The following is a 55,228-nucleotide window of genomic DNA, read 5'->3' as shown; positions in this document are numbered from 1 at the left end:
GGTCGCTGCTGCTCGCGCTGCCCGAGGTGTTTCCGTGGGTGCGCCATCTGGGCGGTGAGGAAGTCCGGGAGTTCACCGTCGAGCTCCTGGACGCGCTGTCCGACGCCGCCGAGCCGGGTGCCAAGGAGGCTGTGCACCGGGCGGTCGTCTCGTGGCGGGCGACCGCCCGCATCAACGCCGACCCTGACCAGCTCAGGGAAGCACTCCGCCCGCTCGGCGATGTCGACCTCGGCCCCGTCGAGGTGTACGAGTGAGCCCGAAGGAAGGCGATTCCCTGGACAGCAGAGGCTCCCTTCTGCCTCCCGCCACGCTTGACACCACCAACAGCCCCTTGACTTCGTGGCATTGGATGTTCGACGCGATGCGCTCCCTCGTCGACAACGGCGTGACGTGGACGGCCATACCGGTCGACTTCCCGTAACACTGCCGACGGACCTACGACTACGTGCGTGAACTGCACGAACGCCCGGCCGCGCTCGCGGGAGCGGCATCAATGTCAGTGCCCCTCGCTACTGTCATGCCCTCTTGTTCGACGGCATCGAAGGGGTGCGTGGGGACGATGGTGGGGACTCGGCATGCTGCGGTTGGTTCGGAGCACGTCTTGGAGCTGCCCTCGCGGCTCGGCAAGTGGGTGGTTCCACGGCGTGGCGACGCGATCGACCCGCCTGTTCTCGGCGTCAGAGCAGTCGTCAAAGCACTGAAGACGTATCAGGGTATGGTCACGGCGGTCGGCAACGCGGTCGAGAACGCGTTGGCGCATCCGAAGAGCGACCCGGACCTTGTCGCGGCGGTGCGCGATGCGGACCTTGCCGACCTCGACAGGGTCACGCCGGCCGCTGCCGCGGTCACGCTGGCGTACTTCCTGGTCTCCCATCCGATGGAGAAGCGCGCGTACAGCACGGCGGTCATCGATGCCTGGGTCGGCGCGCGCGGGGTCGCGTTCGCGGCGGAGGCGCTGGTCACCTCCATGCACATCTCGCCCGGCGACGAGTCCGGCGATCCGTACCTGCACCGCGACCAGGACGACCGCTGCCGGCCGGAGGACTGTTTCGGGCTCGCCGCCCGCACGCGTGAACACCTGGCCGCGGCTTCCGACGCCGACCACGCCGCGGCGATGGCGGTGGTCGCCCCGTTGCGCGACGGCTTCTGGGCGCGCAGCATGCTGACGTCGTTCCTCTTCCCGGAGCGCCGTGACTGGGTCGACGAGGACATACAGACCTACAAGAGCCTCTCCCGCGAACGCAGCTGGCACCCCTGGCTCGCCGCGGAACTGCTGCTGGGCTGCGTGAACTCGGCGGAGCAGGTCGAGGTGATCACGTCACGCGCGTTGTGGAGCGGCATTTGCCGGGAGCCGCGGCGGCTGGCCAACCTCTGGGCGTCGCTGGGCCCGAACGCCCTCACCGTGTTCCATGACTGGATCCGGGGGCGCCACAACACCTCCGACGAACGGCGCAAGCTCTACGGGTACGTCGCGATGATCCCGACGGACGAGGCGTTTCTGGAGCTGCTCGCCCACATCGACGAACGTCATGTGCCGCAGGCGCTGGACGACGCCGCGCAGCGCTTCCCGCGTCGCGCGCTGCGTCTTCTGGCGGAGAGCTCCCCGGACGAGGATGCCAGGGGGCAGGCCGTCGCGCGCGTGCTGCGGCTTCTCACGCTGTCCAACCGAGAGATCGCCGAGGACCTCCTGCCGATTCTGAGCACACCCGCCCGCGCGCGCGTCGCGTCGCTGCTCACCGAAGCGAGTCCGGTCGCCGAGGCCGCGCCCCAGACGCTCCCCGCGCTGCTGGTGGCACCGCCGTGGACCACGGACCGGCAGGCCGCCGAGGAGGTCGTCATCGCTGACCTGACGGCGCCAGTGCAGAGCGAAGTCGAGTGGCTTCCCGGGGAGCGTGAGAGGTTCGCCGGCGCCACGAGATGGCCCTGGGGCGACCTCGACAAGAAGATGGAGTGGGAGACCGTCGCCCGGCAGATCGCCGACGGGACCGTCGAGGACTGGTGCGACCCCCTCCGCTTCCTGTTGAAGGGACCCGAGGAGCTCGTCCGCCCGATGCTGCCGAGCATCAAACCGTACGGTTTCGGGAGGTACGTGCTCCCCGGGACCGTGGCCCGCTTCGGCGCGGACGCGGCGCCGCCGGCGCTCCGGGCGGCCAACGAATCCCCTGTCGAGTACGGCAAGTACCTCATGCCGTTGGCGAGTTCCGAGGTCGCGACACTGATGTCCGACTGGTTCGTCCGACTGAGGAGCTGCCGCCGGATCGCCCGGGAATGGCTGCGACGGCACCCCGCTCTCGCCGCCCGGACCCTGATTCCGGTGGCGCTCGGGGAGCCCGGGGCCGCGCGCACCGGTGCGCGGTCCGTGCTGTGGATGCTCGTTCTCTCCGGATTCGCCGACGTCGTGGCCGAGGCCGCCGCCTCCTACGGCGAACCGGCCGCCAAGGCCGTCGCGGACCTGATCGCCGACGGCGTGCACGTACTGCCGAAGACGATGCCGGACCTGTCGGCGTGGGCCGAGCCGGACATGCTGCCGCGGCTTCTGCTCAAGGGGCGGCAGGCGGCGCTTCCGGCCGCGTCGGCGCGCTTCGTCGTCCAGATGCTCACGGTGTCCCTGCCGGACGCGCCGTACGCCGGCCTGGCCGTCGTCGAGGAACTCTGTGATGCCCGGTCGCTGGCGGAGTTCGGCTGGGCGCTGTTCGAGAACTGGCGGGCCTTCGACTGCCCGCCGAACGAGACCTACGCCCTCGATGCCCTGGGTTGGCTCGGTGACGACGAGACGGTGCGCAGGCTCGCCCCGGTCGTCCTCGGCTGGGTGAAGGAGAACGTGCACAAGCGCGCGGCCGCGGGCCTCGACGTGCTCGGCGCGTTCCGCGGCGACACGGCCCTGATCGAGCTGCACGGCATCGCGCAGCGGGTGCAGTCCCCGGACTTCAAGGAGAAGATGGCGATCCGGATCCAGGCGATCGCCGACGAGATGGGGCTGAGCGCCGAGCAGCTCGACGACCGGCTCGTGCTGGATCTGGGACTCGACGCCGACGGATCGCTGACCCTCGACTACGGCCCGCGGCGGTTCCGGGTGGGCTTCGACGAGCAGCTCAAGCCCTACGTCGCCGACGAGACCGGCAAGCGTCTCAGGTTTCTGCCGAAGCCGGGCGAGCAGGACGACAGGGGAGTGGCGGAGGCCGCCTACGAGCGCTTCTCCCGACTGAAGAAGGAGGCCAGGATTCTGGCCTCGGACCAGATCGCGCGGTTCGAGTCGGCGCTGTGCGTGCGCCGGACCTGGAACCCGCAGGACTTCCGTCAGTACCTCGTGGGGCATCCGCTGCTGCGTCACCTCGTGCGGCGGCTGGTGTGGACGACCTTCGACCCGGACGGCACGCCCGGCACGGCGTTCCGCGTCACCGAGGATCTGAGCTTCGCCGACGTCGCGGACGGTCCCTTCGCCCTGCCCGACGACACCTCGGTCGGCCTCGCGCACCCGCTCGACCTCGGCGGGGACCTGGCGGCCTGGTCGGAGGTGTTCGCCGACCACCGGATACTCCAGCCGTTCCCGCAGCTCGGGCGGCCGGTGTTCACCCTCACCGACGAGGAGCGCGACTCCGTCGTCCTGACCCGCTTCACCGGCATCACCGTGCCCCCGCTGAAACTGCTCGGCATGGAACGCCACGGCTGGTATCCCGGCTCCCGCGCCGACGCGGGCGGCCGGAACCACCTGCTGCGCGACCTGCCCGGCGGCCGGGTCCTGGTCGCCGGCCTGAACCCGGGGCTGTACGCCGGAAGCATCGCCGACTCCCCCGAGCAGACCTTCGACGCCGTGTACATCACTGAGCACGAGTACCGGACCGACCCGCATCAGAACGGGTTGACGTTCTCGGAACTCGACTGCGTGACCGCCTCGGAGCTCCTGCGGGATCTCACGGAGGTGACGTCTGTATGAGCACGATCCCGTTCGGGGCCGACGGAAAGGTGATCGTGACTCCGCAGAGCGAAGAGCACTCCAGCACCATCAGATCGATGCCGGCGTACTGGGGCGGCACCGTGACCGACGGCGAGCACAGGCTCGCCGACTTTCACGGTGCTCTCCGGACTGAGCCCGAGACCGCGGAGAACGCCGCCTGCGACCACGTGCTCGTCCAGGTCATGGAGTTCAGCCAGCTGGTGCGGACGTGGCGACAGGTGACGGAGCCGGCGCGCAACGCCGGGTGACCGGGAGCGCCGTCGCGGTGCTCCGCCTTCGCCCGCCCCTGCGAGCCGCCGGGGTGCGCCGCGCCGGCGGCAGGTGTGGAAGTTGTCGGAGCAGGCGCCCGGCAGGCGCAGCGCTTCGGCGATCGTGCACCGGAGGGGGCCGGGCCCCCGCTGACCGCGCGAGGGAAAAAGCCATCCATCCGGGATGTCGTAGAAGGCGAGGAATGGAAGGGCGACGCCGCCGCAGCGGTCAGTGCGCGAATGCCTTGCGGAGCCGTTGCGCGGCGTCGGTCAGTACCTCGGTGCGTTTGCAGAAGGCGAACCGGACGAAGGATGTGCCCTGTTCGCGGTGGTCGTAGAAGACCGCGTTGGGGATGGCGACGACACCTGCCCGTTCGGGTAGGGCGCGGCAGAAGGCGAAGCCGTCGGATTCGCCGAGGGGGCGGATGTCCGTGGTGATGAAGTAGGTGCCCGCCGGGCGGAAGACCGTGAAGCCCGCCTGTTCCAGGCCGTCCGCGAGCAGTTCCCTCTTGCTCCGCATGTCGGCGCGGAACTCATCGAAGTACGAGTCGGGCAGGCGCAGGGCCTCGGCGACCGCGTACTGGAAGGGCCCGGACGCAACGTACGTCAGGAACTGCTTCGTGGAGCGGACTGCGGTCACCAGTTCCGCGGTTCCGGTAACCCAGCCGACCTTCCAGCCGGTGAAGGAGAAGGTCTTGCCGGCCGAGCCGATGGTGACCGTGCGCCCGCGCATCCCGGGGAGGGTGGCCAGCGGGATGTGCTCGGCGGTGTCGTAGACCAGGTGCTCGTACACCTCGTCCGTCACCACCAGCAGGTCGCGCTCCACCGCCAGCTCGGCGATCGCGGTCAGCTCGGTGCGGGTGAGGACCGTGCCGGTCGGGTTGTGCGGGGTGTTGACCAGGAGGAGACGGGTGCGCGGGGTGACCGCCGCGCGCAGCTCGTCGAGGTCGAGGCGGAAGACGCCGGCCTCGGCGTCGGGACGGAGGGTGACCGGGACCCGGGTGCCGCCGGCCATCGCGATGCTGGCCGCGTACGAGTCGTAGTACGGCTCCAGGGCGACGACCTCGTCACCCGGCTCCAGGAGCGCCAGCAGGGTGGCGGCGATGGCCTCGGTGGCGCCGGCGGTGACCAGGACCTCGGTGTCCGGGTCGTAGGACAGGCCGTACCGGCGCTGCTGGTGTGCCGCGATCGCGGTGCGCAGCTCGGGGACGCCCGGACCCGGCGGGTACTGGTTGCCGCGGCCCTCACGGATCGCGCGTACGGCCGCCTCGCGAACTTCCTCCGGACCGTCGGTGTCCGGGAAGCCCTGCCCCAGGTTGATGGAGCCGGTGCGCAGGGCGAGGGCGGACATCTCGGCGAAGATCGTGGTGCCGAACTCGGCCAGCCGACGGTTCAGGAGCGGGCGTTCGCTGGAGGTCATGCCGGTCATCCTGCGCCCAAGCTCTGGAGTTCCTCAACTCCGCTTTGGCTGGTGAGACGGCCGGGCATTCCCAGTCCACGCCGCGTTCGCGCGGCGGCCGGGGCGCCCACGGGGGGTCGCCCGCGGGGGAACGGAAAGAAGGTGACGTGATGGGCACCGTCTTCATCGTGGTGGTGGCCGCGTTCATCTGCCTGGCGATCGTCGTGTCGGCGGTCCGCAGGGGCGGACGGGGCAAGGGGCGGAGCAGGGGGGCGTACCGCGGGGGCGGATCCTCGGCGGCGTCGTCCTCGTCCTACGACAGCTCCGGCAGCTGGTGGGCCGGGGACTCGGGGTCGTCGTCCTCGCACGGCGGTCATCACGGCGGCGGCCACTCCTGCGGCGGCGGCCACTCCTCCTCCTGCGGCGGCTCGTCCTGCGGCGGCGGGTCCTCCTGCGGCGGCGGGGGCGGCTGCGGCGGGGGCAACTGAGCGGCCCGGCGCGGGAGCGCGGGAAGCAGCCGCGCGGGCGGCGGTTGACCGGGGCGTTCGGCCGGAGAGCGGGGAGCTCTGGCCGGGCGCCCCGGCGTGCGCCGGACCCGGGGGAGCGCACCACATGGTTGAACAGTTGAGCTGTGGAGCCCTCTGAGGGATGGAAACCCCACGAAGTTGGGTAAAAACGCTGTGGCGGCACCACAGTTCATGATTCCCTCTAAATCACCAAAGCAGCACCTCGGACGTCCTGACGACACCCCTCCCCGGCTGGGCCGGCCGGGCCGATCTCCCGGTGTCGACCGAGGTGCGCCGGACCACACTCCCCGTCTTTTGCGTGTTAGCGGAGCCGATCCATGCTCACGACCCTTCACACCTCCTACACCGATACGCGCGCGGCCGACCTCGCCTGGGCCCTGGGACGCGAGCCGCTGCCCGCCCTGGCCACCCTCGACCTGGAGCTGTCCGGGGCGAAGCTGCAGTTGAGACTGCTCGGCGCGTCCCACCAGGTGCTCCTGGAGGAGGAGTGCGGCGGCTGTTCGGAGACGGTGGCGTGCATCCCGGGGTCCAGCACCCCCCTGCCGCTCGGGGTCGCCAAGCGCATCGGCGACTGGGAGTACGAGTTCGCGGCCCGCGTCGAGGTGCTGTCACCGGGCTCGTTCGCCGGCCGGGCCCAGGAACTGCTGGCCCTCGTCTCCGAGCACCCGTACGGCCTCGCCGGGGTCTTCCCGGGCAGTCCGCACGCGTTCACCGCGATGCTGGCCCAGCGCCACGAGGGCCAGGTGCACTGGCGCACCTGGCACGCGTACCCGCAGGACGGCCAGCTGGTGGCCACCCGGACGAGGGTCGGCGTACGGGTTCCGGTGCCCCAACCCGTGGGCGGATGACATAAACCAACGAGGCGTCAAAAGGCCCGGAGTTCCACACGTGTGGGTGACGAAGCGTACCGAGCGAGTGACGTAACGTCGCAGAGTGATCGATCCGCACGCACCCGCCCCGCCCGGCACACCGCCGCCCTGGGGCACCCCCGCGCCGCTGCCCGTGCGGCCGGGGACGGGCCGCTTCCTGGTCCTGGCGTGCGTGTTCGTCTGCGCGGCCTGCGGATTGGTGTACGAACTCGAACTGGTCGCCCTCGCCTCGTACCTGATCGGCGACTCGGTCACCCAGGCCTCCGTCGTGCTGTCCGTGATGGTCTTCGCGATGGGTGTCGGCTCCCTGGCCGCGAAGCGGCTGCGCTGGCACGCCGCGGCCGGGTTCGCCGCGGTGGAGGCCGCGCTGGCGCTGGTCGGCGGGTGCAGCGCGATGGCCCTGTACGCCGTCTTCGCCTGGACCGGCGACTGGGGCGGCCTGTGGGCCCTCGGCCCGCGCTGCCTCCTGGTCGGCTTCTCCCTCGCCATCGGCCTGCTCATCGGTGCCGAGGTGCCGCTGCTGATGGAGCTGATCCAGCGCATCCGCCGCCAGGACGCGGGCGGTGCGGTGGCCGACCTGTTCGCGGCGGACTACGTCGGCGCCCTCGTCGGAGGGCTGGCCTTCCCGTTCCTCCTGCTGCCCTTCCTCGGCCAGCTGACGGGGACCCTGCTCACCGGCACGGTCAACGTCGCCGCCGGGGGCGCCCTGGTCCTCGGCCTGTTCCGCCGCGACCTGTCCCGCCGGGCCCGCTGGACCCTCCTGGTCGCCAACCTCACCGTCCTCGGTGTCCTCGCCTCCGCCGCCGCCCTCGTCGGCGACTTCGAACGGGCCGCGCGGCACGCCGTCTACGGCGCCGACGTCCGGGTCGCCCTCCAGACGGATGTCCAGGAGATCGTCCTCACCGGCGGCACCCACGGCCGCCCCCTCGACCTCTTCCTGGACGGCCGGCTGCGGGTCGGCGGCCATGACGAACGCCGCTACCACGAGGCCCTCGTGCACCCCGCGATGAGCGGCCCGCACGCGCGCGTGCTGATCCTCGGCGGCGGTGACGGCATGGCCGCCCGCGAGGTGCTGCGGCACACCGGCGTCGACCGCGTCGACATCGTCGAACTCGACGCGGGCCTGGTCCGCCTCGCCCGCCACGACCCCGCCCTCGCCGCGCTCAACGGCCACGCGTACGACGACCCCCGCGTCCACGTGGCCACCGCCGACGCCTTCCAGTGGCTGCGCGAGGCACCCCGCTCCGGCTACGACGTCGTCATCGCCGACCTGCCCGACCCCGGCATCACCGCCAGCACCAAGCTGTACTCCCAGGAGTTCTACGGCCTGGCGCGCCGCGCCCTCGCACCGGGCGGCCGGCTGGTCGTGCACGCCGGGCCGGTCCAGGGCCGCCCCCGTGCCTTCTGGACGGTCGCCGCGACCGTACGGGCCGCCGGCCTGGCCACCACCCCCTACCGGGTCCTCGGCCACGACGCCGGCTTCACCCCCGGACCCGACCGTTCCGCGGGCGAGTCCAGGGCCCCGCACGACTGGGGCTTCGTGCTGGCGGCGGCGGGTTCGCGGGGTCCGCCGCTGCGGCTCCCGGCCGACGGTCCGCGGCTGCGGACGCTGACGCGGGGGGCGCTGGCGGCGGACGCGCTGGCGACTCCGGCGGCCGCGCTGCCGCCGTCGACGCTGGTGCATCCGCGGTACTGAACGGCGCCGCGACCGCGGCAGGGGGCGCGCAGCGTGCCGTGCGCCGGGGAAGGGTGTGCCGGACCGACTCGTGGGTAGGCTCAGTCGCCATGGAGCACCAGGTGTACGTCCCGGCCCCGGCCTCGCGGCTCAGGGAGGCGCTGGCCGACCCCGCGCGGGTCGTCCGGGCGGTCCCCGGCCTCCAGCAGGACGCGGGCGCCGATCCCGGCACCGGCAGGCTCAAGGTCCGGATCGGCAGCCACTCCATCACCTACCGGGGCTCCCTGCGCGTCGGTGTCCGCGGCGACGGCTCCTACGTGCTCGACGGCGACGCCACCGAGGCGCGCGGCGCCGGGACGGTGAAGCTGGCGCTCACGCTGCGCCTCACGGACGCCGACGGGGGCTGCACGGTCGCGGTGACCGGTACGGCCTCCGCCGACGGGCGGGTCGCGGAGCTGCCGGCGGAGGCGGTGGAGTCGGCGGCGAAGAGGCTGCTGAGCCGCTTCGCGGAGGGGCTGGCACAGGCTCCCGCCGACGAACCGGCCTCGGTCTTCGAGACGGAGGTCCCACCACCGTCCCTGGCACCGGAGCCGGAGCCGGAGCCGGAGCCGGAGCCGGAATCGGAATCGGAGCCGGAATCGGTGGAGGGGCAGTCGGTGGAGGAGCAGGTGGACGAGCCGGTGGTGGAGCCGCTCCCCGAGATCTTCGCGGAGGCCGCGCACGCCCGTCGGACGATGATCGGCCGCAGTGCGGAGGAGGTCGACCACGCGCCGCCGCGGGGCCGGTACGCACCGGTCCCGGCACCGCAGACGGTGGCGGGCGGCTCGGCCCTGCGATGGGCCGCCCCGGCGGCGGCGCTGGCCCTGGCCTCGGCGATCGTGGTGACGAGGGCGCTGCGGCGCCGCCGCTGACTGTCGCGGGGCGGGGGTTTCCCTCACCGGCGCTCGCCGGGTGCCGCCGCGCCCACCTGTGCCGCTCTGCGCCACGCCTGCCCGCAGCTGGGTCTGGGTCGACCGACAAGGTGCCCGCGCCTGAAGCGCCCCGTCAGGGGCGCGGGGAACTGCGCGAGCGACCCCCACCCACCCGCACCCGAAACCCGACCCCGCCCCCACTACTCTCGTCCCGTGAGTAACGAAGACATCACGCTGACCGCAGGCGACGTCACCCTCCATCTGCACCCCGGCAACGGCGGCCGGATCGCCGGGCTCGAAGTCGGCTCTCTGCAACTCCTCCGCCAGGGCGACCGCTTCGGCTGCTTCCCGATGGTGCCGTGGTGCGGCCGGATCCGGGACGGCCGTTTCCGCGACGGCGCGACCACCGTCCAGATGCCCCTCAACTCCCCGCCGCACGCCATCCACGGCACCGCCCGCGACGGCGCCTGGCGCACCGCGCGGGTCTCGGCGAGCGAGGCCGTGATCACGCGCGAACTCGGTGCCCCCTGGCCCCACCCCGCCCGCGTCACCCACGACGTACGGCTCACCGAGGACTCGTTGACGCTGACGATGGGCGTCGAGACGTACGACGACTCCTTCCCGGCGCAGATCGGCTGGCACCCCTGGTTCAACCGCAACCTCGGCGACCAGGACGTCCAGGTCGACTTCAGCCCCGCCTGGCAGGAGGAGCGCGGTGCCGACCACCTGCCGACCGGCAACCGGATCGACCCGAAGCCCGGCCCCTGGGACGACTGCTTCGGCATGCCCGACGGAGTCGACGTCACCCTCACCTGGCCCGGCCTGCTGGAGCTGAAGGTCGCCAGCCGCGAGCAGTGGGTCGTGGTCTACGACGAGCAGCGGGAAGCCGTGTGCGTGGAACCGCAGACCGGCCCGCCGAACGGGCTGAACACCCTGCCCCGCCTGGTCACCCCGCTGGAGCCGCTGGAAGCCGCCACCACCTGGACGTGGACGCGCCTCTAAGCTGGTCGGCATGACGGACGTACGCGCTGAGCTGCTGCAACAGATCAAGGACAAGGCCGTGGTGCACGGCAGGGTGACCCTGTCGTCGGGGCTGGAGGCCGACTACTACATCGACCTCCGCCGCGTCACCCTCGACGGCACGGCCGCCCCGCTGGTCGGGCAGGTGCTGCTGGACCTGACGGCGGACCTGGAGTTCGACGCCGTGGGCGGGCTGACGATGGGTGCCGACCCGGTCGCGGGCGCCATGCTGCACGCGGCGGCCGCGCGTGGCCGGCACCTCGACGCCTTCGTCGTCCGCAAGGCGGCCAAGGCGCACGGCATGCAGCGCCAGGTCGAGGGCCCGGAGATCAAGGGCCGCCGCGTCCTGGTCGTCGAGGACACCTCCACCACCGGAGGCTCCCCGCTCACCGCGGTGGAGGCGGTGCGCGCGGCCGGCGCCGAGGTCGTCGCCGTCGCCACCATCGTGGACCGGGCGACGGGTGCCGCCGAGAAGATCCAGGAGGGCGCCGGCGTGCCGTACCTGTTCGCCTTCTCGAAGGATGAACTGGGTCTGGACTGAAGCCCGGTTGACGGGTGGGATTGACCCGGATTTGACCGGTGCGTGGAGCATCGGTCGAGGTCTGGAAAGATGGGCACGACGATGACGTCGCCCCCATAGGTCTAGGTCAGGGCCGTAAGAAAACAGCAGTACGCCGACCCGCACACCCAAGGAGCGGACCCATGCCCATCGCAACTCCCGAGGTCTACAACGAGATGCTGGACCGGGCGAAGGCAGGCAAGTTCGCCTACCCGGCCATCAACGTGACCTCGACCCAGACCCTGCACGCGGCGCTGCGCGGCTTCGCGGAGGCGGAGAGCGACGGCATCGTCCAGATTTCCACCGGTGGTGCCGAGTTCCTCGGTGGCCAGTACAAGAAGGACATGGTCTCCGGCTCGGTGGCGCTCGCCGAGTTCGCGCACATCGTCGCCGAGAAGTACCCGGTGAACATCGCGCTGCACACGGACCACTGCCCGAAGGACAAGCTCGACGGGTACGTGCGTCCGCTGCTCGCGATCTCCGAGGAGCGGGTGAAGAACGGCCGCAACCCGCTCTTCCAGTCGCACATGTGGGACGGCTCCGCCGAGACCCTCGCCGACAACCTGGCCATCGCGCAGGAGCTCCTGGAGCAGGCCCGCCGCGCCAACATCATCCTCGAGGTCGAGATCACCCCGACCGGCGGCGAGGAGGACGGCGTGTCGCACGAGATCAACGACTCGCTGTACACGACGGTCGACGACGCCATCCGTACGGCCGAGGCGCTCGGGCTCGGCGAGAAGGGCCGCTACCTGCTGGCCGCCTCCTTCGGCAACGTGCACGGCGTGTACAAGCCGGGCAACGTCGTGCTCCGCCCCGACCTGCTCAAGGAGCTGAACGACGGCGTGGCCGCCAAGTTCGGCAAGCAGTCGCCGTTCGACTTCGTCTTCCACGGCGGCTCCGGCTCCACCGAGCAGGAGATCCGCACCGCGCTGGAGAACGGCGTCGTGAAGATGAACCTGGACACGGACACCCAGTACGCCTTCACCCGTCCGGTGGCCGACCACATGTTCAGGAACTACGACGGCGTCCTGAAGGTCGACGGCGAGGTCGGCTCCAAGAAGACCTACGACCCGCGCACCTGGGGCAAGCTGGCCGAGGCCGGCATGGCCGCGCGTGTCGTCGAGGCCACGCAGAACCTGCGCTCGGCGGGCAACAAGATCAAGTAAGCGGGCGCCCGCTCCCGTCGGACCCGGCGTCTGTTCTACGGCGCCGGGTCCGCTGTATACCTGGAACCATGCCCGACGTCCGGCTGGCCTCCTCCCAGGGCAAGTGGATTCTGCTCACCACCGTCCTCGGCTCCAGCATGGCGATGCTGGACTCGACGGTCGTCAACGTCGCCCTGCCCCGCATCGGGGAGGATCTGGACGCGAGCCTGTCCGCCCTCCAGTGGACGGTCAACGCGTACATGCTCACGCTGGCCGGCCTGATCCTGCTCGGCGGCTCGCTCGGCGACCGCTACGGCCGCCGGAAGGTCTTCGTGGTGGGCGTCGTCTGGTTCGCGGCCGCGTCCCTGATGTGCGGCCTCGCTCCGAACGACGCGATGCTGATCGCCGCCCGCGCTCTCCAGGGCATCGGCGGCGCCCTGCTCACCCCCGGCTCCCTGGCCCTCATCCAGGCCTCCTTCCACCCCGACGACCGGGCCCGCGCGGTCGGCCTGTGGTCCGGCTTCGGCGGCATCGGCGCGGCGGTGGGGCCCTTCCTCGGCGGCTGGCTGGTGGACGGTCCGGGCTGGCGCTGGGTGTTCCTCCTCAACGTCCCGCTGGCCCTGCTCTGCGTCCCCGTCGCCCTGCGCCACGTCCCCGAGTCGGCCGACGGACGCGCCCACGGCCGTTTCGACGTCCTCGGCGCGGTGCTGGGCGCCCTGGCCCTCGGCCTGGTCACCTTCGCGCTGATCGAGGCCGGTACCGCGTCCCTGCTCGCGGTGGCGGGCGTCGCGGCCGGGGTGGCCTTCGGGTACGTCGAGAAACGCCGCCAGGACCCGATGCTCCCGCTGGACATCTTCGGCTCCCGCCAGTTCACGGCACTCAACGTCGTCACCCTGTGCGTGTACGGCGCGTTCGGCGGCTACTTCTTCCTCACCGCGCTGCAACTCCAGGTGGTGGCGGGCTACTCGGCGCTGGCCGCCGGTACGGCACTGCTGCCGACGACGGCCCTGATGCTGCTGTTCTCCGCCCGCTCGGGTGCCCTGGCCGACCGCATCGGCCCCCGCATCCCCCTAACGGTGGGCCCGCTGCTCTGCGCCACCGCGATGCTCCTGATGCTGCGCGTCGGCGCACACGCGGACTATCTGACCGACGTGCTGCCGGCGGTCCTGGTCCAGGGCGTCGGCATGGTCGTCCTGGTGGCCCCGCTCACCGCCTCCGTCCTCGCCTCCGTGGACACCGCGCGGGCGGGCATCGCCAGCGGCATCAACAACGCGGCGGCCCGCGCCGCCGGCCTGCTCGCGGTGGCGGCGCTGCCGCTGCTGGCCGGGATGGGGCCGGAGGCCTACCGGTCGCCCACGGCGTTCGACAAGGCGTTCGACCGGGCCATGCCCATCTGCGCGGGCGTGCTGGTGGTCGGCGCGGTGCTGGCCTTCACGCTGGTACGGCGCCCGGCCCCGGGCTGCGTACGCCCGGAGTGCCGTCGGCACGGGAACGTCACGACGCCGCCGCTGGAGACGGACGGCCGCAGCTGACCGGCGGGAATCCCGAGCCGCCCCGCCCTGCAAGCTGATCGTGCACGCAATTCGGTGGTGCCCTCTTCCGGCGCGCGCGGCCTCCCGGAAGGTGGTCCTCGGCGTGAGCGTCGACGCGTCGGGGAACCTGACGGAGTCAGTCGACGGAGGGCCGTTCACGGACTCGCGCCTGACCCTGCAGTACGCGCAGCCCTGGAACAGGCCCACCCAGCCGTTCCGGGCCATGTACTGGATGGGCGAGAACGACGTGCGGGCCGTCCAGTGGTTCGCCACTCCCGGCGTCACTCCCGGCGTCACTCCCGGCGTCACGGTCGGCTTCTCGCGCGGAGCGACGGCGCGGCCCTCGCTCGCGGCGGCGGTCACGAAGGCGGCACACGCCCTCGACACCGTCGCGGTGTCCGGCGCCGGAGACGACTCCGACGTGGCCGCGGGCACCGGCGTGCCGTACGACACCGGATACGACGGGACGGGGTTCTGGACGTTCGCCCAGGCACACCTCGGAACCGGCACGGTGGCCTGGGCGGCGCGCCGATCCCTCAGACTGGCCACCATGAGCATCCACCAGAACCTCCTCGGCGGGCCGCCCCCCACCCACCTCCCCGACGAGCCCGCCCCCCGCGAGCTCCTCGAACAGGGCACCGCCCCCGCGGACGTCGCCGCCAAGTACCCCACCTCCTCGCTCGCCTGGGCCCAGCTCGCCGACGACGCGTTCGAGCGCGGCTCGGTCGTCGAGTCGTACGCCTACGCCCGTACGGGCTACCACCGCGGCCTGGACGCGCTGCGCCGCAACGGCTGGAAGGGGCATGGGCCGGTCCCCTGGGAGCACGCGCCCAACCGTGGCTTCCTGCGCGCCCTGCACGCCCTGGCCCGGGCCGCCGGAGCCATCGGCGAGAAGGAGGAGTACGAGCGCTGCACGCAGTTCCTGAAGGACTCCTCGCCGACCGCGGCCGAGGCCCTCGGCTAGCCGCTCGTTCGGCCGTCTGGCCCGTCTGGCGACAGGCGGGCCTTGCCGGATGCGGGTTATGTTGCGGAAGATGCCGGTGGGGACCGGGGCCCCCGTGTCGGCATCGGCAGGGGCGGACCGCTACCCGGAGTACAACAGGAGACAGCGATGTCCCAAGAGGCTCTCGCAACCAACGAGCCCGAGACCCCGCATCTCGACTTCGCCGGCACGACCCCCTACGAGGACTACGTCAGGGCGGACGTGCTCACCCACCTCCAGCACACCCTCTCCGACGATCCCGGAGAGATGGTCTTCCTGGTCACCACCCAGGTGATGGAGCTGTGGTTCACCGTCATCGTGCACGAGTGGGAGACGGCCGCGGCGGCGCTGCGCGGTGACGACCTGCCCACGGCGATCGCCGCGCTGAAGCGTTCCACCCGTGAACTGGAGGCGCTGAACGCCTCCTGGAAGCCGCTCGGCCAGCTCACCCCCGCCCAGTTCAACTCCTACCGCTCGGCCCTCGGCGAGGGTTCCGGCTTCCAGTCGGCGATGTACCGGCGGATGGAGTTCCTGCTCGGCGACAAGTCCGCGTCCATGCTCGTCCCGCACCGCGCCGCGCCGCGCGTGCACGCGGAACTGGAGAAGGCGCTGCACGAGCCGAGTCTGTACGACGAGGTGGTGCGGGTACTGGCGCGCCGCGGGCATCCGATCCCGGACGCGGTGCTGGAGCGTGACACATCACTGCCCTACACGCCGTCCGAGGCCGTCGAGGCCGCCTGGACGGCCGTCTACTCCGGTGACGGCGACGCCGGCCTCGCCCGTCTCGGTGAGGCGCTTACCGACGTCGCCGAGCTCGTCTGGCGCTGGCGCAACGACCACCTGGTCGCCACCCGCCGGGCCATGGGAGCCAAGCCCGGTACCGGTGGCTCGGCCGGGGTCGCCTGGCTGGAGAAGCGGGCCCGCAAGAACGTGTTCCCTGAGCTGTGGACGGCGAGGTCCCATGTCTGAGCGGGCCCTGAGGGCACAGAAGCTGGACGCCGAGGACGAGCTGGCCGGGGTGCGGGACCGCTTCGTCCTCGACGAGGTCGTCTACCTGGACGGCAATTCGCTGGGCGCCCTGCCCGCACACGTCCCCGGCCGGGTCGAGGACGTCGTCCGGCGGCAGTGGGGCGAGCTGCGGATCCGGTCCTGGGACGAGAGCGGCTGGTGGACGGCGCCGGAGCGGATCGGCGACCGGATCGCCCCGCTGGTCGGCGCGGCGGCCGGCCAGATCGTGGTCGGGGACTCGACAAGTGTCAACGTCTTCAAGGCACTTGTCGGCGCGGTGCGGCTGACGGGGGAGGGCCGTGACGAGATCCTGGTGGACGCGACGACGTTCCCCACGGACGGCTACATCGCCGAGTCGGCGGCCCGTCTGACCGGCTGCACGCTGCGCCCGCTCGCACCCGCCGAGGTCCCGGCGGCGCTGGGCGCCCGTACCGCGGCCGTGCTGCTGAACCACGTCGACTACCGCACGGGCCGGCTGCACGACCTGCCGTCCCTCACCGCCGCCGTGCGCGCGGCCGGCGCGGTGTCCGTCTGGGACCTGTGCCACAGCGCGGGCGCCCTGCCGGTGGGCCTCGACGAGCACGGGGTCGACCTGGCGGTCGGCTGCACCTACAAGTACCTGAACGGCGGCCCGGGTTCACCGGCGTACCTGTACGTGCGACGGGAGCTGCAGGACGGCTTCGACTCCCCGCTGCCCGGCTGGAACTCGCACGCCGAGCCGTTCGGGATGCGCTCGGGGTACGAGGCCGCCCCGGGCGCGCTGCGCGGTCGCGTCGGCACCCCGGACATCCTCTCCATGCTCGCCCTGGAGGCGGCGCTGGAGGTGTGGGACGGCGTGCCGGTGACGGCCGTGCGCGCCAAGTCGCTCGCCCTGACGGACTTCTTCCTGGAGTGCGTCGAGGCGTATGCGCCGGCGGACCGCGTGCGGTGCGTGACCCCGGTGGCCCACGAGGAGCGCGGCAGCCAGATCGCGCTGCGCTGCGCGGACGCCGGGGACGTCATGAAACGGCTGATCGAGCGGGGTGTGGTCGGGGACTTCCGGCACCCGGACGTGCTCCGCTTCGGCTTCACCCCGCTGTACGTCGGCTTCGCGGACGCGGAACGGGCGGCACGGGTGCTGGGGGAGGTCTTGGGGTCGTAGCGGCAGCGACTTGGAGACATAGCGACCGGCGGGTGGAAAGCCGGGACGGTACAGAACCGAGCATTCCTCACCGTGCGTCACATCCGCGTGTCCGCGCACGTCACCGGGCTGATACCGTCCCGGCCAACGGCCGAATTCCCCCACTGGTCCGCCAACATGATTACGCCGCTGAGAGGTTGGAGCATGCCGGACGACGACGCAGCAGCACGGGCCGCCGCCGAGGAGGAGTCGGCCTTCTCGCACCCGCACGTCGCGCCCGACGTCACGGCCGCCTACGGCGACCACCCCGACCAGCTGATCGACTTCTACGCCCCGCGTACCGACGAGCCCCTGGTCCCGCTGGTCGTGGTCCTGCACGGGGGCGCGTGGCGGGCGGCGTACGACCGCGGCCACATCACCCCGTTCGCCGACTGCCTGGCCCGGCGCGGCTTCGCGGTGGCCAACGTCGAGTACCGGCGTGGCGCCGCGCTCCCCGCGCAGGGCGGTACGGCCCCGGTGGCGGGCCGCTGGCCGGACACCTTCGACGACGTGGCGGCGGCGCTGGACGCCCTGCCCGCCCTGGTCCGCGAGGCGGTGCCGCGGGCGGACCCGCGCCGCACGGTCCTCACCGGCCACTCGGCCGGCGGCCACCTGGCGCTGTGGGCGGCGGCACGGCACGTCCTCCCGGCGGACTCCGGGTGGCGTACCTCCGGTCCGGCGCTGCTGCGCGGGGTCGTGGCGCTGGCTCCGATCGCGGACTTCGCGATGGCCGAGAAACTGGACGTCTGCGGCAACGCGGCGCTGCAACTCCTGGGCGGCGAAGAGAAGTTCACCGACCGTCAGCGGTATGCCGACCCGGCGCTGCTGCTTCCGACCGGCATCGCGACCACCCTGGTCCAGGGCCGTACGGACGTGGTCGTCCCGCACGCGGTCGCCGAGTCCTACGCGGAGGCGGCGGCCAAGGCGGGCGAGGTGGTGGGTCTGACGCTCCTGGAGGACGTCGGTCACTTCCCGCTCATCGACCCGGCGGCGGACGCCTGCGCGGTGGTGGCGGAGGAGATCGCCCAACTGGCCTGGTGAGCCCGGCCGATCCGATGACGGGGGTGTGGTCCGCCGCCCGGGGTGTGGTCCGACGGCCGGGCGTGGTCCGTTGGCCGGGGCGCCTCTGAGCCTCCGGGACCCCTACGTCTTGCCCCCTCACATACCCGTAGTACCTGAGAGCTACCCGCAAGGTGAGTTCTCAGGCGGGACGCGAGCGACACGGTCGGCTCCGTAATTTCCCGATCAGACAAGCCCGACGGCCGGGCGGACTGAGCGGGGGGACCGACCATGACGGCGGTGACCGGGGAGCGACGGAGGCAGCGACAACGGGCACGCCGGCGCGGGCGGTTGCACCGCACCCTGCTCGCCGCCCTGCTCACCGCCGCCGTGGTCCTCCCCCTCTCCGCGGCTGCCCGGCCCCGGATCCCGGCCCCGCCACCGGCCGCCCTCCCCGACCGCCTCACCCCGGCCACCCTCGCCACCGCCTACGAGGCCAACCGCGCGGACGCCGCCGAGGCCGCCCGGATGGCCGCCGCCCACGGCGACACCGACCGCGCCGCCGCTGACCGCGCCCTCGCGTCCCCCTCCCGGCGGCTTCTCCGCTTCGACGCCCGAGGCGACGGCCAGGTCACCGAGGTCTTCGGCGACGTGACCCACGCGACCCGCGTCGCCGTGCTCGTCCCCGGCTCGGACACCACCCTCGACACCTACGCCCGCTTCCGCACCATGGCGGCGTCCCTGTACCGGCGCCTCACCCGGGAGGCACCCGGCGACACCCGCACCGCGGCCGTCGCCTGGCTCGGCTACCGCACCCCCGCCACGATCAGCACCACGGTGCTCACCCCGGGGCGGGCCGGCCGAGCCGCCCCGCGGCTGCGCGCGTTCATCCGCGAACTCCGCACCCTCACCGCCCCCGGCCCGGCCTCCGTGGCGCTCCTCTGCCACTCCTACGGCACGGTGGTCTGCGCCCGCGCCGCCCCCACCCTCACCGGCCTCGGCGTCACCGACATCGCCCTGGTCGGCAGTCCCGGCACCGGCGCCGACTCGGCCGCGGACCTGCACACCTCCGCCCGCGTCTGGGCGGGCCGGGGAGCATCCGACTGGATAGCCGAGGTCCCGCACCTGCACGCCGACCTCTTCGGCACGACCGTCGGCTTCGGCGCCGACCCCGTGTCCCCGGCCTTCGGCGCCCGTGTCTTCGCGGCGGGACCCGGCGGCCACAGCGACTACTTCACCCCGGGCTCGGCCTCCCTGGCCAACCTCGCCCGGATCGTCCTCGGCGAGACAACGGAGGTCACCCGTGCGTAGGACGCCGACGCTCAGCCTGTCGAACCCCATGGGCCCCGTACGACACCTGGCGCTCCGTGTGCACGACGCCACCCCACCCGACCGCGACCGAGCCGTGGACGCGCTCCGCGCGGTTGCCGTCCTCGGCGTGGTCCTCGGCCACTGGCTGGTCACCGCGCTGGTGGCGGACGGCGGCAGGCTGCACACCGGCAGTCCTCTCCAGCACATGCCGTGGCTGGCCCCGATCTCCTGGGTGTTCCAGACCCTGGCCGTCTTCTTCCTGGTCGGCGGTCATGTCGCCACCCGCGGCCACGCCTCGGCCCAGGCCAAGGGCACCCCCTACCGCCGCTGGCTGACGGCCCGCCTGTCCCGCCTCTTCAAGCCGGTGGCCGCGCTCCTCGTCCTCTGGACGATCGCGACCACCGCCCTGCTCCTCTCCGGCACCGACGTCACGACCGTCCGCACCCTCGGCAAGCTCGCCCTGTCCCCGCTCTGGTTCCTCGTCGTCTTCGCGGCGCTGACGGCGGCGACCCCGCTCGTCGCCCGGCTCAACCCGCTGTGGCCGCTGGCCGTCGTCCTTCACGTGGACGTTCTCCGTTTCGGCTTCGGCGCCCCGGCCGCCCTCGGCTGGGTGAACCTGGCCGCGGGCTGGCTGGTGCCGTACACCCTGGGCGCCGCCTGGGCCCGCGGCGAACTGGACCGCCCGCGCGCCGGCTGGGTCCTGCTCCTCGGCGGTACGGCGGCGACGGCCGGGCTCGTCGCCTGCGCGGGCTATCCCGCCTCGATGGTCGGCGTCCCCGGCTCGGCCGTCTCCAACCTCGACCCGCCCACCCTGGCCGCCGTCACCTTCGGCCTGGCGCAGTGCGGCCTCGCCCTGCTCCTGCGCGAGCGGCTGCGTCGTGCGATGCGCAGGCCGCTCGCCTGGGCGGCGGTGGCCTTCGTGAACCTCTCCGCGATGACGATCTTCCTCTGGCACCAGACGGCGCTGATGGCGACCACGGCCACCGGCCTTCTGCTCGGCCGCCTGCCCGGCCTGCACACACCCCCCGACGGCCTCACCTGGGTCGCGGCCCGCCTGCTCTGGCTGCCGGCCTTCGCCCTGACGCTCACCGTCTGCTGGGCGGCGTTCCACACCTACGAGCGCGGCCGCCCCCGGATCCGCCCGCGGGTGGTACGCACCCACTCCTCGTCCGATCGGGCCGCACCGGCGAAAGCGCGTCGTGTCTAGGCTGACCGCTGTGACGGAGACGCGGACCCGGCGGGCGGAGTGGATCGGGACCGACCGCGTGCTGCGCTGGCTGCGGACACTCCGCGACGACCTGTGCTCCGTGCGCCTGGACCCGCTGCCGCCCTCCGTGTGGCTGCGCTGGCTGCCGCACGGAGTGCTGTGGGTGGCGGCCATCGGCATCACGATCGGCGGCGTCGCGCAGCTCCAGCACAACGGGCACCTGGGCGCTGGTCTCGCCTCTCTGCTCGGCTTCGCCCCGGGCGGCGCCGTGCTGCTCGCGATGTGGCGGCCCGTCCCGGCCTGGTGGCTGTCGACGGGGGCCATGCTGGTGGGCGCCATCACCCTGCACGGCCGACTGGGCACGACACCGGTGGTCCTGTTCACCTGGCCCTGGACCGTGGCCGGGATCATCGCGCAGCTGCTGGTCCTGCTGCTGCTCACGCTGCGGGTCCGGGCCCGGGTGGCCTTCGAGGCACTGGCCGTGACCGTGGTGGTCACCTGGCTTCTCGACGGCGTCTGGGGCGCACCGCCGCACCAGTCCACCTCGGTGGTCACCGTCGTGCTGGCCGCGATCGTGGTGGCGCTCGGCACGGCGCTGCGGGGCCGCCGTGAGGCACGCGCGGAACTCGGCCGGCAGGCCTCGCTCACCGAGGAGGAGCGGGCCCGGCGCACCCTGCTGGAGGAGCGCAGCCGGATCGCGCGCGAGCTGCACGACGTGGTCGCCCACCACATGTCGGTCATCTCCATCCAGGCCCAGGTCGCCCCGCACCTGGTGGAGAACCCGTCGGACGAACTGCGCGAGAACCTCGACGGCATCCGGCAGAACGCGCTGGAGGCGCTGACCGAACTGCGCAGAGTGCTGGGCGTGCTGCGCTCCGAGAGCCCCGACGAGGACGCGCCCGACGTCCCCGGCACCGGTCCGCACAGCCCGCAGCCCACCCTGGACCGGCTGGACACGCTGGTCGAGAACACCAGGGCGGCCGGTCTGACCGTCACCGCCCGGATCAACGGCGAGCGGCGCCCGATGCAGTCGGGCGTGGAGCTGTCGGCGTACCGGATCGTGCAGGAGGCGCTGAGCAACGTCCTGCGGCACGCGCCGGGGGCGACCGCGCATGTCGAGATCGAGTACATCCCCTACGGACTCCTGGTGTCCGTGGCGAACTCCCGGCCGGACGGGCCCGCGCCGCCGTCGCCGGGCGCCGGGCACGGGCTGCTCGGCATGCGGGAGCGGGCCGCGATGCTCGGCGGGTCGCTGACGGCGGGCCGTCGGCCGGACGGCGGCTACCGGGTCTTCGCGGAGCTCCCGGCCGCCGCACCCGGCGCCCGCCCGGTACCCGGCCCCACCGCGGACCCCACCTCCGGCACCATCGGTGCCCCCGACCCGAAGGACGACCACGCATGACGAGCAGCAGCGGCGACCCCATCCGCGTGGTCATCGCCGACGACCAGCAGATGGTCCGGCAGGGTTTCACCGTGCTGCTGAACGCCCAGCCCGGCATCGAGGTGGTCGGCCAGGCGGTGGACGGTCTGGACGCGGTGGCCAAGGTCGCCGAACTCACCCCGGACGTCGTCCTCATGGACATCCGCATGCCCGAGCTGAACGGCATCGAGGCCACCCGCCGGATCACCGGCGAACGCCCGTACATCAGGGTGCTGGTGCTCACCACCTTCGACCTGGACGAGTACGTGTACGAGGCGTTGCGGGCCGGCGCGTCCGGGTTCCTGCTCAAGGACGCGTCCGCGGACAAACTGGCGGAGGCGGTGCAGGTGGTGGCGGCCGGCGACGCGCTGCTCGCGCCCGTCGTCACCCGGCGGCTGATCGCCCAGTTCTCCCAGCTGGACGGGGGCGGGGTACGGGCCCCGCTGAAGGTGCGCGTGGGCGATCTGACCGGGCGCGAGACGGAGGTCCTCACCCTGATCGCGCAGGGCCTGTCGAACGCGGAGATCGCCGAGCGGCTGGTGGTCGCCGAGCAGACCGTGAAGACGCATGTGGGCCGCATCCTGGTGAAGCTGGGCCTGCGGGACCGCACCCAGGCCGCGGTGTTCGCCTACGAGTCCGGGCTGGTACGGCCCTCCGGATACTGACCGGCACCGGCCTGCCGCTGCTCCGCGTAGTACCTGAGAAGGATGCCCGAGGACCCACCTCACTGGTGACGACGGCTACCCCCTCCTCCGCCTACGGTCGGGTACGTGACCGAGACGACCCACACGCAGCCGCTGCCGCCGGAGCGGCCGGACGGCGCGTTCGCACCGTACAAGCCGCGCAGCCCGGAGGTCCGGGCGGCGCTGGACGCCCTGCGCAGACTGCGGCAGGACCTGTTCCAGGACGCCTTCGCCTACCGTCCGCTGCCCCGGATGAGCATGGACCGCCCGTTCGTCCGCCGCCTTCCCGTCCGGTGGCGGGAGTACGCCGTCTGGGCCCCGCATCTCGCGGTGGTCGCGGCCGGCGGGGCGGCGCTGCTGGTGTCCGCCACGGACCCCTCGCTGGGGGAGTTCGGGGCCCTGGTGGCGGGGCTGTTCGCGCTGGCGCCGGTGCTGCTGACGCTGGCGCGTCCGGTCGCCGCGTTCTGGCTGTCCCTCGCCGGGACCTGGGTCGGCGCCGTGCTGAGCAGTTCCTGGGACGACTGGCCCTGGGCGGCGGGCAGCTTCCTGTCCCACCTGGTGGTGCTGACGGTGGTCGCCGTCCGCACCCGGCCGCGGACGGCGGCCTGGATGTGGGTGATCACCGCCCTCTACGGCTTCATGGCCCTCTCGCTCTTCGGCGCGAGCCGCGACGGAAACGACGTCGCGTCGATGCTGGTCGCCTCCGCGATATCCATGCTCGCCGCCTCCGTCCGGCAGATCCGCCGGGAGGCCGAGCAGACGGTCACCGCGCAGCAGACGGAGACGGCGCAGGAGCGGTCCCGGCGCACCCTGCTGGAGGAGCGCACGACGATCGCCCGTGAGCTGCACGACGTGGTGGCGCACCACATGTCGGTGGTCGCCATCCAGGCGGAGGCCGCCCCCTACCGTGTCGAGAACCCGCCGCCGGAGCTGGAGAAGGCGTTCGCCACGATCCGGGAGAACGCGGTGGCGGCGCTCACCGAACTGCGCCGCGTGCTGGGCGTGGTCCGCGCCGCGGACTACGAGGCGCCGGACGCCCCGCAGCCCACCCTCGCCGACCTGGACGCGCTGCTCGCCAACGTGCGGGAGGCGGGCCTGCCCGTCGGCAAGACGGTCACCGGAGCGGTGCGTGAACTCCCGCAGGGCGTGGAGCTGTCGGCGTACCGCATCGTCCAGGAGGCGCTGAGCAACACCCTGCGTCATGCGCCGGGGGCGGGCGCCGGCGTCGAGATCGGCTATGTCATCGGCGGCCTGGGCCTGCGTGTCGTCAACGGTCCCCCGCCGCGGCCCGCCCTCATCAAGCCCTCACCCGGCGCCGGCCACGGCCTCACGGGCATGCGGGAGCGGGTCTCGATGCTGAACGGCGAGATGACGGCGGCCGCCACGCCCGAGGGCGGCTACGAGGTGACGGTGTTCCTCCCCGTCCCCGCCACCACCGGTGAAGGTGACGCATGACCGACGGCACCATCCGCGTACTGATCGCCGACGACCAGATGATGGTGCGTGAGGGCTTCTCGGTCCTGCTGAACGCGATGCCGGACATCGAGGTCGTCGGCGAGGCGGTCAACGGCCGGGAGGCGGTGGACCGGGTCCGTGAACTCGCCCCGGACGTGGTCCTGATGGACATCCGCATGCCCGAGCTGAACGGCATCGAGGCGACCCGGGAGATCGTGGCCGCCGACGGTGCGGCGAAGGTCCTGGTGCTGACCACCTTCGACCTGGACGAGTACGTCTACCAGGCGCTGCGTGCCGGGGCCTCCGGCTTTCTCCTCAAGGACGCCTCGGCCCGTCAGCTTGCCGACGGGGTGCGGGTGGTGGCGTCCGGCGAGGCCCTGCTGGCCCCCTCGGTGACCAGGCGCCTGATCACCGAGTTCTCGAAACTCTCCGGCACCCCGCGCCTGATGCCCACCGCCCACGCGGCCTACGGCGACCTCACCGACCGCGAGACGGAGGTCCTGGTCCTCATCGCCCAGGGTCTGTCCAACGCGGAGATGGCCGAACGCCTGGTGGTGGCCGAGTCGACCGTCAAGACCCACGTCAGCCGGATCCTGGTGAAGCTGGGCCTGCGGGACCGTACCCAGGCGGCGGTGTTCGCGTACGAGGCGCGGTTGGTGACGCCGGGGTAGCACGGAGCGACGCACATGCCATGCGCACGGTCGTTGTTGCGATTCGATCGCGGGCGGTACAGGAGTGGACACAGTGCGCGTAAGTTGTGTTTGAATGGTGAAGGAATCAGCCACATGGCTGATTCCGTCCTTTTGCCTCCCACTCCCGTTTCCCCGGCGGGAGCCGCAGTCGTCCCCTTCCGCCCCCCGTCCCCGTTTCGCGCGAAGAAAGTTGCCGCGATGACCGCTGACGTGTCCGAGTTCCACTACGGACTGGTAACTCCGATAGCCGCCTACCTGATGGCATGCCTGGGTGCCGTGCTGGCGCTGCGCTGCACGACCCGTTCGATCGGCCGCGGGCATGGGGAGAAACGTTTCGGCTGGCTTGCCCTGGGTGCGGTGTCCCTCGGGTGCGGCATCTGGACCATGCACTTCATCGCGATGATCGGCTTCAGCGTGGACGGCGCTCTGGTCAGCTACGACACGGGCCGGACGGTGCTGAGCCTGTTCGTCGCCATCGGGGTGGTCGCGGTCGGCGTCTTCCTGGTCGGCTACCGGGGTTCGGGCCCCGTCACCCTGGGCATCGCCGGTGTCCTGACCGGTCTCGGCGTGGCGGCGATGCACTACCTCGGCATGACCGCGATGAACACCGGCGGCACCGTGCACTACGACACCACGGTCGTCGTCCTCTCCGTGGTGATCGCCGTGGTCGCCGCGACCGCCGCGCTCTGGGCGGCGGTGTCGATCAGCGCGGTCTGGGCGACCGTCGGCGCCAGCCTGGTGATGGGTGCGGCCGTCGCGACCATGCACTACACCGGCATGGCCGCGGTGAGCGTGCACGTCCCCCAGGCGCAGTCCGGCGGCCAGTCCTCGACGAGCCTGCTGGCCTTCCTGCTGGTCATGCTGGCCGGCCCGGTCGCGGCCCTGGTCCTCGCGGCGGCGATCGTCATGTTCGACCCCGAGGTCGTCGGCGGCCAGCGCAACTGGGCCGACCAGCCGGCCCCCGCCACCGTCCCGGCCCCACCGCCCTGGCCCCCGACCGACCGCACACAGTCCCTGGCAGACCGGCGCTACACGCCCTGACGCCGGGCGCACCCGAAACCCCGTCATTCACACCCCACCGCCCGCCAGGCCGCCCCGTGCCGCCGGCGGGCGGCGGTGCGTCCCGCCGCGGACGCGGGCTCACCCGAACGCGCGTACATGTCGGCGGGGCGTCGCCAGCCGCGCGTGATGAGGTGAGCCGGGCGGCGGGAACCGGACCGGGACACCGGTTCGCTGCCCGCCTCTTCCTTGCCGAGATGGGGAGCGTGCATGTACGGCGTACTCAGATCCGTCGCCCTCGCGGCCGGTGCCGCCTGTTCGCTGCTGGGCCCGTCGACGGCCCCGAGCGGCCCCGGGACCGTGCCGACGGCCGCGCCGCATCCCGTGCGGGCGGCCGAAGAAGCACCCCGGGGCGGGGCGGACGGCACCCTCATCACCCGCCTGCGCACACCCGCCACCGGCACGTCGATCGCCGCACCCGGACGCGACACCCTCTTCGCCTGCAAAGGGGGGACCCTCACCCGCCCAGACCGGCCGTGGATCGACGCGCACGGTGTGATCGACGTACGCAAGCGCCCGTTCGTGTCGGGGACCATGCACTGGCACAAGTACCTGAAGGTGACGACGACCGGGACCGGGCGGCGTTTCCAGGGCAACGGCCTCCCGGACCACTCCACCGGGCGCTTCCCCGTCCAGCAGGGCACCCCCGCCTACCAGTACTACGCGGAGATCCCCGCGCACGGTTACCCCAACGCCGCCGCGATCCCCATCGAGCCGTGGAACCTCGACGTCACCGTGCCACGCGACCCCTCTGTTCGGGCCCGGCCCACCTGCATCGACCAGCTGACGACCGGGATGGCCCTGGCAGGCGGTACCTTCCACCTGGAGGTGGCCACCGACGCGCAGGACCGACCGGTCGACCCCAACGCGGCGCTGCCGCTGGACCGCTGCTGGGGCCATCCGTACGACACCCAGTACCACTACCACGGCCCCTCGCAGACCTGCTTCGGCAGCAGGTCCTCGAAGGCGCCCACGAACACCCCTTCCCGCCCCCGGCACTCCCCGCTGGTGGGATACGCCATCGACGGCTTCGGCATCTTCGGCCCGCGCGGCGAGGACGGGAAGATCGTGAAGAACAGCGACCTGGACGTCTGTCACGGCCACACCCACACGATCATGTGGGACGGCAGGAAGGTCGTCATGTACCACTACCACCTCAACGGCGAGTACCCCTACTCCCTCGGATGCTTCCGCGGTCAGCCGGTGACGGTCCCCGGGTCCGGGCACGGCTGGCACTAGGCGGCGTCTCACGTCGCGGCACGTTCGCACCACACGTACTTGCCCCGGTTGCCGAACCTGGACAGCGGCTGCCAGCCCCACAGGTCGGAGCAGGCCCGGACGAGGGCGAGCCCTCTGCCGCCGTCGGCCCGCACCGCGATCCCGGGCAGGTCCCGGGTCCGGAGTCGGCAAGCTACTGGCCCCGCCGAAAGCTACTGGAGCAGCATCACGCCGGGTGACCTGAGACACCCCTGGTCAGAAAGGGGACCGGCGGTCTAACGTCCGTCCATGACAGCCTTCGACCCCTGGGACCCGGATTTCCTGGCCGACCCGTACCCCTCCTATGCCGAACTCCGTGCCCGGGGCCGGGTGCAGTACTTCGAGCGGACCGACCAGTGGCTGGTTCCGCACCACGCCGACGTCTCGGCGCTGCTGCGGGACCGGCGGCTGGGGCGGACGTACCAGCACCGGTTCACGCACGAGGACTTCGGGCGGACCGCGCCCGCGCCGGAGCACGAGCCGTTCCACACGCTCAACGACCACGGCATGCTCGACCTCGAACCGCCGGACCACACCCGTATCCGCCGCCTGGTGTCGAAGGCGTTCACCCCGCGCACGGTCGAGCGGCTCAAGCCGTACGTGGCGGAACTCGCGGGTGAGCTGGTCGACGGCCTGGTCCGGCGGGGCGGCGGCGACCTGCTCACCGATGTCGCCGAGCCCCTCCCCGTCGCCGTCATCGCCGAGATGCTGGGTATCCCGGAGGCGGACCGCGCCCCGCTCCGCCCCTGGTCGGCGGACATCTGCGGGATGTACGAGCTGAGCCCGTCCGAGGACACGGCGGCGAAGGCGGTCCGGGCCTCCGTGGAGTTCTCCGACTACCTGCGGGAGCTCATCGCCGAGCGGCGCAAGGAGCCCGGCGACGACCTGGTCTCCGGGCTGATCGAGGCGCACGACGAGGGCGACCGGCTCACCGAGCAGGAGATGATCTCCACCGCCGTCCTGCTCCTCAACGCCGGTCACGAGGCGACCGTCAACGCCACGGTCAACGGCTGGTACGCGCTCTTCCGCCACCCCGCCCAGCTCGCCGCCCTCCGCGCCGACCACTCCCTGGTCCCCACCGCGATCGAGGAGCTGATGCGCTACGACACCCCGCTCCAGCTCTTCGAACGCTGGGTGCTGGACGACATCGAGATCGACGGGACGACGGTCCCGCGCGGCGCCGAGATCGCCATGCTCTTCGGCTCCGCCAACCACGACCCGGCCGTCTTCGAGAGCCCCGACCACCTCGACCTCACCCGCCGCGACAACCCGCACATCTCCTTCAGCGCGGGCATCCACTACTGCATCGGCGCCCCGCTGGCCCGTATCGAACTGGCCGCCTCCATGACGGCGTTGCTGGAACGGGCGCCGACCCTGACCCTGGCGGCCGAGCCGGACCGGAAGCCGAACTTCGTGATCCGGGGGCTGGAGGGGCTGCGGGTGACGGTGGGCTAGCTGTTCTGCCCGCAGTGGTCACCTCATGAGGTTTCGCGGTACCGGTCGTGGAGGGTGGAGAGTTCGCCGGAGGCCCAGAGCCCGTGTCCCCCGAAGGCGGCGATGACCCCGCCGTAGAGCACTCGGTGGAAGACGTCCCCGGAGGTGGTCAGCGCCACGAGCGGTCCGAGGACGAGCAGGGCGAGACCGCCGAGCAGGGTCACGGGCAATCCGACGGTGAAGACGGCCGTCGCCTGACCCCGTGTCAGCTCCGAACAGCCCTTTTCAACGAGAAACAGGGCGGCCAGACCGATCAGCGTGACGCCGGCGGCGAGTGCGAACAGCGCCGGCCAGGGGTGACCCGTCACGGCACCGACGACGGCCCCGGCAAGGCAGACGGCGCCGACGCCGACGCCGCTGAAGCCGTAGGGCAGCGGACTGTCTTCGGCGACTTCGGCGGCGAGTTCCCACAGCAGGAACAGCCCCCGCAGGGCCGCCAGGAGCAGGGCGCCCCCGGCGCAGACCACCGCGTACCAGAAGGCGACGACTAGGGAGACGAGCGCGGTCGCCGCCCCGATCAGCGAAAACCCGCACCAGAGCCAGACCAGCCACGCGCGATCGCCGTCCGCGGAGTCCTCGCCGATGATGAACCCCGCGACCATCACCCCCAGGCCCACCACGAGCAGCGCCATGGTCGCGACACCGCGCGCTGCCGACGCCGACGAGTCCTGCACCGAGGCGGCGACGAGCATGCCGGCTGACTCTGCCTTCACAAGACCACCTGCCGACACGCTGACGTGACGCTACGACATGTCCTCAACAGCTTCGCACCGGCCAGGTCCGCTCGTCATCGGCGCGATCTGCCACACACCGGGCGTCTCCTCGCCGGGAGCCGAGCCGGCGGCGGAGTCGGCGTCCGCGTCACGTCTCCTGCGTCCTCGCCGCCAGCCGAACGGCTGCGTCGACCTGCGCGTTCAGCTCCGTGAAATCACTCGGCCAGCCCTCGAACCGCACCCACAGCTCCCGGCCGTCCATCGCCACCGACTCCACGTGCTGCCCCAGGCCCAGTCGGTGGATCTTCCGGTGGTGCACCCGTGCGGGCGACCGTTCCTCGGAGAGGCGGACCAGGACCGTCATGGGCTGATCGGAGCCCGTCTCGGGGTCCCGGTGCGTGGAGCAGCTGATGCCCACCTCGACACCGTCCCGGTGGCCCACGGCCAGCAGCGAGCCGCGAAAGTGCGGGCTTGCCGGCAGCTCCCACCCTTCCCCGTCGGCGGTGAACGCCGCCCGGTCGGTCGCGCAACGCCCCCCGTTGAGGCATGCCCAGGCGAGCAGGATCACGCGGCTGTTCTCCCGCCGGTCCGCGGCGCGCTCCTCGTCGCCCATCGACATGGCGGCGAACAGAAGCCCGAACACGAATGCGGCGGCGGGGAGGGGCACCTTCCACTGCCACGGCATGCGCACGAACAACTCGGTGACGAGGAGGAGCACCGCCGGGAACCCTCCGGCGGCCGCACCCATGAGCAGCGTGTCCCGCGTATCGCGCGTAAGCCGCATGTATTGCAGTACACCACCTCTTGCCGCCAATTGCCCTGCCCTGAACGGTGGTTGTGTCGGGCGCTGCGGTCCGGCCCCCGGCCACGCCGTCCGGCAACGCCCGTCGTCCGTCCCGCGTGTGTCCGTGACGGGCGGGAAGACCCGGCGGGCGGGCCGTCGGACGGCTGCACCCCGCCCGCCCCTCAGACCGTGAGGTCCCGCCTCCGCAGCCCCGCCAGCCCCGCACCCGCCAGTACCGCTGCCAGCCCGAGCAGGGCCGCCACCGGCCCCCACTCCATCCCGCCGCCCGGCAGCTTGGGCAGGTGGCCGAACGGGGAGAGGTCCAGGACGAGTTGCGGGGCGTTCAGCGCCGGGCCGACCCAGCCGATCAGCAGCACCGCCACCGCGACGCCCCAGGAGGCGGGGACGCAGAGACGAGGTGCCACGCCGTACAGGAGCAGCGCCAGGCCGCCGATCACCCATACCGCCGGGAGCTGTACCAGGCAGGCGACCAGGACCGGCCCGGCCCGCCTGCCGTAGCCGACCGCGAGGCCCGTCCCGGCGAGCAGCATGAGCAGGGCCGCGCCGCCGAAGGCGATCGTCAGATGGCCGGCCGCCCAGCGCAGGCGGCTCACCTGGCAGGCCAGGAGGGGCTCGGCGCGGCCCGAGGTCTCCTCGCTGCTCAGGCGGAGGACGGACGCGACGACGTACAGCGCGGCGACCAGGCCCAGTATCCCGGCCATCGAGGCGAGGAACGCGTCCGTCAGCCCGCTCCGGCCGCCCATCCGCTCGAAGATCTGCCGGGCGTTGTCGTTGTCGCCGACCAGGTCGGCCGCGCCCTGGGCCAGGTCGCCGAAGACCACCCCGGCCAGGAAGAACCCGAGCGACCAGCCGAGCACGGCGCCCCGCTGGAGCCGCCAGGCGAGCCCGGCGGCGGAACCGAGGCGGCCGACGGCCGGGCCGGGGCGGGTGGGGAGGAAGCTCATGCCGAGGTCGCGCCGTCCGGCCAAGGCGTAGGCCACCGCGGCCTGTACCAGCACCGCGGCCGTGAACAGGAGCAGTACCCACCAGCGTTCGGCGGCGAAGGGGCGGAGGTTCTCCAGCCAGCCGAGAGGGGAGAACCACGTCCATACCGACGACCCGTCGGCCGTCGCCGCGTCGCCCGCCGCGCGGAGCACGAAGGCCGCGCCCAGGACGGCGGCGGTCAGGCCCCGCGCCAGGCGGGCGCTCTCGGTGAGCTGGGCGGCGATCGCCGCCGTCGTCGCGAACACCATGCCGGTCGCGGCCAGGCCGAGGCCGAAGGCGAGCGCCCCGGCCGCCCCCTGCCCCGCCAGGCCGACGGTGACGAGCAGGGCCACCACCCCGTTGGCCGCCCCCGCCGCCAGCAGGGCCGCGGCCAACGACGCCCCGCGGCCCACCGCGCCCGACACCACGAGTTCCGCCCGGCCGGACTCCTCCTCGTCGCGGGTGTGGCGGACGACGACGAGCAGGCTGGTCACGGCGGTGAGAAGACCGGCGTACACACCCACCCGCCACGCCGTCAGGCCGCCGAGCGAGGTGCCGTACAGCGGGCCGATCAGGGCGCGGAAGGCGGCGTTGGTCTGCAACTGGCTCACCAGATCGGAGCGTTCGGCCGCCGTGCCGTAAAGGGTGCGCAGGGTGTTCGGCATGGAGAGGACCATCAGCGCGTTGACCGCGATCCACACCGGGGTCGTCACGCGGTCGCGGCGGAGGGCGAAGCGCAGCAGGGTGCCGGTGCCGGTGAGGCCGGTGAGGGCGCTCATCGTGCGGCCGCCTCGTCCTGGTAGTGGCGCAGGAACAGCTCCTCCAGGGTCGGTGGCGTGGAGGTGAGGGAGCGGACGCCGGTCTCGGAGAGCGCGCGGAGTACGGCGGTGAGCTGGCCGGTGTCGACCTGGAGCCGGATGCGCCGGCCCTGCACGTCGAGGTCGTGGACGCCGGGGAGGTGTGCCAACCCGTCTGGCGGGCCCGCGAGTTCGGCGGTCACGCTGGTGCGGGTGAGGTGGCGCAGGTCGGCGAGGGAGCCGGACTCGACGGTCCGGCCGTCCCGGATGATGCTGACGCGGTCGCAGAGTTCCTCGACCTCGCTGAGGATGTGCGAGGAGAGCAGGACCGTACGGCCCCGGTCGCGCTCCTCCGCCACGCAGCGCTGGAAGACCTCCTCCATCAGGGGGTCGAGGCCGGAGGTCGGTTCGTCGAGGATCAGCAGGTCGGCGTCGGAGGCGAAGGCGGCCACCAGGGCGACCTTCTGCCGGTTGCCCTTGGAGTACGTGCGGCCCTTTTTCGTGGGGTCCAGTTCGAAGCGGTCGACCAGTTCGGCGCGGCGGCGCGCGTCCAGGCCGCCGCGCAGCCTGCCGTAGAGGTCGATGACCTCGCCGCCCGAGAGGTTGCGCCAGAGGGTGACGTCTCCGGGGACGTAGGCGATCCGGCGGTGCACCTCCACGGCGTCCGTCCAGGGATCGCGGCCGAGGATCCGCGCGGCGCCCGAGTCGGCGCGCAGCAGGCCGAGCAGCACCCGGATCGTGGTCGACTTCCCGGCGCCGTTGGGACCGAGGAAGCCGTGCACCTCACCGGTCTCGACGGTCAGGTCGAGGCCGGTCAGGGCGCGGTTGCGGCCGAAGGACCTGTGGAGTCCGGCGACCGTGATGGCCTTCGTCATGGTTCAGAACGTACGCTTCTTTCAGAAAATTGTGAAGTTAAGGAATCGTCTGAAGCTCGGATAGGGTGAGCCCATGACGGAAACAGCCGGCGGCCGGGACGCGGAGGCCGTGTCGAAGTTCGTCGAGTCCTTCGCGGCACAGCTCGTGGAGGCCGGGATGCAGCGGATGCCGGCCCGTATCTTCGCGGCCCTGCTGTCCTCCGACTCGGGCACCCTGACCTCGGCGGAACTGGGGGAACAGCTCCAGGTCAGCCCGGCGGCGGTGTCCGGCGGGGTGCGCTACCTGGCGCAGCAGCACATGGTCGCGCGCGAGCGGGAGCCGGGCTCGCGGCGGGAGCGGTACCGGGTGCACAGCGACCAGTGGTACGAGGCGCTCACCAACCGGGAAGCCGTGATCAAGCGGTGGGAGGGTGCCCTGCGGGAGGGTGTGAGCAGCCTCGGTGCCGAGTCCCCGGCGGGGCGGCGGCTGAGCGAGACGCTCGCCTTCTTCGAGTTCGTGGACGCGGAGGTCGCGGCGATGATGGAGCGCTGGCGGGCCCACAGGGAAGAACGGTTCGGCAGCGCGCCCCTTTAGGGGCGCTGGGGGTACCCCCGGCCGAAGGCTGGGGGAGGAACTGCGCGACCAGCCCACCGCCGGGCCGCAGGTGGGTACGTTCCTGCGGGAGCGTCGTGGCCGGGCGCGCAGTTCCCCGCGCCTCCGAAGGGGCGGCGTTCAGCGTTCCTTCGTCTCCTCCAGCACCGTCCGCCCCAGCAGCGCGTACCGCTCCGGTGCCCGGTGCTTGAGGTACTGCGCGTAGCCGACGCCCGTCGCCGCCACCAGGGCCACCAGCCACGGCGTCGCCTTCAGCAGCAGCGAGCCGGACTCCGCGCCGGCCGCGACGCCCATGTTGGACACCAGCAGGACGACCACGGCGAGCATCGCGACGCCGCCGATCAGCGGGGCGGTGAAGGTCTTGAACCAGTGCCGGCTCTCGGGGTGGTTCTTGCGGAAGTAGACCAGCACCGCGAACGAGCAGACCGCCTGCACGACCAGGATCGCCATGGTGCCGAGGATGGCGAGCAGGACGTAGAGGGCGTTGTACGGGTCCTTGCCCGCGACCCAGAACGCGGCGATCAGGACGGCGGAGATCAGTGTCTGCACCAGGCCCGCGATGTGCGGGGAGCCGTGCCGGTGGTGGGTGCGGCCGACGGTGTTCTGGAGCCTGGGCAGGACACCCTCGCGGCCCAGCGCGTACATGTAGCGGGCGGCGCAGTTGTGGAAGGCCATGCCGCAGGCCAGTGAGCCGGTGATCATCAGCCACTGCATGAGGACGACCGCCCAGTGGCCGACGTAGTGCTCGGTCGGGTTGAAGAAGAGGGCCAGCGGGTTCGAGGAGGAGGCGGCCTTCACGGCCTCCGTCTCGCCGTTGCCGATGATGGCCATCCAGGAGACGAAGACGTAGAAGACACCGACGCCGAGGACCGAGATCATCGTCGCCTTGGGGATGATCTTCTTCGGGTCCCGGGACTCCTCGCCGTACATCGCCGTGGACTCGAAGCCGACCCAGGACCAGAAGGCGAAGAAGAGGCCGAGGCCGGCCGAGGTGCCCTTGAAGGCGTTGACCGGGTTGACCGGACCGAAGGTGAAGCCGTGCGGGCCGCCGCCGTGCAGGGCGACCGAGACGGCCATCGCCGCGAGGACGGTCACCTCGGTGCCGAGGAGGACGACGAGGAGCTTCTCGGCGACGCTGACGCCGAACCAGGTGCCGGTCGCGTTGATGGCGAGCATCAGGATCGCGAACGCCCACCACGGGACGTCAAGTCCGGTCTGGTCCTTCAGGGTTGTGTTGGCGAAGACCGAGAAGATACCGATCAGCGCCGGCTCGAAGACGACGTACGCGAAGGTGGCGAGCAGCCCCGACGCGAGGCCCGCGGTGCGGCCGAGCCCGTAGGAGATGAAGCCGTAGAAGGCGCCCGTCGACGTGATGTGCTTCGCCATCGAGGTGAAGCCGACGGAAAAGATCGCCAGGACGACCATTGCGACGAGATAGCTCGCCGGGGCGCCGATGCCGTTGCCCGACGACACCATGAAGGGCACGTTGCCCGTCATGGCGGTGATCGGCGCGGCGGTCGCGACGGCCATGAAGACCACCCCGAGCAGACCGATCGCGTTGGGCTTGAGCCGGTGAACCGTACTCTCGCCGCTTGTTTCCGTCGCCGGGGCGACTCCCTCGTCCACTGCCATCGGGGTGGCCCCTCTCCTGCTGTTCGCTGGCTGTACCGAACCGGAACTCTGTCTGCCGAATGAGTCGGCAGACGGCGTCCGGGCGTTAAATGTTTGTCAACCAGACCTTTAGAACTCGGACGCAACCTGTCGGCAACACCCGGCTCGTACGGTCGCCGTCATGACCACGTACACGGCCACCCTCGGCGGCGAACGCCACCGCTTCGACTCCCTGGCCCGCCTGCTGGCCGCCGCGAGCCCGGAACGCTCCGGCGACCGGCTGGCCGGGCTCGCCGCCGCGAGCGCGCGGGAGCGGGTCGCGGCGCGCTGGGCGCTCGCCGAGGTGCCGCTCGCGACCTTCCTGACCGAGCCGGTGATCCCGTACGAGGACGACGACGTGACCCGGCTGATCCTGGACACCCACGACACGGCCGCCTTCGCGCCCCTCGCCGGGCTGACGGTCGGCGGGTTCCGGGAGTGGCTGCTGGCGGCGGACACCGGGGCGCTGGCCGCGGTGGCGCCGGGGGTGACGCCGGAGATGGCCGCCGCGGTGTCCAAGCTGATGGGGAACGCGGACCTGGTGGCCGTCGCCCGCAAGGTACGGGTGGTCACCGCGTTCCGCTCCACGATCGGCCTGCCCGGCCGCCTCGCCACCCGCCTTCAGCCCAACCACCCCACCGACGACCCGGCGGGGGTGGCCGCCGCCCTGCTCGACGGCCTGCTCCTCGGCTCCGGCGACGCGGTCATCGGCATCAACCCGGCGACCGACAGCCCGAAGGCGGTCCGCGACCTGCTGGAGCTCCTGGACGGCGTGATCACCCGCTACTCGATCCCCACCCAGTCCTGCGTGCTCTGCCACGTCACCACGAGCGTGGACCTGATGGAGCGCGGCGCCCCGGTCGACCTGGTCTTCCAGTCGATCGCCGGCACCCAGGCCGCGAACGCCTCCTTCGGCGTGACGCTGGGGCTCCTGGACGAGGCGTACGAGGCGGCGCGCGGACTGCGGCGGGGCACGGTCGGCGACCACGTCATGTACTTCGAGACCGGGCAGGGCAGCGCCCTGTCGGCGGCCGCGCACCACGGTGTGGACCAGCAGACGGTGGAGGCGAGGGCGTACGCGGTGGCCCGCCGCTACCGCCCCCTGCTGGTGAACACCGTCGTCGGCTTCATCGGCCCCGAGTACCTCTACGACGGCCGGCAGATCCTGCGGGCCGCCCTGGAGGACCACTTCTGCGGCAAGCTCCTCGGCCTGCCGATGGGCCTGGACATCTGCTACACGAACCACGCCGACGCCGATGACGACGACATCGCCACCATGCTGACCATGCTCGCCGTCGCGGGCGCGTCCTTCGTGATCTGCACGCCGGGCGGCGACGACATCATGCTCAACTACCAGTCGGCGTCGTACCACGACGCGTTGTACCTGCGCGAGGTACTGGGCCTGCGCCCGGCCCCGGAGTTCGAGGCATGGCTGGACGCGATGGGCCTCCTGGACGAGACCGGCGGCCTGCGCGAGGTCACCGGCCACCCGCTGACCGCGATCGGAAGGGAACTGGCCGCATGAGCGAGACGACCGAAGTGACCGAGAGGGCCGAGGTGATCGACGCGGTGGGTGTGACCGGTGAGGCCGAGGGGGCAGGGGTGCGCGGCACTGCCGACGTGGCCGCTGTCGCCGACGCGGTCGACGTGGCCGATATGTCCGATAAAGCCGATATGGCCGGTACGGCGGCTGTCGGGCTCGGTGAGCTGTGGCCGTTGCTTCGGCGTCATACCCAGGCGCGGATCGGCCTCGGGCGTTCCGGTTCCGGGCTGCTCACCCGGCACCGGCTCGGTCTCCAGGCCGCGCACGCGGCGGCCCGGGACGCGGTGCACTCGGCGTTCGAGCCGGACCTGGTCGCGGCGGCGCTGCCCGGGATGCCGACGGTACGGGTGCGCAGCGCGGCCGGTGACCGGCTGACGTATCTCCAGCGCCCCGACCTGGGACGGCGGCTCGACCCCGTGGACCGGGCGCACCTGCCGCGCGGCGGTGACCCGGACGTCGTCTTCGTGGTCGCCGACGGGCTGTCCAGCCGGGCCGTGCACGAGCACGCGGCGGCGATGGTGCGGGCGACGGCGGCCCGGCTGACGGGCTGGCGGATCGCGCCGGTCGTCCTCGCCGAACAGGCCCGGGTGGCCCTCGGTGACGACGTCGCGGCGGCGATGGACGCCACGATGGTGGTCGTCCTCGTCGGCGAACGCCCCGGCATGTCGGCGGCCGACTCCCTGGGCGCGTACCTCACCCACCGGCCGGTGCCGGGCGTGACGACGGACGCCGACCGCAACTGCCTGAGCAACATCCGCCCGCCGCGGGGCCTGGACTACGAGACGGCGGCGGAGAAGCTGGCGGCACTGATGGGAAGGGCGCGGGAGCTGGGGCGGACGGGGGTGGGGCTGAAGGACGAAAGCGATCACGGAGAGGTGACCGATCGGATACTCTGAGTGGCGGCTGGTCAAGCTGAGGGGGAGGGCGCATCATGACGTTGATGACTGAGCGACCGACGATAAGCGGCACCGAGCCCGACAGCTTCGAGGATCTGCTGGACACCCTCGACGAGTTGGACGTGCCCGGCTACAGGGCCGAGATCATCAGGGGGAGCATCGTCTTGTCGCCGTGGTCGAAGGGGTACTACCAAGACCCGATGGAGCTGATTTGCGATCAGTTGCGGCCGCATCTGCCCCAAGGGCACCGCATCAGCGTCGGCCCGTTTCTCTACGTCTTTCCGGGGGACGAGCGGGCATACGGGCCGGACATCCATGCGGCCCCTCGACAGGCGTTCAGGACGACCAGCAACCGCTTGGACGGAGAGGCCCTCTCGTTCGTCGCTGAGCTGACCTCCACTTCCACCCGCAACGACGATCTGACTGACAAGGTTCGTGTCTACGGCGGGGCAGGCATCCCGGTCTACCTCGTCCTCGACATGCAGGAAGAACGGGCCACTGTGTACTGGACGCCCTCGGCCAAGGGCTACGAGTCACACTGCACGATGCCGTTCGGCGAGAAGCTGCCGATGCCCGAGCCGTTCGACTGCACACTCGACACCTCTGGCTTCCAGCGCCCAGAAGCGGACGACGAACCCGACGAGGCGTGACGGCTCACCCCACCCCCGGCACCGTGAGCCCCCAAGCCCCCTCCACCACGCGCCACGTGCGCCGCCGTACCGGCCCCGCCACCCCGCCGTCCGCCCGGTAGCGGAAGTCCGCGCCCGTCACCGTCACCGTCCGCCCCGCGGCCCGCAGCGGGGTCGCCTCCGCGCCCACGGACAGCGGGCGTACCTCCACCTCGGCGAGGCCGTCGCGGCCGCCCGGGGTCACCGAGATGCCCTCCACCGGCTGGTCCAGGTCCACCACCGTCCGGCCGTCGACCTCCACCCGCAGCCGCGCGGGCGGACCGGGCACGGCCGGGACCGGGGCGGGGCGCGCCGACAGGGAGCGTACGAGGTGCTGGTACGGCCGCAGCCACCCGCGGGCCGGCACCGGCACCGGAGCCTCCGCCACGGCCGTCAGCGGCGGGATCCGCAGCGCGCCCAGCACCACCCCGTCGCTGTCGTCGACGAGGAGGTCCATCCGGCGCTCCACCCCGTCCAGGACCGCCCGCGCCGCCGCCACCGCGCCGGTGGGCACCCCCAGCGCGTGCGCGACGCCCAGCGGGCCCCCGACCGGGACCATCGACAGCACGCATCCCGCCAGCTCCCGGCGCCGGTGCAGCAGGGTCACCGCACGCACCAGGGCGCTGTCGTCGCCGACCACCACCGGTCGGCGTGAGCCCCGGCGGGCCAGTACGCGGGCGAATTCCTCGGGGCCCTCCGGCATGCACACCTTCGATGCCGCACCCGCGCTGAGCACGTCTTTCGCGATCCGGACGGACTCACCGTCCGTCTGCCGTGCCGCCGGATCGATGATCACCAGCAGCTGATCGGACGTCGCGAATGTCGCCACCTCGGTCGTGCCTCGCTTCCTCGGGTAGCATCACTGTGCAAGAGCCCCTTGCGCTATTGCGCCAGGGGCTTCGTCTATTCCGGGGCATCCGGTCCGACGGTTGTGCGGCCAACGACGGTCGCGGTGGTACGCGGCGACGAACCTTACGCGTACGCCCCTGACCTTGGACATGCCCCGCCCGGAAGGGGTGTACGCGCGTGCCCGCACTTGTGCTGCTCGGTGCTCAGTGGGGTGACGAAGGCAAGGGAAAGGCGACGGACCTGCTAGGCGGATCCGTCGATTACGTGGTGCGTTACCAGGGTGGCAACAACGCCGGCCACACGGTCGTCGTGGGCGACCAGAAGTACGCACTGCACCTGCTCCCTTCCGGAATCCTCTCGCCCACGTGTGTCCCGGTCATCGGCAACGGTGTCGTCGTCGACCCGTCGGTCCTGCTCTCCGAGCTGAGCGGTCTGAACGAGCGTGGCGTCGACACGTCCAAGCTCATGATCAGCGGTAACGCGCACATCATCACGCCGTACCACGTGACCGTCGACAAGGTGACGGAACGCTTCCTCGGAAAGCGGAAGATCGGTACGACGGGGCGCGGTATCGGGCCGACCTACGCCGACAAGATCAACCGGGTCGGCATCCGGGTCCAGGACCTCTACGACGAGTCGATCCTGACCCAGAAGGTCGAGGCGGCCCTCGACGTCAAGAACCAGATGCTCACCAAGCTCTACAACCGGCGCGCGATCGCGATCGAGCAGGTCGTCGAGGAGCTGCTCGGCTACGCGGAGAAGCTCGCTCCGTACGTCGCCGACACGGTCCTGGTCCTCAACCAGGCCCTGGAGGAGGACAAGGTGGTCCTCTTCGAGGGCGGCCAGGGCACGCTCCTCGACATCGACCACGGCACGTACCCGTTCGTCACGTCCTCGAACCCGACCGCGGGCGGCGCCTGCACCGGCTCCGGTGTCGGCCCGACGAAGATCACCCGGGTCATCGGCATCCTCAAGGCGTACACGACCCGGGTCGGCGCCGGTCCGTTCCCGACCGAGCTCTTCGACGAGGACGGCGCCGCGCTGCGCCGCATCGGCGGCGAGCGGGGTGTGACGACGGGCCGGGACCGCCGCTGCGGCTGGTTCGACGCGGTCATCGCCCGCTACGCGACCCGCGTGAACGGCCTGACCGACTTCTTCCTCACCAAGCTCGACGTCCTCACGGGCTGGGAGCAGATCCCGGTCTGTGTGGCGTACGAGATCGACGGCAAGCGCGTCGAGGAACTCCCGTACTCCCAGACCGACTTCCACCACGCGAAGCCGATCTACGAGAACCTGCCCGGCTGGTCCGAGGACATCACCAAGGCCAAGTCCTTCGCGGACCTGCCGAAGAACGCGCAGGACTACGTCAAGGCGCTGGAGGAGATGTCCGGCGCCCCGATCTCCGCGATCGGCGTGGGTCCGGGCCGCGACGAGACGATCGAGATCAACTCGTTCCTCTAGAGCGGCGGTTGCAGGACTCATTTGGGCCGGTCTTGGGAATCCTTGACCGGCCCTTGGGTCATCCGTGGTTACGCCGGTAACGGGTGAGGGTCAGCATCTACGCGGGTAGCCCGCCGCGGCCCGCATGCCACACCCGTCCTCTGCGCCTTTCCAGGAGTCCTGAATGCCCGTCAATCCCATGAACCGCCGTGAGTTCGTGCAGAAGTCGGCCGTCACCGGCGCCGCCGTGGCCGTCGCGGGAACCGTCGGTACCGGCACCGCCCAGGCCGCCGAGGCGGGCCACGGCCACGCCAAGCCGCCGAAGGCGCCCAAGACCTGGAGCTTCTCCATCCTGGGCACCACCGACCTGCACAGCCACGTCTTCAACTGGGACTACTACACCAACGCGGCGCCCGTGGACTCCAAGGGCAACACCTACGGCATCGCCCGTATCGCCACCCTGGTGAAGAACATCCGCAAGGAGAAGGGCGCGGACCGGGTCCTGCTCGTCGACGCCGGCGACATCATCCAGGGCACCTCGCTCGCCTCCTACTTCGCGAGCGTCGACCCGATCACCGGCAAGAACGGCAAGCGCGGTCCCAAGCACCCCATGGCGATCGCCATGAACGAGATGCGCTACGACGCGGCGGCCCTCGGCAACCACGAGTTCAACTACGGCATCGAGGTCGTCCGCACCTTCGAGAAGCAGTGCGACTTCCCGCTGCTCGGCGCCAACGCCCTGGACGCCAAGACGCTGAAGCCGGCCTTCCGGCCCTACACCGTCAAGCACATCAAGGTCCCGCACGGCCCCGACATCAAGGTCGGCATCCTCGGCCTCACCAACCCGGGCATCGCCCTGTGGGACAAGGACAACGTCTCCGGGAAGATGGCCTTCACGGGCCTGGTGGAGCAGGCGAAGAAGTACGTGCCGCGGCTGCGCGCCCTCGGCTGCGACGTCGTCTTCCTCACCGACCACTCGGGCCTGGACGGCTCGACCTCGTGGGGCGACGAACTCCCCTACGTGGAGAACGCGTCGAACCTGGTCGCCGAGCAGGTGCCCGGCATCGACGCGATCCTCGTCGGCCACACCCACGTCGACGTCCCGACCTACACGGTGAAGAACGCGGAGACCGGCGACGACGTCCTGCTCTCCGAGCCGTACTGCTACGGCTACCGCCTGTCCCGCTTCGACTTCGAGCTGGAACTGGTCGACCACTCCTGGAAGATCACCAAGAAGACCGCCACCACCCTGAACAGCAACACGGTCGCCGAGGACCCGCGGATCACCGAACTCCTCACCGCCGACCACCAGTTGGTCGTCAAGTACGTCAACACCGCGATCGGCACCTGCACCGCGGCGATGTCGACGGCCGAGGCCTGCTGGAAGGACGTCCCCGCCATCGACTTCATCCAGCAGGTCCAGATGGACGCGGTGAAGGCGGGCCTGTCGGCGGCGGACGCCGCACTTCCGCTGATCTCGGTGGCCGCGTGCTTCAGCCGTACGGCCACCATCCCGGCCGGTGACGTGACCATCCGCGACGTGGCGGGCCTGTACGTCTACGAGAACACCCTGTACGGCAAGAAGCTCACCGGCGCCCAGCTCAAGGACTACCTGGAGTACGCGGCGAAGTACTACCACCAGGTCCCGTCCGGCACGGCGGTGGACACGGCCACCCTCACCAACGCCAACAGCTTCTGGGACTACATGTACGACATGGCGGCCGGCGTCGACTACGAGATCGACATCGCGGCGGCCGAGGGCTCGCGCATCAAGAACCTGAGCTACAACGGCACCGCCGTCGCCGACGACCAGGTCTTCGTCGTCGCCGTCAACAACTACCGCGCCAACGGCGGCTCGGGCTACCCGCACATCGCCGCCGCGGAGACCGCCTACAGCTCCACCAACCAGGTCCGCGACCTGATGATCGCCTACGCCACGGCCAAGGGCACCATCGACCCGTCGGCCTTCGCGGCCACCAACTGGAAGCTGACCCAGGGCGGCACGCCGGTCTTCTAGCGTTCGCCTGCTCGCCGGTCCATGGCGGTCCCACCTCGTGTGGGGCCGCCTTTTTTGTTTGCTCGACAAGCGGAACCTGTCATTTCCCATAGGTAATTCAACCTCATCTGTGAAATCTTAAAGCTGTGAAAACTGAAGGATTTCGGAGGCGATTAGAAGCTGTTCTTCAGTCGCCTTTCACGCATTGAGTGTCAACGGAGTTATTGGTACCGTCCATGGCGTCACAGCAGGCCAACGGGTGCCTCCCGGTTGGCTGTTGCGTTTCTTCATGCCATTCTCCCCTCTCTCTGAAGGAGCGGTTAGTGAGTCGAGAAAGAACTCGTCAGGTGCGTACGCGACGAACCTGGCGGGGCGTGGCCGGCGCTGCCACCGCTATAGTCCTGGTCGGTGGCGGATTCGCCGTGGCGAACGCCTCCACCGAAGGGGTCAAGAAATCCGACGTCGGTGTCCAGCGCCCGGTGAACAAGAAGGCCAAGGGCGTCGCGGGCGTGGTCAGCGCCGCCAACGCGTTCCTCAACACCCTCACCTCCGACGAGCAGTCCGCGACGCTGCTGGACTTCACCCAGGCGAACGCGACCGCCTGGTCGAACCTGCCGTGCGGCTCCTCGTGCCGGGTCGGCGTCGAGTTCAGCTCGCTGACCACCGACCAGATCGCCGCCGCCGAGGCCGTCCTGAAGGAGGCCCTGGGCACCGGCAAGGACACCGGTTACCAGCACGTCCTGCAGACCCTCGCGGCCGACGACGTGCTCGCCTCGGCGCAGGCCACCAGCAGCGCCGGCGCGCCGACGGACGCCCCCTCGGACGCCCCCACGGACTCCGCCTCGGCCGACCCGAGCGCCTCGTCCACCGACACCGCCGTTCCCACCGACGCCCCCACGGGCGCCCCGCCCTCCGGCGGCACCGGTGGCGGCGGCGGAGGCGGGTACGGCAGCAGCCAGTACTTCATGGCGTTCCTCGGCACCCCGTCGGCGACCGGCACCTGGCAGCTGCACTTCGGCGGCCACCACCTCGCCGTCAACATCACGTACAAGGACGGCAAGGTCGTCGGCGCCAGCCCGTACTTCACCGGCGTCGAGCCCTCCAGCTGGACCGCGAGCGACGGCACCACGGTCGCGCCGCTGAACAGGTTCCGCGACGGCATGCTCAAGCTGACCGCGAGCCTGAGCACCGCGGAGCTGGCCAAGGCCAAGCTCTCCGAGTCGTTCAGCGACGTGCTGCTCGGCCCGAACAAGGACGGCGACTTCCCGGAGACCAAGGAGGGCATCAAGGTCAGCGAGCTCTCGGCGAAGCAGAAGAAGCTGGTCCTCGCCGCGATGCGCCCCTGGGTGGCCGACGCGGACGACGCCACCGCCGAGAAGCTCATGAAGACGTACGCCAAGGAGCTCGACCAGACCTACGTCTCCTACTCCGGAGGCACGGGCCTGGACACCCAGGGCGACTACGTCCGCATCGACGGCCCCAGCGTCTGGATCGAGTTCGTCTGCCAGGACGGCGTCGTGTTCCGCGACCAGGTCCACTACCACACCGTGTACCGGGACCACACCCGCGACTACGGCAGCGAGTTCTCCTTCTCATGACCGGACCGCGAAACTGGCTGACCACCGCCCTGACACGCCTGGTGGCCGGGATCGCGATCGTGGTACCGGCGGTGCTCCTGCTCGGGGCGTCGCCGGCCGCCGCGCATCCGATGCCGCACTCGGTGGTGCAGCTGGACGTGTACCGGTCGTCGGTCGCGGCCCGCCTGGAGCTGCCGGTCAGCGACCTCTCCCGGGCCAGCGGGATCGACCTCACCGAGACGACCAGGGCCCAACTGCCGTCCCGGGCCGCCGCCATCCGTACCTACCTGCTCAAGCACATCCACCCGACCACGGGCAACGGCAAGGCCTGGCGGGTCGCCATCGGCGCGCTGAGCCTCAGCCGCACCCGGCAGACGTCCACCGGCCCCTACCGCGAACTCACCGTCGCCGCCGTCCTCACCCCGCCCGCCGGCGCCGACGTACGCCACTTCACCTTCCGCTACGACGTGATCGTGCACCAGGTCGTCACCCACGTCACCCTGGTGACCGTCCGCCAGGACTGGGCGAACGGCCGGGTCGACGGCGAGGGCACCACCCAGGTCGGCACCATCGAGCTCGACATCCGGCACATGAGGGTCCCGGCCCTGAAGGTCGACCTCGGCCCCGGCAGCGCCTGGCGCGGCTTCGTCGCCATGGTCGGACTCGGCGGCAACCACATCCTCACCGGCACCGACCACCTTCTCTTCCTACTGATCCTGCTCCTGCCGGCCCCCCTGGCCGCGACCGGCGGCCGCTGGACCGGCCTGGTCGGTCCCCGCAGGGCGCTGGCCCGCATCGGCGGCATCACCCTCGCCTTCACGGCCGGCCACTCGGTCGCCCTGGCCGCGAGCTCCCTGGGCCGACTCGACATCCCCTCCTGGCCGGTGGAGGCGTTCATCGCCGCGAGCATCCTGGTCGGCGCGATCCACGCGATCCGCCCCCTCTTCCCCGGCCGGGAAGCGGTCGTGGCGGGCGTCTTCGGCCTCGGCCACGGCATGGCGTTCTCCTTCGTGCTCGCCGAGATGCACCTGTCCACCGGCCAGTTGGTCACCAGCCTGCTCGGCTTCAACCTGGGCATCGAACTGGTCCAGCTGCTGCTGGTCTGCCTCGCGCTGCCCTCGCTCCTGGTCCTGGCCCGGCTGCGCGTCCAGCCCGCACTGCGCCTGACCGGCGCCGCGCTCACCGGCATCGCGGCCCTCGGCTGGCTGGTCGACCGCCTCGGCCTGCCCAACCCCGTCGCCCGCGCGGCCGACAGCGCGGGCTCCCACACGACAGCGCTGCTGGCCACGCTGGCGCTGGCCGCCCTCGCCGCCACGGCGTGGACCGTGGCGGGCCGTCTGCGCGCACGGCCGAAGGGTCTGGACCCGGCCCCCGCCGAACCCGGGCTCAGCCCCCCATGATGACCGTCGAGTCGTCGTTCTTCCGCCTTTTCTGCTTCGAGCCGACACGCAGCACCTCGCCGGCCATCAGCGTCACCATCGCCACCCCGCGCGCCCAGCGCGGACCACCGCGTGCCGCCCAGAAGACGCACACGCAGCCGCCGACGACGGCGACGAGAAGAAGGGCGAGAGCGGCGAACATGGTCATGGCGGGGTTCCTCTCGATCGGTGGACCGGCGGAGGCCCCGCCGATGGGGGAGACGGTGTTGGTGCGTCCGAGGTTGCGGGAGATCGTCTCCGTCCGTGATCCCCATGATGCCGTTCAAGGCTCAACGGCCGCCTGAGTAGCGGTACTCAACAGTTCGTCGCCGCCCGGAAGCCGTCTCCGGTGTTCAGGACGGGCAGAGCCGCGTGGCGGCCCGGACCAGCCCGGCGACCGCGCCGGAGCGGCTGTGCGGCGGCCACGCGATGACGGTGGTGACCGGCGGCGCGTCCAGCACCGGTACGGCGGTGAGGTCCTCGCGCAGTTGGGTCCGGACGGACTCCGGCACCACACAGCAGGCGCGGCCCAGCGCGACCAGCTGGTACAGCTGGGCCTGGTCCCGGACCTCGGGACCGGGCCCGTCCGGGTACGTGCCGTCGCGGTGCCGCCAGCGCGCCACGGGAAGGCCGGCCAGTTCGCTGATGTCGGCCATCCGCACCTGGTCGCGGGCGGTGAGGCCATGCCCGCTCGGCACCACCACGACCTGGCTCTCCGTCTGCAGTTCCTCGGTGTCGAAACCGGCCGTGCTGTCGAACGGCAGGTGCAGCAGCGCCACGTCGGCCCGGCCGTCGCGCAGCATCCGCTCCTGCTCGCCGACCCCGCACAGCAGCAGATCGACGGCGACCGCGTCGGGTTCGGCGGCGTAGGTGTCGAGCAGCTTCGCCAGCAGTTCGCCGGACGAGCCCGCCTTCGTGGCCAGCACCACCCCCGGCCTGCCGGTGGCGGCGAGCGCCGCGCGGCGGGTGCGCTGCTCGGCGGCCTCGACGGCGTCCAGCGCGGCCCGTGCCTCGCGCAGCAGCACCGACCCGGCCTCGGTCAGGGCGACGGCACGGCTGGTGCGGTCCAGCAGCTTCGCCCCGAGCCGCCGTTCCAACCGGCTGATCGCCCGCGACAGCGGGGGCTGCGCCATCCCGAGCCGCTGGGCCGCCCGCCCGAAGTGCAACTCCTCTGCGACGGCCACGAAGTACCGCAACTCCCGCGTCTCCACCCGCCCATGCTACCGATCCGGCCGGGATCGATACCCCTGCGGTATCGCTGCCCACCCGATCGGTGTTGGCCGCCCCGGCCTGTCCCCGTACAGGATAGAAGCATGACCGAACAGCAGAAGACCGCGCTGGTCACCGGCGCGAACAAGGGCATCGGACACGAGATCGCGGCCGGCCTCGGCGCCCTCGGCTGGCGCGTCGGCGTCGGCGCGCGCGACGCGGAGCGCCGGGAGACCGCGGTGGCGAAGCTGAGGGCGGCCGGTGTCGACGCGTTCGGGGTGCCGCTCGACGTCACCGACGACACGAGCGTGACGGCGGCCGCCGCGCTGATCGAGGACCTCGCCGGACACCTCGACGCGCTTGTCAACAACGCCGGTGTCACCGGCGGCATGGCACAGACACCGACCACCGCCGACCTCGCGACGGTACGGGAGGCCGTCGAGACCAACGTCATCGGCGTCATCCGCGTCACCAACGCGATGCTGCCGCTGCTGCGTCGCGCCCCGTCCCCCCGGATCGTCAACGTCTCCAGCAGCGTCGGTTCCCTCACCCGCCAGACCACGCCCGGCGCGGAAATGGGCCCGGTCGCCGTCGCCTACTCGCCGTCCAAGACGTTCCTCAACGGCGTCACCGTCCAGTACGCCAGGGAGCTCCAGGGCACGAACATCCTGATCAACCTCGCCTGCCCCGGCTACTGCGCCACCGACCTCAACGGCTTCCAGGGCCACCGCACCCCGCAACAGGGCGCGGCGACCGCGATCCGCCTCGCCACCCTGCCGGACGACGGCCCGACCGGCCGCTTCTTCGACGACGACGGGGAGGTGCCCTGGTGACTCGCTCGGGGGCACGAGCTCATCCCGCCTGAGTAACTCTACTCAGGCGGGGACACCCGGGCGGGGACGACATTGGGAGCATGAGCCATCCACCGTCGCGCCCCTCGCAGGGCGCGCCCCTCAGGGCGGTCTTCGCCGTCGTGGCCGGACTGCTGCTCGCGGTCGCCGTCGCCGTCAACGGCCTGCTGTCCTTCGGCATGCTCTTCGCCGGTGACAGCTGCGGCACCTCGGCCGGGACCCAGCGGTTCTGCGACGACTCCGGCGTGTGGATGCTGGTGGCGATGTTCGGGCCGTGGGTCGCGCTGGCCGCCGCGGTGGTCACGGTCGTGCTGGGCGCGGTGCGGGTGCGGCGGCCGTGGACCAGCCTGACCCTGGGCGTCCTCGTCTACGCGACCGGCCCCGCACTCGCCCTGTTCACCGTCTTCGGCTAGGTTCCGACCCTTTGCCCGGCGTCGGGCCGGACGCTCGACGGGGACGGCGGCCGCCGCCTGCCGTGCGGCCGCCCCGCGGGGCCGGGAGGTCAGGCCAGGCCGGCCGCGATGGCGCGGCGCACGGCGTCGGCCCGGTCCCGGATGTCGGCCTTGGCGAAGAGGTTGTTGATGTGCGTCTTGACGGTCGCCTCGCTCACGAAGAGCTTCTCCGCGATCGCGCGGTTGGGCAGCCCCTGGCCGATCAGGGTGAGCACTTCGCGTTCGCGGGGCGTGAGGTCCGCGGGCAGCTGCTGTCCGGACGCCGTCGGCCTGGCGCGGACGGTGGCCAGCAGCCGGTCCTGGACCTCGCGGTCCAGGACGGACTGGCCCGCGGCGGCGGCGCGGATCGCGCGGACGATGTCCTGGCGCCCGGCGTTCTTCGTCAGGTAGCCGCGGGCGCCCGCGCCGAGGGCTGCCAGGATCGAGTCGTCGTCGGCGAACGTGGTGAGCACGACGACGGCCACCTCGGGGTGTTCGTCGCTCAGCCTGCGGGTGGTCTCGATTCCGTCGAGCACGGGCATGCGCAGGTCCATCAGCACGACGTCCACCGGACCGGCGGCGACCGCGTCCAGTACGCCGTTGCCGTCCGCGGCCGCCGCGACGACGTCGATGTCCTCGGTCAGGTCCAGCACCGCGGCGAGCGGTTCGCGCACGGCGGCCTGGTCGTCGGCGACGACCACGCGCAACGGCCGGGAGCTCTCGGTGGGTTCACTCATCGCGGGATCACTGCCTCCACTTGCCAGCCGCCCTGGTCCGGTCCCTCGGTGACCGGTCCCGCGGTGAGGGTGCCGCCCAGCAGGGCGACGCGTTCGCGCATGCCGATCAGCCCCATTCCGCTGCCGCCCGCCGCGTTCACCGTACGGGTGGCGGGCCGGTTGCGGATCGTCAGCGTCGTCGAGGAAGCCGCGAAGGCCAGCTCCACCCGCACCGCGCCGCCCGGGGCGTGCCGCGCGGCGTTGGTCAGGGATTCCTGGGCGATCCGCAGCAGGTTCTGGGTCACCCGGGCCGGTACCTCCACCGGGGTGCCGCGGACGGTCAGGGCGTCGCGGTGGCCGGACGACTCAAGCATCGCGGTGAGGGTCTCCACCAGCGGCAGGGCGTCCTCGCGGAGCGCGTGGACGGTCCACTGCGCCTGCTTCAGGCTCTCCTTGACGAGGCTGTGGGCCCTGTCGTTGGCTGCCCTGACTTTTTCCAGGTCGCCGGTGTCGAGGAGGGCGTCGGCGAGTTCCAGCTGCATGTTGATCCCGGCCAGCGTGTGCGCCAGGACGTCGTGCACGTCCCGGGCGATCCGGCCGCGTTCGCTGAGCACGGCGGCCTGCGCCTCGGCACGGGCGGCGCGCTCCGCGCTCTCGGCCGCCGACAGCGCGGCCTCCACGGCCTGGTGCTGGACGCGGTTGAGTATCCCGATCAGGACCGGTGCGCCGGTGGTGAGACCGACGGCCCAGGGCAGCAGGGGGTGACCGCCTCCGATACTGAAGTACAGGACGCCGCCGCAGAGCAGGCTGCAGGCCGACGCCAGGACGAGGGCCGGTCTGGCCGGCAGCCGGTATCCGATGTGACCGGAGAGGAAGAAGGCGAAGAGGTAACCCGTTCCGCTGCGGCCGGCGCCGATCAGCGCGGCCGCCGCGAGGACGCCCAGCGACAGCCAGACGACGGCGGCACGCGGCGGGATCCTGCCCGGGGGCAGGCCGCGGGCGAGCAGCGCCGCACAGTTCAGGACGAACAGGACCGCGACCACCAGCCCCCGCCCGCTGACGCCCATCGGCCGGATCGTCAGGGCCCCGCTGACGATGACCGCCATGGTCAGGGCCCACTGCACCCGGGGGTCCCGGCCCGGGACCGGCCGGGGCGCGGCCGGTGGGGGCGGCAGCTGCCCGGGGCAGGAGGCGGTCTCGGCGGTGGGCACGGCCAGACCATAGCTCACGGCCGGACCGCGACACGGTTCGAGGCGGGGGCGCTCTGCCCGGCGGTCAGCATCCGGCTGCGGACGAAGATCGTGCCCAGCCGGGTGACGACCTCGGTGAGCGCCATCAGGACGAAGGCCGCCACCCATGCCTGGTCGCTGGTGATGTGGTGGGCGACGCTGAACCGGGCGACGTCGTCGGCGCCGCCGCCGTGCTCGGTCCACAGCTGGAAGCCCATCCGGGCACCCATGCCGAGCACCCACAGGATCGCGGAGACCGCGCCCGCCTTGATCAGGATGTGCTCGCCCGCGGTCCTGACCCGGGTGTAGACGCCGCCCGCGATGCCGAGGACGGCGCCCGCGGCCATGAGCGCTGCGACCAGTATCAGGTCGTTGCCCGCGGTGGGAACGGAGTCCAGGTACGTGTGGGCCACGAAGGCCACGATCCCCAGCGGGATCAGGAAGGTCCTGAGGTCGAGCCGGCCTTCCCGCAACTGCCGGAAGACGACGAGGATGAGAGCGATGTCGGTGATCCACTCGGTCGTTGTCATGCCCCCAAGCCTGCTGTCGCAGGTCCCGCGAGGCCTGGACCCACGGGTGGAACCCGGGGTGGAGAAGCGCGCGGCGGGCCGCACCTCACCTCACCGGCATCGTCGTCCGGACCGGTCGATGTCGGCGCTCACCGCATCGCTCGCGCTCACCCGGCCGACCCGAGGAAGGCGGCCCAGGCGGCGGGGGAGAGGGTGAGGTGGGGGCCGTCGGGGGCGGTCTTGGAGTCGCGGATGTGGATGGTGTGGGGGCAGGGGGATATTTCGAGGCAGTTCCCGCCGCCGTCGTCGCTGTAGGAGGACCTGCGCCAGGTGTAGGCGGTCTCGACGCAGTTGCCGCCCCCGCCGTCGCTGTAGCTGGACTTGAACCACCGAAGGGTTCCGGTGCGGGTCATCGCTTCTCTCCTGCCAACCGTTCGATGAGGCTCACCGAGTCGTCGGTACTCAGGGCCTGTGCGCGGATCTTCGCATAGCGGTGGGCGAGTTGGGACACTTCCTCCGGTTCGCTGACCAGGATGCCCTGGTCCTCGATCTCCATGTAGACCACGTGTTCGTGGTCCGCGGTCACCACCATCTTCATGGCGCCGCGATCACCGGCATGCGTGCCCCGCAACCCCCGCTCCATCGGCAGCACTTGCAGACACACATTGTCCCGCCGCGCGTCCTCGGCGAGCGAGAGCAGTTGTCCGCGCAGTACCTCCCAGGACCCGAACGGCCTCCGCAGCACGCTCTCTTCGAGGATCAGCTCGATCATCGGCGCCGGCTCCCGCTTGAACAGCGCCCGGCGGGCCAGCCGTGCCTCGACCAGTTCCTCCCGCTTCTGCTCCGAGACCGGCGGAAAGCTGCCCCCGATCAGGGCCCGTGCGTAGTCCTCGGTCTGGAACAGGCCGTCGACCACGAGCGTCTCGTACGACGAGATCGTGACCGCTCCGGCCTCCAGCTCCGAGAAGCCCCGGAAGCGGGCCGGGTACTTCTCCAGCAGCATCCACTTGCGGGCCTTCTCGAAGACCCCCATCCCGTTGCCGATGGCCTCCTCCAGCGCCACCAGCATCTTGTCGCTGGCGGGCTGCGCACACGTCTCCATGGCGCTGATCGCGGACGCCGTGTAGCCGGTCCGCCTGCCCAACTCCTCCTGCGTGAGCTCCCGCTGCTCACGCAGGGCTTTCGCGAGGGCGGCCACCATCTGTGCCGTGCCGCCCGCTTCCTCTTTGTTCTCGGCCCGCGCCATTGCGGTCACCCCCGAACTCAACCGAACTCAACCGGTCACAACCAACCCACCCTGAATTCCGACCGTGTGCGGTGGTCGACTCAGAGTTATGGCGACGGTAGCCCCACCTCCCCAAACTGGTCCCATGAATACGCAAAGTGACCGGTCAAACCTCGGCTGGCTGCCCGCCTCCGGTGTTCAACTCCGCAAGGCCGGTGTCCAGTTCGACGCGGTGCGGGTGGACGACGGGGAGTGGGGGCGGCGGCTCGCCGACCGGCTCGCGGAGCTGACCGGGGGTGACCCGGGGCCGGTGATCGAGGTCGCCAGCGGGCGGCGGTGCGTGTACTTCCTGGTTCCGGCCGGGAGCACGGATCACCTGCCCTGGCCCGCGGAGGTGACCAGACTGACCGCCGTTCCGGCGCGGGTGTCGTACATCCCGATTCCGGCGCTCGACGACATGACCTGGCCGTTGGCCTGGCGCTACCGGCCCACCGCCCACGGTCGCTTCGTGCACACGCGACTGCTGCGGACCGCGCTTCACTCGGCGGAGTGAATTGCGTCAACACGCGGGCGGGAAAAAGGGATTGTGGCTTGCGCTCGGCTCTTTGGGTGGCCCTAGAGTCGCGATCAACGAAATTGCCCCCGCGGTGCGCCAACACCCGGGGGCTCGACACCTGGAGAGAACAGCTCCGATGCGCGTTCATCGTATGGCGCCCCTGCGCGCCTTCGCAGCCCTTGCCCGCTTCCGTTTCGGGGACCGACGTCTGTCCTGGGGAGCGGTAGGCGTACTGACGTACCTCTTGGGGCTGCCGAACGGTTCCTGGATCACCGAGCGCATCCTCGCGGCGCAGCGCGGCGAAGGGTGCATGTCGGTCGTCGCGTCCCTGCGTGAGCTGGAGGAACGGCGGTATCTGCGGCGGGTGGTGCGGCGGGATGCGGTGACCCGGCAGTACTCGACGACCTGCGAGGTTTTCGAGAGGCCGTACGAATTCGATGCACCGGTGGGTGAATTGCAAAAAGTTCGCCCATTGGCGGCCTAGCTCAAAGGGAAGGGAAAACGATGACTGTCTTGCTTGAGCGGCCCGACACGGTATACCGGAGGTATACTTGCGTCATGGCTGACACCACCGTCAAGGTCGACCCCGCTGTCCGTGACCGCCTCATGGTGCTCGCCCGGGAGCGCGGGATGACCATGCGCGATCTGATCGCCGAGCTCGCGGGGGCCACGCCCACGCAGGAGGAGCTGCGCAAGCGCTACGAGGAGACGAAGGCGTACTGCGAGACGCACTTCGGGGTGACGTTCACCGACGAGGAGCACGACCGGGTGGAGAAGATCTGGCAGGACCTTGAGGCCGGCCGGCCGGTGGACAGTCTGTGAGCGCGATGAGGGCCGGTTCCACCGGTGTCGTGTTCGACGAGTCCGCCCTGCTGGCGCTGGGTTCGGGGAACTCGCTGGCCTCCCACTTCGTGGCGAACACGGAGCACGGGCCGACCCGGCACGTCTACGTCCCCGCGCTCTGCCTGGCCGCCGCCGACGGCATGCGCAAGGGGCTCGCGGAGCATGTCGGCGCGCTTCCGGCCGTCGAGATCGTGGAGTTGGACTTCGCGGGCGCGTCCACGGTCGGCGCGCTGCTGCGTGACGGCGTGGAGTGGCGGCTGGGGCACGCGGTCCACCTGTCCCGGCCCACGCTCGACTGGCCCGACGGCCGTCATGTCGTGACCGTCGAACCCGACCGCTACGCAGACATGCCCCTCGTGCGCACCATCAGGCTGCCGCAGCAGAGGTGACCTCGGTCGGCCGGGGTGTCCGCCTCCGGGGCGCCCCGTCCGTCAGCTGAACACGATCATCGAGCCCTGGGCCAGGCTGCGGGTCGCCGCCGCGTGCAGGCCCAGCCAGACGTGGCGTTCACGGGCGAAGGGGCTGGGGTCGTAGGGGGCGGGGACCGCCGGTTCTTCGAGGTCCGTGGGGGCCGTGGGAGGCTGCGGCGGGGCCGGGGGGTTCGCCGGGTCGATGCCGATCGACGGGGCGACGTACTCCAGCTCGCGCAGCAGGGCGTGGGAGGAGCCGAGAGGGCCGCCGCTGGCGAGGAGTTCGTCGCTGGAGAGCGGGTGCGGGAAGTCGACCGGGACGTAGGCGCCCGCGTGGTCGTAGTGCCAGACCAGGTGCGACTGCTGGGCCGTCGTCTCGAACATCTCCAGGAGCTGCTCGTAGTCGCCGCCCAGGTCGTCCACCGGGGAGAGGGGCAGTCCGCAGACCTGGAGCAGGTACACGCGGCGGAGGAAGTGCAGGGCGTCGTAGTCGAAGCCGGCCACCGGGGCGACCTCGCCGGACAGGCCCGGCATGTACTGGTACACCGGCACCGGGGGCAGCCCGGCCTCGGCGAGCACCTTGTTGTACTGCGCGAGTTCCTCGGCGAACGGATTGTCGGGGGTGTGGCACAACACGTCGACGAGCGGTACCAGCCAGAGGTCACAGGCCAAAGAGGGCTCCTAGTATCAGCGCGTTCACAGCAGGTGCTCGGCCAGGTGGTCAGGGAAGAGTAATCCGTGCGGCGCCGGTCAGCTCCCCCCGTGCAGGTCCCATACCCAGACCCCGCCGGTCCACTTACCGGGTTTTCCGGTCAGAGCCGCCACCGCCTGTCGTAGTTTCTCGTCATTGGGTTGCGGGGCGACCACCAGGACCCCCGCCTTCCAGTACGCGAAGTCCTTCTTGGCCTGCGCCTGCCAGTTCTTGCCGATCACCGGCACCTTCCCGGAGTAGCGGACGTCCCGCAGCATGTCGGAGGTGTAGCGCGGGGCGGCGCCGTAGATTCCGATGCGGTCGTCGCCGTACGGGCCGTTGAAGTATCCGCCGGGGAGCTTGAAGCCGAGACCCGCGCTGGTCTGCCAGTGCAGGGCCTCCGCGTAGCCGGGATCCGGCAGCGGCAGCGGGACGAGGGACTCGCCCTTGCCCACGTACGACTTCCACATCCCGCTCGTGATGAACTCCGGGACCGCCTCCCGCTTCTCCGACTTGAGCGGGGCCGGGACGATCGGGAGCAGCGCGAGGGCGACGGTGAGCAGGCCGAAGTACTGGACCGCGATGCGGCGGGTGGCCAGGACCTTCTCCAGGGCCAGCGCGAGCAGCACGCCCAGCGCGGGCGCGCAGATCATCGCCACCCGGCCCTCGATGACGGACTCGAAGAGCGGGAACCTGCGGACCAGCGCCCAGGGGCCCGGATACACCGTCTCCGTCAGCGGGATGCGGATCTCGGGGCCCAGGGACAGCACGGCCGCGGCCACCGACGTGAACGCCAGGGCCTTGACCAGCGGCCGCTCCCACAGCCGTACGACGATCCCGAAGGCGACCAGGACCAGCGGCCAGCCGTAGAAGGCGTTCTGCTCGGTGGGGTTGAGGGAGAGCTCGTTGGCGCGGCCCGCGTCGCCGTAGAGCAGCGAGCGTTCGGAGAAGGCGAGGAGGGAGAGCGGGCTGTTTCCGGCGTTGTCGCCGTGCAGGACGCTGTGGTAGCTCTGCGGGCCCGCGAACTGCCAGGCGAGCGGGAAGGCGACCAGGGGCAGGCAGACCGCCCCGGCGATCAGCAGGCCCTTGCCCAGCGGGCGCCAGGCCTCCTTCGCCACCTGCGGCCGTACCACCGCGTACGCCAGGGCGAACAGGGTCATACCCAGCGCCGCCAGCAGGAACGGCTCCTCGCCCAGGAAGACCTGGTACA

The 55,228-nt window shown here is 71.6% G+C and carries 54 protein-coding genes and 1 pseudogene (2 of these 55 running past the window's edge); 38 read left to right on the top strand and 17 right to left on the bottom strand.

Going from position 1 to position 55,228, the window contains the following annotated elements; translation table 11 throughout:
- The 3 genes from IEZ11_RS15625 to IEZ11_RS50795 all read left to right on the top strand — a co-directional run.
- On the top strand, positions 1-254 hold the 3' portion of the coding sequence (locus IEZ11_RS15625) for a prevent-host-death family protein (protein WP_229713036.1). Its footprint begins 232 nt before the window's first position; 254 of the gene's 486 nt are visible here — the last part of the coding sequence; its start codon lies off the left edge, out of view; it ends in the stop codon at positions 252-254.
- Positions 255-601: 347 nt separating this feature from the next.
- Entirely contained in the window at positions 602-3,934 is a 3,333-nt protein-coding gene (locus tag IEZ11_RS15620; RefSeq protein WP_189263330.1) for a DUF4132 domain-containing protein, read from the top strand.
- Positions 3,931-4,203 carry a ParB N-terminal domain-containing protein gene (locus IEZ11_RS50795; protein WP_229713035.1) on the top strand — a complete coding sequence of 91 codons (273 nt, stop codon included), beginning with the start codon at positions 3,931-3,933 and terminating at the stop codon, positions 4,201-4,203. The genes IEZ11_RS15620 and IEZ11_RS50795 overlap by 4 nt, the downstream gene beginning before the upstream one ends.
- Before the next feature lie 229 nt (positions 4,204-4,432).
- On the opposite strand, the gene IEZ11_RS15605 is transcribed toward IEZ11_RS50795, so the two are convergent.
- Complete coding sequence (locus IEZ11_RS15605) at positions 4,433-5,632, bottom strand: pyridoxal phosphate-dependent aminotransferase (RefSeq protein ID WP_189263329.1); 1,200 nt, start codon at positions 5,630-5,632, stop codon at positions 4,433-4,435.
- 140 nt (positions 5,633-5,772) lie between these two features.
- Between IEZ11_RS15605 and IEZ11_RS15600 the strand changes: the two genes are divergently transcribed.
- From IEZ11_RS15600 to IEZ11_RS15505, 20 genes are all read left to right on the top strand, one after another.
- On the top strand, positions 5,773-6,090 hold the full coding sequence (locus IEZ11_RS15600; protein WP_189263328.1) for a hypothetical protein: 318 nt from the start codon (positions 5,773-5,775) through the stop codon (positions 6,088-6,090).
- Between the two features lie 356 nt (positions 6,091-6,446).
- Positions 6,447-6,977 carry a DUF2617 family protein gene (locus tag IEZ11_RS15595; RefSeq protein WP_189263327.1) on the top strand — a complete coding sequence of 177 codons (531 nt, stop codon included), beginning with the start codon at positions 6,447-6,449 and terminating at the stop codon, positions 6,975-6,977.
- An 85-nt stretch (positions 6,978-7,062) separates the two neighbouring features.
- The gene (locus IEZ11_RS15590) at positions 7,063-8,694 is read left to right on the top strand and encodes a polyamine aminopropyltransferase (protein ID WP_189263326.1); all 1,632 of its coding nucleotides are present in this window, start codon (positions 7,063-7,065) and stop codon (positions 8,692-8,694) included.
- Between the two features lie 89 nt (positions 8,695-8,783).
- Complete coding sequence (locus tag IEZ11_RS15585; RefSeq protein WP_189263325.1) at positions 8,784-9,584, top strand: SRPBCC family protein; 801 nt, start codon at positions 8,784-8,786, stop codon at positions 9,582-9,584.
- Positions 9,585-9,797: 213 nt separating this feature from the next.
- Positions 9,798-10,586, top strand: a complete 789-nt coding sequence (locus tag IEZ11_RS15580; protein WP_189263324.1) for an aldose epimerase family protein — start codon at positions 9,798-9,800, stop codon at positions 10,584-10,586.
- A 10-nt stretch (positions 10,587-10,596) separates the two neighbouring features.
- Positions 10,597-11,145 (top strand): orotate phosphoribosyltransferase, encoded by a 549-nt coding sequence (gene pyrE, locus IEZ11_RS15575; RefSeq protein ID WP_189263323.1) that lies wholly within the window; start codon positions 10,597-10,599, stop codon positions 11,143-11,145.
- 161 nt (positions 11,146-11,306) lie between these two features.
- Positions 11,307-12,329 carry a class II fructose-bisphosphate aldolase gene (fbaA, locus tag IEZ11_RS15570; RefSeq protein ID WP_189263322.1) on the top strand — a complete coding sequence of 341 codons (1,023 nt, stop codon included), beginning with the start codon at positions 11,307-11,309 and terminating at the stop codon, positions 12,327-12,329.
- 68 nt (positions 12,330-12,397) lie between these two features.
- Positions 12,398-13,840 (top strand): MFS transporter, encoded by a 1,443-nt coding sequence (locus IEZ11_RS15565; RefSeq protein ID WP_189263321.1) that lies wholly within the window; start codon positions 12,398-12,400, stop codon positions 13,838-13,840.
- 550 nt (positions 13,841-14,390) lie between these two features.
- Positions 14,391-14,804 carry a DUF3151 domain-containing protein gene (locus tag IEZ11_RS15560; protein WP_189263480.1) on the top strand — a complete coding sequence of 138 codons (414 nt, stop codon included), beginning with the start codon at positions 14,391-14,393 and terminating at the stop codon, positions 14,802-14,804.
- Positions 14,805-14,951: 147 nt separating this feature from the next.
- Positions 14,952-15,791 (top strand): tryptophan 2,3-dioxygenase family protein, encoded by an 840-nt coding sequence (locus IEZ11_RS15555; protein ID WP_189263320.1) that lies wholly within the window; start codon positions 14,952-14,954, stop codon positions 15,789-15,791.
- Positions 15,784-16,971 carry a kynureninase gene (gene kynU, locus IEZ11_RS15550; protein WP_189263319.1) on the top strand — a complete coding sequence of 396 codons (1,188 nt, stop codon included), beginning with the start codon at positions 15,784-15,786 and terminating at the stop codon, positions 16,969-16,971. Before IEZ11_RS15555 ends, kynU begins: the two co-directional genes overlap by 8 nt.
- 183 nt (positions 16,972-17,154) lie before the next feature.
- A complete protein-coding gene (locus tag IEZ11_RS15545; protein ID WP_189263318.1) occupies positions 17,155-18,030 on the top strand; it encodes an alpha/beta hydrolase in 876 nt (291 codons plus the stop codon).
- 249 nt (positions 18,031-18,279) lie between these two features.
- Positions 18,280-19,299 (top strand): alpha/beta hydrolase, encoded by a 1,020-nt coding sequence (locus IEZ11_RS15540; protein ID WP_189263317.1) that lies wholly within the window; start codon positions 18,280-18,282, stop codon positions 19,297-19,299.
- Positions 19,300-19,327: 28 nt separating this feature from the next.
- The gene (locus tag IEZ11_RS15535) at positions 19,328-20,506 is read left to right on the top strand and encodes an acyltransferase family protein (RefSeq protein ID WP_189263479.1); all 1,179 of its coding nucleotides are present in this window, start codon (positions 19,328-19,330) and stop codon (positions 20,504-20,506) included.
- Positions 20,507-20,516: 10 nt separating this feature from the next.
- On the top strand, positions 20,517-21,908 hold the full coding sequence (locus IEZ11_RS15530; protein ID WP_229713034.1) for a sensor histidine kinase: 1,392 nt from the start codon (positions 20,517-20,519) through the stop codon (positions 21,906-21,908).
- Complete coding sequence (locus IEZ11_RS15525; RefSeq protein WP_189263315.1) at positions 21,905-22,591, top strand: response regulator; 687 nt, start codon at positions 21,905-21,907, stop codon at positions 22,589-22,591. The genes IEZ11_RS15530 and IEZ11_RS15525 overlap by 4 nt, the downstream gene beginning before the upstream one ends.
- 105 nt (positions 22,592-22,696) lie before the next feature.
- Positions 22,697-24,064, top strand: coding sequence for a sensor histidine kinase (locus tag IEZ11_RS15520; protein WP_189263314.1), 1,368 nt, complete (start codon positions 22,697-22,699; stop codon positions 24,062-24,064).
- Complete coding sequence (locus IEZ11_RS15515; RefSeq protein ID WP_189263313.1) at positions 24,061-24,735, top strand: response regulator transcription factor; 675 nt, start codon at positions 24,061-24,063, stop codon at positions 24,733-24,735. The genes IEZ11_RS15520 and IEZ11_RS15515 overlap by 4 nt, the downstream gene beginning before the upstream one ends.
- 219 nt (positions 24,736-24,954) lie before the next feature.
- Positions 24,955-25,797 carry an MHYT domain-containing protein gene (locus IEZ11_RS15510; protein WP_189263312.1) on the top strand — a complete coding sequence of 281 codons (843 nt, stop codon included), beginning with the start codon at positions 24,955-24,957 and terminating at the stop codon, positions 25,795-25,797.
- Positions 25,798-26,025: 228 nt separating this feature from the next.
- On the top strand, positions 26,026-27,054 hold the full coding sequence (locus tag IEZ11_RS15505) for a YHYH protein (protein WP_189263311.1): 1,029 nt from the start codon (positions 26,026-26,028) through the stop codon (positions 27,052-27,054).
- A gap of 8 nt (positions 27,055-27,062) precedes the next feature.
- Here IEZ11_RS15505 and IEZ11_RS50790 read toward each other — a convergent pair.
- Positions 27,063-27,179, bottom strand: a pseudogene (locus IEZ11_RS50790) (ATP-binding protein); the annotation flags it as partial.
- A 142-nt stretch (positions 27,180-27,321) separates the two neighbouring features.
- Here IEZ11_RS50790 and IEZ11_RS15500 point away from each other — a divergent pair.
- The gene (locus IEZ11_RS15500) at positions 27,322-28,527 is read left to right on the top strand and encodes a cytochrome P450 (protein WP_189263310.1); all 1,206 of its coding nucleotides are present in this window, start codon (positions 27,322-27,324) and stop codon (positions 28,525-28,527) included.
- Between the two features lie 23 nt (positions 28,528-28,550).
- Here the strand turns inward: IEZ11_RS15500 and IEZ11_RS15495 are convergent, their stop codons facing one another.
- The 4 genes from IEZ11_RS15495 to IEZ11_RS15480 all read right to left on the bottom strand — a co-directional run bounded on the left by IEZ11_RS15495 (position 28,551) and on the right by IEZ11_RS15480 (position 32,719).
- Positions 28,551-29,279: a hypothetical protein gene (locus IEZ11_RS15495; protein WP_189263309.1), complete on the bottom strand. Its 729-nt coding sequence runs from the start codon at positions 29,277-29,279 to the stop codon at positions 28,551-28,553.
- 148 nt (positions 29,280-29,427) lie between these two features.
- Entirely contained in the window at positions 29,428-30,063 is a 636-nt protein-coding gene (locus tag IEZ11_RS15490) for a hypothetical protein (RefSeq protein WP_189263308.1), read from the bottom strand.
- Positions 30,064-30,245: 182 nt separating this feature from the next.
- Positions 30,246-31,826 carry an ABC transporter permease gene (locus tag IEZ11_RS15485; RefSeq protein WP_189263307.1) on the bottom strand — a complete coding sequence of 527 codons (1,581 nt, stop codon included), beginning with the start codon at positions 31,824-31,826 and terminating at the stop codon, positions 30,246-30,248.
- Entirely contained in the window at positions 31,823-32,719 is an 897-nt protein-coding gene (locus IEZ11_RS15480) for an ABC transporter ATP-binding protein (protein ID WP_189263306.1), read from the bottom strand. The genes IEZ11_RS15485 and IEZ11_RS15480 overlap by 4 nt, the downstream gene beginning before the upstream one ends.
- Positions 32,720-32,792: 73 nt before the next feature.
- Here IEZ11_RS15480 and IEZ11_RS15475 point away from each other — a divergent pair, with 73 nt between their 5' ends.
- Positions 32,793-33,293 (top strand): GbsR/MarR family transcriptional regulator, encoded by a 501-nt coding sequence (locus IEZ11_RS15475; protein WP_189263305.1) that lies wholly within the window; start codon positions 32,793-32,795, stop codon positions 33,291-33,293.
- Between the two features lie 138 nt (positions 33,294-33,431).
- On the opposite strand, the gene IEZ11_RS15470 is transcribed toward IEZ11_RS15475, so the two are convergent.
- The gene (locus tag IEZ11_RS15470; protein ID WP_189263304.1) at positions 33,432-34,943 is read right to left on the bottom strand and encodes an APC family permease; all 1,512 of its coding nucleotides are present in this window, start codon (positions 34,941-34,943) and stop codon (positions 33,432-33,434) included.
- A gap of 160 nt (positions 34,944-35,103) precedes the next feature.
- On the opposite strand from IEZ11_RS15470, the gene IEZ11_RS15465 reads away from it, so the two are divergent.
- The 3 genes from IEZ11_RS15465 to IEZ11_RS15455 all read left to right on the top strand — a co-directional run bounded on the left by IEZ11_RS15465 (position 35,104) and on the right by IEZ11_RS15455 (position 38,050).
- Positions 35,104-36,486: an ethanolamine ammonia-lyase subunit EutB gene (locus IEZ11_RS15465; protein ID WP_189263303.1), complete on the top strand. Its 1,383-nt coding sequence runs from the start codon at positions 35,104-35,106 to the stop codon at positions 36,484-36,486.
- Between the two features lie 149 nt (positions 36,487-36,635).
- Entirely contained in the window at positions 36,636-37,400 is a 765-nt protein-coding gene (eutC, locus tag IEZ11_RS15460) for an ethanolamine ammonia-lyase subunit EutC (RefSeq protein ID WP_189263478.1), read from the top strand.
- Positions 37,401-37,435: 35 nt separating this feature from the next.
- On the top strand, positions 37,436-38,050 hold the full coding sequence (locus IEZ11_RS15455) for a Uma2 family endonuclease (protein ID WP_189263302.1): 615 nt from the start codon (positions 37,436-37,438) through the stop codon (positions 38,048-38,050).
- Positions 38,051-38,054: 4 nt separating this feature from the next.
- Here the strand turns inward: IEZ11_RS15455 and IEZ11_RS15450 are convergent, their stop codons facing one another.
- On the bottom strand, positions 38,055-38,897 hold the full coding sequence (locus IEZ11_RS15450) for a diacylglycerol kinase family protein (protein WP_189263301.1): 843 nt from the start codon (positions 38,895-38,897) through the stop codon (positions 38,055-38,057).
- Between the two features lie 197 nt (positions 38,898-39,094).
- Between IEZ11_RS15450 and IEZ11_RS15445 the strand changes: the two genes are divergently transcribed.
- From IEZ11_RS15445 to IEZ11_RS15430, 4 genes are all read left to right on the top strand, one after another.
- Positions 39,095-40,378, top strand: a complete 1,284-nt coding sequence (locus IEZ11_RS15445) for an adenylosuccinate synthase (protein ID WP_189263300.1) — start codon at positions 39,095-39,097, stop codon at positions 40,376-40,378.
- A gap of 163 nt (positions 40,379-40,541) precedes the next feature.
- Positions 40,542-42,374 carry a bifunctional metallophosphatase/5'-nucleotidase gene (locus IEZ11_RS15440; protein WP_189263299.1) on the top strand — a complete coding sequence of 611 codons (1,833 nt, stop codon included), beginning with the start codon at positions 40,542-40,544 and terminating at the stop codon, positions 42,372-42,374.
- Between the two features lie 326 nt (positions 42,375-42,700).
- The gene (locus tag IEZ11_RS15435) at positions 42,701-43,951 is read left to right on the top strand and encodes a DUF3500 domain-containing protein (RefSeq protein WP_229713033.1); all 1,251 of its coding nucleotides are present in this window, start codon (positions 42,701-42,703) and stop codon (positions 43,949-43,951) included.
- Complete coding sequence (locus IEZ11_RS15430; protein WP_189263297.1) at positions 43,948-45,330, top strand: HupE/UreJ family protein; 1,383 nt, start codon at positions 43,948-43,950, stop codon at positions 45,328-45,330. The genes IEZ11_RS15435 and IEZ11_RS15430 overlap by 4 nt, the downstream gene beginning before the upstream one ends.
- On the opposite strand, the gene IEZ11_RS15425 is transcribed toward IEZ11_RS15430, so the two are convergent.
- Both IEZ11_RS15425 and IEZ11_RS15420 read right to left on the bottom strand, forming a co-directional pair.
- Positions 45,317-45,517 (bottom strand): hypothetical protein, encoded by a 201-nt coding sequence (locus IEZ11_RS15425; protein ID WP_189263296.1) that lies wholly within the window; start codon positions 45,515-45,517, stop codon positions 45,317-45,319. The genes IEZ11_RS15430 and IEZ11_RS15425 overlap by 14 nt on opposite strands.
- Positions 45,518-45,701: 184 nt before the next feature.
- Positions 45,702-46,559 (bottom strand): LysR family transcriptional regulator, encoded by an 858-nt coding sequence (locus IEZ11_RS15420; RefSeq protein ID WP_189263295.1) that lies wholly within the window; start codon positions 46,557-46,559, stop codon positions 45,702-45,704.
- 102 nt (positions 46,560-46,661) lie between these two features.
- Between IEZ11_RS15420 and IEZ11_RS15415 the strand changes: the two genes are divergently transcribed.
- A complete protein-coding gene (locus tag IEZ11_RS15415) occupies positions 46,662-47,390 on the top strand; it encodes an SDR family oxidoreductase (RefSeq protein ID WP_189263294.1) in 729 nt (242 codons plus the stop codon).
- An 80-nt stretch (positions 47,391-47,470) separates the two neighbouring features.
- The gene (locus IEZ11_RS15410; protein WP_189263293.1) at positions 47,471-47,821 is read left to right on the top strand and encodes a hypothetical protein; all 351 of its coding nucleotides are present in this window, start codon (positions 47,471-47,473) and stop codon (positions 47,819-47,821) included.
- An 89-nt stretch (positions 47,822-47,910) separates the two neighbouring features.
- Here the strand turns inward: IEZ11_RS15410 and IEZ11_RS15405 are convergent, their stop codons facing one another.
- The 5 genes from IEZ11_RS15405 to IEZ11_RS15385 all read right to left on the bottom strand — a co-directional run bounded on the left by IEZ11_RS15405 (position 47,911) and on the right by IEZ11_RS15385 (position 51,548).
- The gene (locus tag IEZ11_RS15405) at positions 47,911-48,576 is read right to left on the bottom strand and encodes a response regulator transcription factor (RefSeq protein ID WP_189263292.1); all 666 of its coding nucleotides are present in this window, start codon (positions 48,574-48,576) and stop codon (positions 47,911-47,913) included.
- Positions 48,573-49,679 (bottom strand): sensor histidine kinase, encoded by a 1,107-nt coding sequence (locus tag IEZ11_RS15400; RefSeq protein WP_189263477.1) that lies wholly within the window; start codon positions 49,677-49,679, stop codon positions 48,573-48,575. The genes IEZ11_RS15405 and IEZ11_RS15400 overlap by 4 nt, the downstream gene beginning before the upstream one ends.
- A 101-nt stretch (positions 49,680-49,780) precedes the next feature.
- Positions 49,781-50,314 carry a hypothetical protein gene (locus tag IEZ11_RS15395; RefSeq protein ID WP_189263291.1) on the bottom strand — a complete coding sequence of 178 codons (534 nt, stop codon included), beginning with the start codon at positions 50,312-50,314 and terminating at the stop codon, positions 49,781-49,783.
- Positions 50,315-50,460: 146 nt separating this feature from the next.
- Positions 50,461-50,706 carry a DUF397 domain-containing protein gene (locus IEZ11_RS15390; protein WP_189263290.1) on the bottom strand — a complete coding sequence of 82 codons (246 nt, stop codon included), beginning with the start codon at positions 50,704-50,706 and terminating at the stop codon, positions 50,461-50,463.
- Positions 50,703-51,548, bottom strand: coding sequence for a helix-turn-helix domain-containing protein (locus IEZ11_RS15385; RefSeq protein WP_373294906.1), 846 nt, complete (start codon positions 51,546-51,548; stop codon positions 50,703-50,705). The genes IEZ11_RS15390 and IEZ11_RS15385 overlap by 4 nt, the downstream gene beginning before the upstream one ends.
- Before the next feature lie 115 nt (positions 51,549-51,663).
- Between IEZ11_RS15385 and IEZ11_RS15380 the strand changes: the two genes are divergently transcribed.
- The 4 genes from IEZ11_RS15380 to IEZ11_RS15365 all read left to right on the top strand — a co-directional run bounded on the left by IEZ11_RS15380 (position 51,664) and on the right by IEZ11_RS15365 (position 53,306).
- Positions 51,664-52,071, top strand: a complete 408-nt coding sequence (locus tag IEZ11_RS15380) for a hypothetical protein (RefSeq protein ID WP_189263289.1) — start codon at positions 51,664-51,666, stop codon at positions 52,069-52,071.
- Between the two features lie 154 nt (positions 52,072-52,225).
- Positions 52,226-52,558, top strand: a complete 333-nt coding sequence (locus tag IEZ11_RS15375) for a hypothetical protein (RefSeq protein ID WP_189263288.1) — start codon at positions 52,226-52,228, stop codon at positions 52,556-52,558.
- 74 nt (positions 52,559-52,632) lie between these two features.
- The gene (locus IEZ11_RS15370) at positions 52,633-52,896 is read left to right on the top strand and encodes a hypothetical protein (protein WP_229713032.1); all 264 of its coding nucleotides are present in this window, start codon (positions 52,633-52,635) and stop codon (positions 52,894-52,896) included.
- Complete coding sequence (locus tag IEZ11_RS15365; protein ID WP_373294905.1) at positions 52,893-53,306, top strand: PIN domain-containing protein; 414 nt, start codon at positions 52,893-52,895, stop codon at positions 53,304-53,306. Before IEZ11_RS15370 ends, IEZ11_RS15365 begins: the two co-directional genes overlap by 4 nt.
- A 42-nt stretch (positions 53,307-53,348) precedes the next feature.
- Here the strand turns inward: IEZ11_RS15365 and IEZ11_RS15360 are convergent, their stop codons facing one another.
- Entirely contained in the window at positions 53,349-53,999 is a 651-nt protein-coding gene (locus IEZ11_RS15360; RefSeq protein WP_189263286.1) for a putative DNA-mimic protein, read from the bottom strand.
- Positions 54,000-54,077: 78 nt separating this feature from the next.
- Positions 54,078-55,228, bottom strand: partial view of a dolichyl-phosphate beta-glucosyltransferase gene (locus tag IEZ11_RS15355; RefSeq protein ID WP_189263285.1) — the 3' portion only. It continues 1,306 nt past the right edge of the window; 1,151 of the gene's 2,457 nt are visible here — the last part of the coding sequence; its start codon lies beyond the right edge, outside the window; the stop codon is at positions 54,078-54,080.

It is taken from the genome of Streptomyces fuscichromogenes, from assembly GCF_014645815.1.
In the GTDB taxonomy this organism is placed as follows: Bacteria; Actinomycetota; Actinomycetes; order Streptomycetales; family Streptomycetaceae; genus Streptomyces; species Streptomyces fuscichromogenes.
Note: the sequence above shows the minus strand (reverse complement) of the source record. Positions and strands in the feature narration are given on the sequence as shown.

What these genes read in the sequence shown, in the direction of transcription:
- IEZ11_RS15455 (WP_189263302.1), top strand. Translation starts at nt 37,436, where the DNA reads ATGACGTTGATGACTGAGCGACCGACGATAAGCGGCACCGAGCCCGAC.
- IEZ11_RS15490 (WP_189263308.1), bottom strand. Translation starts at nt 30,063, where the DNA reads ATGCGGCTTACGCGCGATACGCGGGACACGCTGCTCATGGGTGCGGCC.
- IEZ11_RS15560 (WP_189263480.1), top strand. Translation starts at nt 14,391, where the DNA reads ATGAGCATCCACCAGAACCTCCTCGGCGGGCCGCCCCCCACCCACCTC.
- IEZ11_RS15605 (WP_189263329.1), bottom strand. Translation starts at nt 5,632, where the DNA reads ATGACCGGCATGACCTCCAGCGAACGCCCGCTCCTGAACCGTCGGCTG.
- IEZ11_RS15375 (WP_189263288.1), top strand. Translation starts at nt 52,226, where the DNA reads ATGGCGCCCCTGCGCGCCTTCGCAGCCCTTGCCCGCTTCCGTTTCGGG.
- IEZ11_RS15565 (WP_189263321.1), top strand. Translation starts at nt 12,398, where the DNA reads ATGCCCGACGTCCGGCTGGCCTCCTCCCAGGGCAAGTGGATTCTGCTC.
- IEZ11_RS15395 (WP_189263291.1), bottom strand. Translation starts at nt 50,314, where the DNA reads ATGACAACGACCGAGTGGATCACCGACATCGCTCTCATCCTCGTCGTC.
- IEZ11_RS15515 (WP_189263313.1), top strand. Translation starts at nt 24,061, where the DNA reads ATGACCGACGGCACCATCCGCGTACTGATCGCCGACGACCAGATGATG.
- IEZ11_RS15430 (WP_189263297.1), top strand. Translation starts at nt 43,948, where the DNA reads ATGACCGGACCGCGAAACTGGCTGACCACCGCCCTGACACGCCTGGTG.
- IEZ11_RS15410 (WP_189263293.1), top strand. Translation starts at nt 47,471, where the DNA reads ATGAGCCATCCACCGTCGCGCCCCTCGCAGGGCGCGCCCCTCAGGGCG.
- IEZ11_RS15525 (WP_189263315.1), top strand. Translation starts at nt 21,905, where the DNA reads ATGACGAGCAGCAGCGGCGACCCCATCCGCGTGGTCATCGCCGACGAC.
- IEZ11_RS15370 (WP_229713032.1), top strand. Translation starts at nt 52,633, where the DNA reads ATGGCTGACACCACCGTCAAGGTCGACCCCGCTGTCCGTGACCGCCTC.
- kynU (WP_189263319.1), top strand. Translation starts at nt 15,784, where the DNA reads ATGTCTGAGCGGGCCCTGAGGGCACAGAAGCTGGACGCCGAGGACGAG.
- IEZ11_RS15535 (WP_189263479.1), top strand. Translation starts at nt 19,328, where the DNA reads ATGGGCCCCGTACGACACCTGGCGCTCCGTGTGCACGACGCCACCCCA.
- fbaA (WP_189263322.1), top strand. Translation starts at nt 11,307, where the DNA reads ATGCCCATCGCAACTCCCGAGGTCTACAACGAGATGCTGGACCGGGCG.
- IEZ11_RS15415 (WP_189263294.1), top strand. Translation starts at nt 46,662, where the DNA reads ATGACCGAACAGCAGAAGACCGCGCTGGTCACCGGCGCGAACAAGGGC.
- eutC (WP_189263478.1), top strand. Translation starts at nt 36,636, where the DNA reads ATGGCCGGTACGGCGGCTGTCGGGCTCGGTGAGCTGTGGCCGTTGCTT.
- IEZ11_RS15470 (WP_189263304.1), bottom strand. Translation starts at nt 34,943, where the DNA reads ATGGCAGTGGACGAGGGAGTCGCCCCGGCGACGGAAACAAGCGGCGAG.
- IEZ11_RS15440 (WP_189263299.1), top strand. Translation starts at nt 40,542, where the DNA reads ATGCCCGTCAATCCCATGAACCGCCGTGAGTTCGTGCAGAAGTCGGCC.
- IEZ11_RS15405 (WP_189263292.1), bottom strand. Translation starts at nt 48,576, where the DNA reads ATGAGTGAACCCACCGAGAGCTCCCGGCCGTTGCGCGTGGTCGTCGCC.
- IEZ11_RS15425 (WP_189263296.1), bottom strand. Translation starts at nt 45,517, where the DNA reads ATGACCATGTTCGCCGCTCTCGCCCTTCTTCTCGTCGCCGTCGTCGGC.
- IEZ11_RS15500 (WP_189263310.1), top strand. Translation starts at nt 27,322, where the DNA reads ATGACAGCCTTCGACCCCTGGGACCCGGATTTCCTGGCCGACCCGTAC.
- IEZ11_RS15545 (WP_189263318.1), top strand. Translation starts at nt 17,155, where the DNA reads ATGCCGGACGACGACGCAGCAGCACGGGCCGCCGCCGAGGAGGAGTCG.
- IEZ11_RS15505 (WP_189263311.1), top strand. Translation starts at nt 26,026, where the DNA reads ATGTACGGCGTACTCAGATCCGTCGCCCTCGCGGCCGGTGCCGCCTGT.
- IEZ11_RS15510 (WP_189263312.1), top strand. Translation starts at nt 24,955, where the DNA reads ATGACCGCTGACGTGTCCGAGTTCCACTACGGACTGGTAACTCCGATA.
- IEZ11_RS15475 (WP_189263305.1), top strand. Translation starts at nt 32,793, where the DNA reads ATGACGGAAACAGCCGGCGGCCGGGACGCGGAGGCCGTGTCGAAGTTC.
- IEZ11_RS15465 (WP_189263303.1), top strand. Translation starts at nt 35,104, where the DNA reads ATGACCACGTACACGGCCACCCTCGGCGGCGAACGCCACCGCTTCGAC.
- IEZ11_RS15585 (WP_189263325.1), top strand. Translation starts at nt 8,784, where the DNA reads ATGGAGCACCAGGTGTACGTCCCGGCCCCGGCCTCGCGGCTCAGGGAG.
- IEZ11_RS15600 (WP_189263328.1), top strand. Translation starts at nt 5,773, where the DNA reads ATGGGCACCGTCTTCATCGTGGTGGTGGCCGCGTTCATCTGCCTGGCG.
- pyrE (WP_189263323.1), top strand. Translation starts at nt 10,597, where the DNA reads ATGACGGACGTACGCGCTGAGCTGCTGCAACAGATCAAGGACAAGGCC.
- IEZ11_RS15555 (WP_189263320.1), top strand. Translation starts at nt 14,952, where the DNA reads ATGTCCCAAGAGGCTCTCGCAACCAACGAGCCCGAGACCCCGCATCTC.
- IEZ11_RS15380 (WP_189263289.1), top strand. Translation starts at nt 51,664, where the DNA reads ATGAATACGCAAAGTGACCGGTCAAACCTCGGCTGGCTGCCCGCCTCC.
- IEZ11_RS15540 (WP_189263317.1), top strand. Translation starts at nt 18,280, where the DNA reads ATGACGGCGGTGACCGGGGAGCGACGGAGGCAGCGACAACGGGCACGC.
- IEZ11_RS15595 (WP_189263327.1), top strand. Translation starts at nt 6,447, where the DNA reads ATGCTCACGACCCTTCACACCTCCTACACCGATACGCGCGCGGCCGAC.
- IEZ11_RS15480 (WP_189263306.1), bottom strand. Translation starts at nt 32,719, where the DNA reads ATGACGAAGGCCATCACGGTCGCCGGACTCCACAGGTCCTTCGGCCGC.
- IEZ11_RS50795 (WP_229713035.1), top strand. Translation starts at nt 3,931, where the DNA reads ATGAGCACGATCCCGTTCGGGGCCGACGGAAAGGTGATCGTGACTCCG.
- IEZ11_RS15485 (WP_189263307.1), bottom strand. Translation starts at nt 31,826, where the DNA reads ATGAGCGCCCTCACCGGCCTCACCGGCACCGGCACCCTGCTGCGCTTC.
- IEZ11_RS15390 (WP_189263290.1), bottom strand. Translation starts at nt 50,706, where the DNA reads ATGACCCGCACCGGAACCCTTCGGTGGTTCAAGTCCAGCTACAGCGAC.